Origin of the sequence: Leuconostoc kimchii IMSNU 11154 (assembly GCF_000092505.1) — a bacterium.
GTDB classification, from domain to species: Bacteria; Bacillota; Bacilli; order Lactobacillales; family Lactobacillaceae; genus Leuconostoc; species Leuconostoc kimchii.
Genome location: NC_014136.1, coordinates 115,344 through 173,014 on the forward strand (window position 1 = coordinate 115,344; position 57,671 = coordinate 173,014).

The following is a 57,671-nucleotide window of genomic DNA, read 5'->3' on the forward strand; positions in this document are numbered from 1 at the left end:
GATTTAAACTTAAATGCTGTTTATCACATTTCAAAAGCAGTAGCGTTATTAATGTCTGAAAATGGTGGTGGAAAAATCATCAATATTGGTTCCATGCAATCTTACCGCGCTGGAAAGTTTATTTTCCCATACACTGCCAGTAAGCATGGTGTTATTGGTTTAACTAAAGCATATGCAGACGCGTTAGCTGTTCACAATATTCAAGTTAATGCGATTGCACCAGGATACATTGATACGCCAATGACCAAATCACTCCAAGAAGATGAGATGCGGAACAAAGAAATTCTTCAACACATCCCAGCTGGACACTGGGCAGATCCTAAGGAACTCATGGGAACCGTAGTATTCTTGGCTAGCAATGCTTCGGATTATATCACAGGGGTAACACTTCCAGTTGATGGTGGTTACTTATTAAGATAATTGTTTCACAATTAAGACAAACAGACGCACATAAATGAGTTGCTCTTCTGTTCAAATGCTATAATAAAAAAGGCTCAGTGTCTCAGTAAATACCTAAAACACTGAGCCTTTAAATTTAAACAATAGGCCTAACACATGGATAAAAATAAAAAATTAACCATCGTCGACATTGCTACCAAAGCAGGCGTTTCAACCGCCACAGTTAGCCGATTTCTCAATGGTCAGCTGAACCAAATGTCTGAAAAAACAGCAGTAAAATTACAAAAAATAATCGAAGAGACTTCTTATACTAGAAATGTTGCTGCTGTGCAATTAGCAAAACAGAAATCAAATTTAGTGGCTGTTATCGCCTCCAATATTGATGAGTATTTTTCTTCAGAATATTTTAAAGGTATTGTATCTATTTTAAGTGCACAAGGTTTTATTGGTGTACTTTTTGATTCGAATTCAAATACAACCACTGAATCTGCGCTTATGGCGTCCGTTTACAATCAAAAATTTGCCGGGATGGTTTTACAACCAGTATCTACTGATCCCCACTTAATTGAAAAATTTACTAATGATGCGGTGCCCGTTGTTTTAATTGACCGCGATATTGGCAACGGTCAATCAATCACTGTTACCACAAATAATTTTCAAGTCACAAAATATGCAATGGAACATTTTTTAAATCAAGGCTTTAACAAGGTAACCATCATTACTGAACCCATTAATCGTATCTCAACGCGTGTCGAAAGAATTGCAGGTGTACGATCTGTTTTTGATCATTCACAACTTATCGAAGTGGATTCTGATCATCTTAATTTTTCAGAATTATCCGATGAATTAGATATAAACAATCCAAAAAATCTTTTATTTGTACTTAAAGAACGCCTTTTAATTCAATTATTGGCCAATACTAAACTTTTGAATGAGCCAAAGATACCACAAAGAATCACCGGTTTTATTGATACAAGTATGCCAAAATATTTAGCGCCAAACTATAAATTTATTCAACAATCACCATTTTTGATGGGCGCCACGGCGGCTGAGGTTTTACTGGCTCAGATTTCAGCAAAACAGCCTGAACACATAAAACAAATTGTTATTCCCTCTAAGTTTGAATGAGATACTTTATGTCATTATCCGATAATGACAGCAATGCTATAATGCTAAACCAGCCACTTTTCTTCTTGATAAGCCATTTCCCAAAAAAGTACTTCATATCGTAAGGAATTTTTAAAAATATTTATTAAACGAACACGTTGCGTCAACGTCTGTTGCGCTGTTATTCGGTCGAATTCTTGAATTAGCCATTCGGTCAATGCGCTAAAATCAGGTGAACTATACATCGCAATCCACTCACCATACAGTACATTTTTAGCACCTGGTGAATGGGCTAAGTTTTTACCAATCGTCTCATATCCCCACATACAAGGTAAGAGTACAGCCAAAAGTTCAGCTTGACCGCCAGTTTGAGCAACTGATAATAAATAGTTTTTGTATGCCAATGTTGTTGGTGCAGGCTCCGCAGATGCTAGTGTTTCTTCGCTAATGTTAAATTGCGCAGCATATTGTCGATGCAATGACATTTCTTCAGTTAAAATTGACTGTAGCGTATTTGAAAATTGTATCATTGTTTTCAAATCAGGACTTTTGAGAGCACCTAACGCAAACACTTTGGCATAATCCATCAAATATACATAGTCTTGTACCATATAATATTTGAACTTTTTAACTGGCAAAGTACCCGCGCCAATTTCTTGCACGAATGGATGTTTTAGATTAGCCTGCCAAATATTGTCGATTTCCGTTATAATTTCTTGACTAAATCCCATTTTCACTCCTTTTTAGTGTGTGCCCAATCTACAATAAACTGTGCTAAAGCTTGACTATATTTTACTAAACGTGCCACTGAAATACTTTCGTCAACTGCGTGTGCATGACGTAAGTCACCCGGTCCATAAATCACAGCTGGAATGTGTGCATCACCAAACCAACCACCATCTGTTACACTTGTTGAAACAGAAACTTGCGTTTTCTTTTCAAAAGTAGTTAGATGTGCGTTTAACAACGTTTGTACTGCAGGATGTTTTTCATCCACCTCTAATGCAGGGAAAATTTCACCGCGATCTTCAATCATTGAATGTCCACCCCATTCAAAGGTGGGTAGATGATCTCGCAACCATGGATCTGCTTGTGCTAATCGCGTAACAAATGATTCAACTTCTTGTGTGACAGATTGATAGGTTTCATTTGGATAAAAATGAACGGTTAGCCATAAGCGGGCTTCGTCAGCAATAAATGCTGCATTTCTGCCGCCCTCAATTACTGCTGGATTTATTGTATTCGTACCAGCAGGGAAGCCAGGATAACTTTTTGTCACTGCCCAATCACGTTCTAGCTCCTGTAAACCAATGATTAACTTGGCCATCTTTTCAATAGCACTCGCCGCCCTTAATCCACCACCAGCATGAATCATTTCACGGCGTAAACCATCATGGTAGGTTTTATCACTTTTAATTGTCACCCATCCTGTAATAACACCGCCTTGTCCTTGGATCTCTAAATCACTCGAATCGGTTACAAGTGCAAAATCTGCTATGTAGCCATGTTCAATTGTTGATTTCGTTCCCGCCTCACCAACTTCTTCCCCAATGACTGATTCAAAAAGCAGCTTTCCAGGCAACGAAATATTTTGATCGTGCAAAATTTTCAACGCAAATAATGCAGCAGCAAGCCCACCTTTCATGTCTGATACACCGCGGCCAATAATTCGATCATCACGAACGGTCGCTTTAAAAGGTGTAAAAGTCCAACTTTCATTCGGGTTTAACGCAGCAACATCCATATGCCCATTAATGATCAAACTTTGATATGCTGGATTGCCCCTTTTGGTTCCAACAACAATATCATCATTATCGTATAACGCCCATTGGTCAATACTAAAACCCAAAGAGCTTAAAAAGTCAGCGACAAAATTTTGTGCTTCCCGCGTATTTCGTGCGGGTGGTGCTGGTGTTTCGAAAGCAACCAGATTTTTTACTAAGTCCAATAGCTCGTCTTGTCGTGACTCAATTTGTTGATTAACTTTTGTTAAATCCATGCTTCACCTCCACAAAAAAGCACTCTTGCCAGCGGACAAAAGTGCTCCAAAAAATGGATTTAATATATGCGTTACAAATCAGTTAATGTTGCAACACAAAACACTTTCCTACGCTAGTCCAAACTAGTTCAGGTTCAAAGGGTACTTCTCAGCCATGTGGCGCCCCTAGTTCAATTGATTATAGTTTATTTTGATAAACTTGTCAAAAATTCTTCCTTTTTTCAATTTGTTTGATACCATATTTGATTAAACAGGCATAAAGTAATAAATTGCATCACTTAATAATACTCACCATAGTTCAAACGCAATAATTGTTCATAATGCTTATATAGAATAGCAAAGCGGTTAAGGTTTCTCTTTTCCCATGGTTTAGGATGACCACAGAAGTGCAAAATAACTGTATTTTCAATAACCCATGGTAAATCAATACTCCCTAAACTTTTAGTAAAATGCACGATATTATCTCGTGTATCGTAATTCCAAATCTCCTCAGGAATACTCAAAATATGATCACTATACAAATAATTCAATATATCTTGATCTGGTAATATTAGTCTTTTAGCATAGCGATCAATGGCCGAAGTAATATCGTCTAATTTTACCTTTTCTCTCATTTTATTTAAGTCCATTAACATCACGCCAGAATTAAAATACTTATTTTTATTTTGAAATCGTACGTTGTTTATAGTTTGACTAACGCCTGTTAAACCATTGTGACTAGCTGCTGCAATCATCTGATTCTTCATATCTAGCGTCCATAAAGATCTTATTGGGTTAATCACTAAAATATCAGGATCTAAATATAAAATACGTGTCAACGTCTTCGGTAAGTATTCTCCACACAAAAGCCTGAAATACATTTCAGCTGGATATTGTTTCAATACAGGTGCTGATGACCAAACATCGACATCTACATGAACCATATGTAATTGATAACCTAATTTGCTAACGAATGCTACTAATTGTTTGCTAGACGATTCTGAAATAGCATGATGTGCTAGCCAAATGTCGAACTGATCATCTGTATTGGTTTGCTTAATTGATAATAACATGACTTTAAATTGCGTGAGATAATTGTCATCTAGTGTTGTTAATATATTGATTGTTGCCATTTCTCATCTTTCCTATGAATATGTCATTGTTATCATAACAATACGCGATAATTCCTCCTTTGTAAAGCGTCAAATGATCAATAGAGAGATGGTATTTGTTAGCAAACAAAGTAACAGAGAAACATTGCAAAATGATCGCACAATGTTTCTCTGTTACATATCGGTTAATTTATTTTTCTGAATGCCTTCGTTATCAAAATTAGATTTGTTGAGCCACTTTTCCATCCTGTTTTTAATACTAGGCCATTCATAATCAGTAATCGAAAACCAGGCTGTATCTCTATTTCTATTTTTGTATACCCACATATTCCTAAAAATACCTTCGAAAGAAAATCCCAAACGTGTAGCAGCGTGCTTTGATGCTTCATTACAGTCATCACACATCCAAACATATCTACGATATCCTAGTTGATCAAATACATACGTCATTAAAAGGAACTGCGCCTCAGTGGCAATTTTTGTCTTTTTCATTGAATCAGAATAAATAACATAACCAATTTCAAGGCTACCGTTTTCTTGATCAATCGCAACTAATGCAAAACTTCCTAATACTTTCTGAGTTGATTTATCTACAATGGCATAATAAATTGACTGCTTTTCGTGCTCGATTTTAGTCAAATAGTTCCAAAATGTATCACGATTTTTAAAGTGATTTAGGGATAAATAAGTCCATGTTTCCGAGTTACTCTCCGGACCAAAAAAACGATACAAATCATCAAAATGAACTTTTTTATCAATTTTTTGTAAGATACAATATTGACCCGTATGCGTTTTCTTATCTGGAAACGGCCGAGTTGTCCAATTGGGAACCGAATAACCGACTATTTGTGCCCTATCATTTAACTTTTCTTTTTTTAACATATTAAATTCACGCATTGATTATCTGAAATTCGTAAAATACACAATCATCTATTCCTTGGTTATCAAAACTAGGTAAATCATATCGTCCAATATATGCAAAACCATTTTTTTCGTACAATCTACGAGCTGGGACATTATCAACTAGTGTATCTAATCGTATTGCGTACATGTTATTTTTTACAGCAAACATCTTAATAAAATCAATAATTTGACTGGCAATACCTTGGTTGAGTCTTTTTGGGTGCGCGATTAACGTATGAACAACTAAGCTCTTTTGATCAGATTCATCACTACTTTTCGACCAGTTTAAAGCCTTATACGCTTCTTGTGAATCTGTATTAAGTATAACAGAGCCAACCACAACGCCTTTTTCATCCAAACAAATAAAAAATTCATCTTTCAATACTGCCACTAAGGCATCTGAGATGTGGGGGTATACTCCTGGTATCCAGCTCGTCTGAATCGGATCGATATGTGGTAGGGCATCTTTGTAAAATGTTTCAATAGCCAGGTGATCATTTTGATCTGCGCGGCGCACCTTGTATAACATATAGTTCTCCTTTTTCTGTGTTATGTTTCTAAAAATGTTTATTGTCTTATTATACTGAATTTCTAATATTTTTAAAATAATGATGACAATTTGCACATAAAAAGAGCGAATTAACAAAAACTGTTAATCCGTTCTTTTTTAATTTTTTAGGCTATCGGCGTCGTGTTACTCAAAATCTGTTGAAACAGTTCGTGAATAATTCTCTTTAAATTGCTTTTGTAATTCTTCTACTTTTTCTGTTGCTCTAACATACGCATCTGATCCAAGTAATAGACGTAAAGGGTGCTTGCCAGATAGTTGTAGTTCGTAAATAACCTTCGCTGCCTTATTTGGGTCACCCGGTTGATTTCCAGACAGTAATTTTAAGTTTTTAATATTTCGACCAGCCGTGTTGATGTAACTTGACGCAATATTTTTATTTTCAATGGCCGATCTGCTGGCAAAATCAGTATTGAAATCTCCTGGCTCTATTAAAGTCACGTCTATCCCAAGTGGATTGACTTCTAATGCTAAACTTTCTGTCAATCCTTCTAAAGCAAATTTGGTAGCATGATAATACCCAAATCCTGCAAAAGCACGTAACCCGCCTAGAGAGGATACATTCATAATATAGCCATGGTGTTGTTTTCTCATGATTGGCAACACATTGTCTAACATGTTTTTAATTCCCCAGAAGTTCACATTAAACATATTTTGCACTAACCTATCATCTGCACACTCGACAGATGAGAAATAAGCATAACCAGCATTATTCACCAAAACATCTATCGTATGCCAAGTTTTTACAACCATATCTATACTTTCTTGTACTTGTACTTTATTTGTCACGTCTAAAGCTAATATCAGTAGATTATCTAAATGTTCCCAATTTGGGACATATTTTTTAATATCCTCAGGATTTCTTGCAGTGGCTGTTACCCTGCAATTCTGTGTCAACAGATACTCAACTAATGCTTTACCTAGGCCTGTGGAAGCACCTGTAATAAACCAAACATCTTTACTCATTGTAAATTCTCCTTTAATCAATTAGTATGATAACTATACTGCATGATAGTAACTATCAGTCAAGGAGTAATAACATGTATACAATAAATGATGTAGCAAAAATATTTGCTATCTCCCCACATACTTTACGATTTTATGCCAAGAAAGCCCTTTTTCCTAATATCACAAGAAATGAGCAAAATGTACGTTTATTTACTGATAAAGATTTAGAATATGTTGAAATGGTGTTGGCTCTTCGTCACACAGGTATGAGTTTAAACGCAATTAAAACATATATTGATCTTTGTGCGCTAGGTGACCAGAGCGTGTCAAAAAGGTTAACTATTATTGAAACTGAATTGGAAAATGCAGAGATTAAACTAACAGACAGCATGCATCAACGCGATGTCTTGGCACGTAAACTAGACTATTACCATGAAGCTTTGGCTAATGGTGAAAAAAATATTGTTTGGGGTACAAATAAATTACATTAGCACAGCCTAGTATTAACATCTTAACTTGTCCATGAATAAAAGTTCTTTTTTGCAACAATTTGATTTGCTTTATCAAGTGTCAGCCGTAAAATGTAGGGTGTCAATTTCTTAATTTTTTAAAATCTTTGTAATTAAATTTTAGATCGTAAAAATTAATTACAACACTTAGGGCTGCACAAATAAAATATTAGCACCTTTGTGATAACATATTAATTCTAATAGTACAACCCTGTTTCTGTGTTGTAAACTATTCATCGATTCACCATCCTGTTCGTAGCACCACACGACACCATACAATATTTCTCATAGTAGTTGTCAGTCTATTATTAATTTAATCAAAATAAAACGCCTGATGTGAGGATAATAATCTCAAATCAGGCGTTTTTATATCTAGCTATTTCAAATCAACAATATTACTTACCCTAATCATCTATCATTCTCATGATTAACCATATAATAGACAAATTTAGGTTTTAAATGAAAATTTATTTCATCGATGCTTCATACAAAGCAATAACGTCTGCTGTTGTAAGCGGTACATAAGCCTTGTCTAGTTGTCCCACAGTCACTGCGCTCTTAGCCATAGCTTCGAAATGCGTTGTCTGATTGATGTCAACACCAGGCAGTGTCGTTGGAACACCCAATGACGCTATCCAATCAGCTGTAGCACGAATAGCCTGAGTTGCCACAATTTGATCATCACCACTCAGTTGCCAAACATGGCGTCCAAAATCAGCAAATTGTGTTTGCGTATCAGCATGCAATGCAAAAGTCATCCAATGCGGTGTTAAGATACCCAATCCGATACCATGCGTAATGTCATAATATGCTGATAATTCATGCTCAATTGGGTGAACGGTCCAACCATTTACATTACCAGTGTGTGCTAAGCCATTTAATGCCATTGTAGACGCCCACATCAAATTAGCTCGGGCATCGTAATTATCTGGTGTTTCTAATGCCACAGGTGCCCATTTAATAACCGTCCGCATGAGACCTTCAATTAAGCCACTTTTGACGTCATTATTTTTGGATTGGTCAAAGTACTGTTCTGCTAAGTGACTGAAAATATCAATTGAACCAGCAGCCGTTTGCCACTTTGAAACTGAATAGGTTAGCGTAGGATCTAAAAATGAAATAGCTGGTGTATTGGGTCCATATGTGCCTAACTTTTGATTTGTTTCCGGGTTAGAAATAACAGATCCCTGGTTCATTTCTGTTCCTGTTGCTGATAAAGTTAGGATATCAACAACAGGTAATTGGTCTATCGTTAAGCGTTTACTTGAATCCACAACTAATTCCCACGGATCAGAATCGTAAAATTTTGACGAAGCAATGACCTTAGATGCGTCAATAACGGAACCCCCACCAACAGCTAAAATGACGTCAATGTTTTGTGATTTAACTAATTGCTGCCCTTCACGGACAGATTCAATTTTCGGATTAGGCGCAATGCCTGTTAATTCGACAACATGCAGGCCATCTAAAGCCTCAATAACACGCTCATATAAACCGGATTTTTTAATTGAGCCACCACCATATGTCAGCAAGACATTCTTGCCAAATTGTGAAACTGCATCACGCAGTTCGTTATCTATACGATCTGCGCCAAAACGAATATCTGTTGTATTTTTAAAACTGAAATTTTCCATGTTAAATATCTACCTTTTTTCTATTAGATATACTTATTTTACTACATGCCCCATACGCTTGGTCAAGCAATACGCTGTAACCAATTAGTGGCGCACCAATATGAACAAGTGCATGATGAAACACAATTGAAATATTAAAAAAGGTTGAAAACATAACCAAATAGGTTTATACTTACTTTTAGTAACTAGAAAGAGGATAAAGTACATGAGTAAGTATGGTATTGTTGTTGGTTCAATTCGAAAGAATTCGTATTCAAAGGGCGTTGCAGACGCTCTTGTAGCTGGTCTTCCAGAAGATTCGGAAGTAACCTATCTTAACATTAGTGATTTACCATTATATAATCAAGATTTGGATGAAAATTCACCTGAGGCATACACTAATTTTCGTGCACAGGTAGCTAATCAAGATGCATTTATTTTTGTCACACCAGAACATAATCGCAGTATTCCTGCTGCTTTGAAAAATGCACTAGACATTGCTTCACGTCCATGGGGACAAAATGTTTGGGCTGGCAAGCCTGCCTTGGTTGCTTCACAATCAATTGGTGGTACTGCTGGTGTTCTAGCACATCACGTATTGCGTCAATCTTTGGTGTTCTTAGATATGCCAACGCTACAACAACCTGAACTCTACATCGGTAATACTTCGACTTTGGCCGATGAAAACGGTCAAATTACAAACGATGATACAGAAGCATTTTTGGCTAGTGCAGCACAACAATTTGTTACATTTGCTCAGAAATTCTAAACGCTAGCGATAATAAATTTGAAAAGCCTGTATTTTAACAGGCTTTTTTTGTACCACCATCATACTATCTTTAGAAATGATTATTTAAGTGTATCATAAGCATAAATAATCGTCGCTTCTGCCGTGTCGTTAACCGCCAAGTCAACATGACCAAACGTTGGTATATTTTCACTATTTGGTAAGGTCTGTGCTTCAAGGGCAACCGCTATCCAAGGATGTCCCTCACCGCGATTAGTATCTTTGATGACATCATTATCCAGCTGGTTTGCGGTAAAAGCAACAACCGCGTTACGATCTGAATATACTGAGAGGCGTCTGCCAGAATTATTTTCCGTTAACACTACCACTGGCTTAACTAATGATGGTTCAACAAGGAATGCATCGTCTAAACCACCTTCTTTAATTTTAGAACGAAGTTTAGGCAAGATAACACCCAAATTTGTTTCATTTTTAAAATCAAACAGCGTATTAGCATTGTCAAGTAATGAACCGGTGGGTATTTTATCAGCATTTATAGCAGCATGTTTTTGACTATTAAGCCATAGCTCATGCGTCAATAGGTTATCGACCCCGGGATTAGCTAAATTAAAATAACTGTGAATCGTGGGGTTAAAAACACCATCCGCTTTCAATTGTTCACCAGTAAACTTCAAAATAACGCGATTATCATCGGTCAATTGATAGGTTACCTGAACATTAATATCTCCTGGAAAACCATCTAATTCAGATAATTGTTGCCTTTTCAGTGTTATTTCGTTAGCTTCTTGATTAATACTAACATCAAAAAATTGTTCGCTAAGGCCTTGTGGCCCACCATGCAGTGTGTGCCCATTTTCGTTAGTTGGGACAACAATATTACGTTCATTTTGAGTCCAACGTCCATCAGCAATACGGCCAGCCGTGCGGCCAATGATACGGTTGATATTATAATCTGCCGTTAACGATGCAAAATCATCGCTGGATAAAACTAAATTGACACGTGTCTCATTTTCATACACAGAAAATTCTTGAATGATACCCGCGAAATTTAATACGCTTAAACGCGTACCATGTACATTTTCCAATGTATAGCGTTGAACCATCTGACCTCTATGTTTGCCAAAATCTATAACTTTAATCATCTGCCAATTCCTTCCAAGTCAGTTCATAGTGATACTGACTGCTATTTAACAAATATGCTTCTGCAACACTTGGAGACCACGAATCATCCCCGCCGACTCCCATATGAAAACCATCTAAGTTAATCCAAATACCTTCGTCAGCCGTCAATTCTTGCCGATGTATTTTTTGCATCAATTCATTTTGACTAAAACGACTGACTTGAAACGATATGGGCGTTTGATGTGCCGTAATTTTTTGATGATTTAAAATAATGTCAGTAACATCTGTGCGAAGACCATTCTCACTAGGAAAAATGTAAGGGGTATAGAAATCTTGCACTGCCAAATGCCAAGAACCTAGCATAGCAGCACTTTTACGATCAGGATAATTTTCAAATGGACCGCGACCGTGATAAGTAACATTTTCAAATGTTGGGACCATAACTTGTAACCCTATGCGGGCCGGTGGCAAACCATTTGTATGACATGTGATATCAACACTAATGTACATCTCACCTGTCTGGCTAAATCGATAACGTTTGACAGATGATATGACATGTTCGTCATGAGCAAAATAATCGTGTTGCGTTGTGATTTCAATATGCGATTCTGATTTGGCAATATGAAAAGCCATTAATTTCTCCTGCAGGTCAAACCAGCCATTTGCTAACCAACGCGCTTGCCAAGCATTGGGGTCTGGTTTTTCAATTTCACTAACCCCAATATCATTGTCAATCGGTGCACGTGTAAAATTATCACGTAATGGTGATAAAATTTTGTCATTTCCAGCTACTACCCAATGAGTCAACAATCCTGTTTTTAAATTAAATTGCCATACAGTTACGCCGGCCGTAATTTTGATTGATTGATCTGTTTGTGACACTTTAGGTGCGTCTGTCGTGTGTTCTGGTTGTTGTAGCACATTGCTTCCTTGCTTTAAAACAAACTGATGATATGCCCGTAAATCACCAACTTTGAATACACCACTATCTTGAGATTGTATTGTTGTCACGTTAAGATATGTGCGGCCGGTTAGCAATTTCACATTTGGTAATGCCAACGATATGACTTGTGTATTTAACGGCGCAATAGTTAGATTAACGGTTTTTTCAACAAGAATCTTATCATTATTAACCAACGTATATCGCAACTCTTGATCGTTGACATGTTTGAAATTGTATTCACTTCTAACCTGTAATGTCAAATTTTGAAGTTTGAATTGCAAATATTGCTGTTGGTAGGCAACCTCGTACATAGCGGGTTTTGGTGTACGGTCTGGGAATAAGAGCCCATCTAGGCAAAATTGTCGGTCATTAGGACTGTCGTTAAAATCGCCACCATACGCGTAATCACCGTCTTTAGACAATCCTTGATCAACCCAATCCCAAATAAATCCTCCTTGTAACCGGTCAAATTGTCGAAAAGCGTGCCAATATTTATTAAAACCACCCAAACTATTACCCATATCATGAGCGTACTCACATAAAATCAGTGGTCGCGTTTCACCAGGATTGCCAATCCAATGTTTAATCGACCATTTAGAATTAACGTCGAAAATTTGATCATCATCAACACGCGCATACATTGGCGCAATGATATCAGTGACTGCTGTATCAGCGCCACCACCTTCATATTGAACTGGGCGACTAGGGTCGTTCTTTTTAAGCCATTGATATAACGCATCATGGTTACCCCCGTAGCCTGACTCATTGCCCAATGACCAAATAATAATAGCCGGAAAATTACGGTCACGTTTCACCATACGCGTTACGCGTTCTGTCATTTGGGGCAAATAACGCACATCATTGGTTAAATGATTCATGGGTGTCATGCCATGTGTTTCAATATTGGCCTCATCTACCAACAAAATGCCGTATTCATTTGCTAGTTCATACCAACGTTGATGGTTAGGATAATGGGATAAACGCACCGCATTAAAATTATTCTGTTTTAACAACATCAAATCTTGTCGCATGGTAGCTTCATCAATTGCGTAGCCTTTTTCAGGATGAAATTCATGTTTATTAACACCGCGAATCAGTAATGGCTGACCATTCAGTTTGAGTAAACCGTTTTCAATCGCGACGCGACGAATACCGACTTGTGTATGTTCAATATGCATCATATTTTGATGGTCATCATAAACTGTCAGCACTAATTCATATAAATTAGGTATTTCATCTGACCATAAATATGGTTGTTGCACTACTAAGTTGATCGTCAATGACTGTTCATCAGCACCACGTTCATCAACTATCACCTGTCCAGGTGTGCCAGTCTGGGAAGCAATAATATCATTGTCCCAAAACAAATCCGCTTTAACTCTAGATCCTACCGTACTTATTGTTTCAACTTTAACAATTGCTGTATCAAAATCATCGTCAATCGTTGGTGTTACGTGATAATCTAATAGACGGACACGAGGTACATGGGATAAAACGACATCCCTAAATATGCCAGATAAACGCCACATATCTTGATCTTCTAAATAACTACCCTTGCTCCAACGAAACACCAATACGTTTAATTTATTTTCACCGACAACCACAGCTTGACTGACATCAAACTCTGATGGTAAGCGGCTGTCCTCGGAATACCCTATAAAATTTCCATTTAACCAAACATAATAAGCTGATGACACCGCCTCAAACGTTAAATGAACTTCACCATCATCGTATAGCCATTCTGCTGATATATCAAATTCACGACTATACGCACCGGTCGGATTTTGTTCTGGAACAAAAGGTGGGTTAATTGGAAATGGATAGGACACATTTGTGTAAATTGGCATATCATACTGGCCTTGCAACTGCCAATTTCCCGGAACCGTGATAGTTTGACTACTTTGCATCGGCGCACGTAACCAACTTTCCGGCACATCTTCAGGTCTCTTAAATGCACTGAAGTGCCATTCACCATTCAAATTAGTTTGTGCATCGCTATAGTGACCATAGGTAGGTTTTTCTGTCGCAGACCAGTAATTTAAGGGCGAGTGCATCGCTAATCGATTTATACTTGTCACGCCCAACTGTTCCCAATCACGGCGTTTCAACGTTTCTGATAAGGTTTGTATCATCGTTTACCCTCAACTTATTTCTCTGACTCTAGTTTAATTTTAAGTTTTGTCACAATGTCTGCATGCATTTTTTCAGTCAGTTTCACTTTACTTGCGAATATTAAAGCGGCCAATAACATGAGAATACCTGGTACAACAAACGCAAAGAGATTGAATGTGGTGATTCCCTTTGTTGTAATATCTTTTGCTGTAGCGCTACCACTCATACCGGCAACAACAGCGATTAAACCGACCAAACCATTTGAGAGCGCACCGGCAATTTTATCTAGCAGTGGTCGAATAGATAAGGTGACTGCTTCATTACGAACGCCGTTCTTTAATTGTCCATACTCAACAGCATCAGTAATTGTCATTAATGCTGATAAGAAAACTAATTGATATGGCAAATAAAATAGAATTGTTGCCATGGTGACTATAATAGCACTGTGCCCACCAAACATGAACAAAACATATCCAACAATTTGAATACCTATACTACCAATATACACAAATCGACGTGTTATTTTCTTAACTAATGCTGGGAACAACGGTACTGCGGTCAAACCAGTTATCGTGGCAATTAATCCGACAAGCCAAAAATCTTGTGGTTGTCCCAAAATAAATTTGTAATACAGGTACAAAACAGCAGTTGTGACAACATAAGCAATGGCATAGGCAATATAAGAAAGTGCTAACCACATCAACTGATCGTTTTTTGTAATGGCTTTAAAAACATCAGAAGTTTTCACTTTTGGACTTTTCTGTCGAATAATAGATTCACTTTCTTTGGTTCCCCATGCAGTAATCAGTGCTGTGCCACCTGAAACAACACCAACAATCACAGCAAACCAAAACCAACCAGAAGCACCTTGCTTTTGATTACCAGTTACAAGATAAGTGAAGAAAGTTGTTAATGGCACGACGATCATTGTTGTACCATTGGCGCCCAAGGAAGAACCAATACGAGCAACAGTCCCTAATTTACCACGTTCTGCTGAATCGTTAGATAAGGCAGGAATCATTGACCAATAAGCAATGTCTTTAAAAGAATAAAACGAATCTAAAATAATAAATGCGACGGTAAAGACAATAATAAACAGCATTTCATTGTGTTCAGCTAGTCCACCGAAATTAGTAAACATGATCACAATCATGACCGCTGACACCAAACCACCAATAACCAACCAAGGTTTGAATTTGCCATACTTTGTACGGGTGTTATCGATAATACTACCAATAATCGGATCAAAAAAAATCTCAATTAATCTAATGCCCACAACTAACGATGTGACTAATCCAATTAGTCGGCTGGCATTTTTAACACCATCAAACATCGAACTCGTTACGAAAATAATAAAATAAGTACTCAATGCGACATAATACGTGTCATGTCCAAATGCACCTAATGCATAACTAATACGTTGCTTCCAGTTACTGTTTGCCATGCTATATCACCACTTTCTTTCTATTAAAATAGTAAGCGCTTACATTTTATGGTGTAAAAATTTAACCTACCCAGTGTGCGCCTTGTCCAATTTCAGCGACATAAAACGATGCCTCATAACCTATCTGTTCACTATATGCGCGACCAACTATCGTTTTTAAATCTTCAACATGATCACGATCTACTAGCGCAATCGCACATCCTCCAAATCCCGCACCTGTCATACGCGCACCGAGAACGCCCGGTACTTTTTGAGCAGTCTCAGCGAGTGTATCTAGTTCTATACCGGTCACCTCATAATCACATTTTAAAGACTCGTGAGATGCATTTAATAGTTGACCAAAATAATTCAAATCATTGGCTTTCAAAGCTTTAACAGCTAATTGTGTTCGTTCATTTTCTGTCACAGCATGACGCGCGCGTCGCCTAATTGTGTCACTACGAATTAATTGTTGATTTTCCTCAAAGGTGTGACTATCAAGTTCACCGAGATATTGAATTTTTAATTTTTTTTGCAAATCAAATACAGCCTCCTGTGTCTCTCTTACACGATCATTATATTTAGAATCTGCAAGCTCTCTACGTTTATTTGTGTTCATGATCACAATTACATGTTGTCCTAAATTAACTGGTACCATTTCGTAAATCATCGTATTAGTGTCAAGGTAAATTGCCTGATTTTTTTCACCAAAGCCTATAGCAAATTGATCCATGATGCCTGTATTGACACCGACAAAGTCGTTTTCTGAACGTTGCCCGCTTGCAACCAATTGTAGACGTGGAATTTTTAAATCATATAGTTTTTGCAGTGTCACACCGACTAATAATTCCAGTGACGAAGAAGAGGACAAACCGGAGGCATTGGGAATGTTTCCAGTAACGACCAGTTCAAAACCCTTTGTAAACTGGTTGCCATAGCCACGCATTGCTTGCAAAACGCCCTTAACGAAATTGCCCCACGAACCATGTGCTAGCTTATCCTCATTTTCAATACTAAATGAAATAATACCGGCATCAGAAAAATTGGTTGAATACAACTTAACAATTGCATCATCTCGTAAGCGAGCAACACCATAGGTGCCTAAGGTTATTGCTGCTGGAAAAACATGACCACCATTGTAATCTGTATGTTCTCCTATTAAATTGATACGACCCGGTGAGAAAAAGCGATCCGTGGGTTTATGCATAAACTTTGACTCGAAAATTTTTTCGAGTGCTTGATAATTATCGGTCATTATATTCCCTTTCTTATACTAAAAACTACTTACTAGAAGAAAAGCTTGTTAATATTATTATTTATTCGAGCTTTTGAATGAATCTCTGTAAACCAGCTCTTCCCTCAGTATCATTTTTAAAAACGCTAGCATCCTCAAGTACACGTTCGAAAATATGCCCAACACTTTGTTGAACAATGTTGGTAACATTGGCACTTGTAATCGTATGTCGATGACGTAATTGATCAGCCCATAATTTATGTTTTGGGTCAACAGTTTTAGTATGACCAAGTAGATAAGCCTCAACATCAGCAAGCTCTTTTTTTAAACGCGGTGGTAAAATAGCTAGCCCCATGACTTCAATTAAGCCAATGTTTTCTTTTTTAATATGTTGCACGTCTGGATGGGGATGAAAAATACCATCCGGAAATTCTTCTGAAACGTTGTTATCTCGGAGTACTAAATCTAATTCATACCTTTGCTGCCTAAAACGCACAATGGGTGTCACCGTATGATGGCGTTGCCCGGAGTTATCATAAGCTTTGATAGACAAATCGTTATCATCGTAATTTTGCCAAGTTGCCATGACCTTCGATGCCGCAGTCAAGAGTTTGTCACGGTCTGAATCAATTAAGCGTAATGCTGTCATTGGCCAATTCAAGAAACCCGCTTCTAGCAGCTGATTGTTGAATAAATGAATCGGTTGCTTGATTCCTGCTTTAGCCATTGGTAGGTCATAACGGCCAGCTTGAAAGTGGTCATGCGATAAAATAGAGCCACCAACGATGGGTAAATCAGCATTTGAGCCAATAAAGTAATCCGGAAACTTTGTGACGAATTCTAACAGTCTTGCTAAATTTTCAGTATCTACATGCATGGGGCGTATGTTCTCTGACAATACAATAGCGTGTTCGTTGAAATAAGCATAAGGAGAATATTGAAAGTACCATGTTTCATCACCTAATTTTATCGGAATAACGCGATGATTTATGCGTGATGCATAATCTAAACGGCCCCAATAACCTTCATTTTCTTTGGCTAATGGTGATGCGGGGTACTGGGCTGATTGATTGGTACGACGTGTCAAAAATTGAGCGATAAGTTTTGGATCTTTTTCTGGTTTAGATAAATTTATTGTGATTTGTAAGGTACCATAGTCTGTCACAACTGGGTAAGAAATATTTTGGCTAATCTCACGTGTTTTGATATAGTTACTTCGTTTCGATAAATCAAAAAAATAATCGGTCGCTTGACGTGGTGACTTTTGATAATAATGCCAAAAAGCTTGACGCACTTTAGAAGGGCGTGGTACAAAAAAATCCATTAATTGTGCTCCAACAATATCCTTATTCAATTGCCGACATGAGAGTGTCCCACGTCCTTCTGTAATTTGAATCAATTGGTCTAATATTTGAAGTGTTGACCATTCATTAACTAGTTGATCAATTATAAAACACGTAACAGTTGATTCTCCGAGTATTCCTATCACTTGATTAATTAAATAAACCGCATCATCGTCAGTATAATCGGTTGATTTAATAATTTGTTTAACAAATGCGACAACTAAGTTATTTTTATCCATATCAACTTGTCCCATACTATATATATTTGCTCACGAAACCCAAATATCCACAATAATATTTGGGTTGTTCACATTTTATTACAAAGCAATAATAACATATAATTTAGTAAATGTAAACGCTTTCATTGAGTAAACTTCATAAATGTTTCTCGATATTCTAAAGCACTAGGAATCGTAGACCAGACCGTCCAACTATCAATTTCTGTGACAAGTTCTACTGCACGGTTCAAAGCCGTTTTACCCATTTCAGTGGCTTTTAAATCAACGCTGGTTAGTGCTGGTACTAAATATTTTACTAAATCTAAATCATCAAAACTCACAACATCTATATCTTTTCCTGGCTCCAACCCGCTTGTTTTAATCGTATTTAAAGCCCCGATAGCAATCGGATCTGATGCGATCAAAAGCGCATCAATTTGTGGTTGTTCCGTAAGTAAATGTTTTGCTCCCAAATTACCTGTTTCTGCTTGCCAACTACCTTCATAAACATATTCGTTTAATTGATGTTGCGATGTCCACTGTTTATAGGCGACATAACGTAAATCTCTTTCGCTTGTTGAGGTACTCCCATCCATCTCGATTAAATCATTGATACCACCAATAAATCCAATATGGTGTCGTCCAGATTGATATAATTCATCTAATATTCTGATCGTCATGTTGGTCAGTTCTGGATCCACGGCATCAACATTTTGATAATGTTTTTTGGCGTCAACCAATACTAATCGCTGATTAGCAGCCTTTATTTCTTGGACAGCATTCGATGACAACTCACCCAATGCAATTAGTGCATCAAATTGTCTAAACTGTGAGAGTCGTGTTTTTTTGTCTAGTCGCATAATTTCATCAATGGTGATATTATGTTGACGCGCTTCACTTTGAATACCTAAATAAATTTGACGCCAGTATGCATCATGATTTTCTCTCATTTCTGAAAAAGTTGTGATGACACCAATTTTAATATTTTTTTTAATTTTCTTTGTGTAATGATGCTTAGTTGCAACTTCAAAAACTAATTGACGTGTTGTGTCTCGAACAGATAGTGTTTGGTCATTATTCAATATTCGTGAAACAGTGCTGGAAGACAATCCCGTTTCTTCTGCAATTTGTTGAATCGTAACCATATTAATTCTCCTTGTCCCGTATGAGTTTCCTGTTTGTTAGCATTCATTTATTTTACTACAAAATGATGACTTTCTGAGTAATACGCGAGTATTTATTAACTATTTAATAAACCTAATAAAATAAATGAAATTGACTTGTTTTCATTTTTGGTAACGCAACCGTTACCATAGTGCTATTTAGTATTTTTATAAACAGACTAAAACGTGGTAATAAGGCAATTTTGATGTCATTATTTTCCATTGTCCTGACATATCACCAATTTTTTATGAGTTCCTAGAAGTTCAATAGCCAAATTTTCATGACTACTCAGTTGTACGAAGTCATATTAATAGCTTATAGTGTTCACTCTATAAACTATTAATATACAAAAAAACATCTCTAGCCAACAATATCTAGTGTTAGTTAAAGATGTTTGTTAATTGGCAATAATTCTGCCAACCATAACTTAAATATTTGCTGATATCATGGCGCCCACACTGATGATTTTTTCTGCTTTAACACCATAGATTCATCATGTAATCCCTCAAATACAAGCGTCACCTTTCCATTAGGATAGCCATCTAGGTTTTTCCAAACTGCTGTTGTTTCAGCAATGTCACCTTTTCTTACCATCGTTCTGGTCTCCGGTTTCCCATGATCATGAACAATGTGAAGATACATGCTCACCTGATTACTAGTATAAGGTTTATTTGCGTTGACACTCTCGCCAGTAATTAATTTTTTATAATCATTTTCTGTCCATTTTTGAGACATAATCTGTTGTTCTGGTTTACTAGGTTTCGTAATGCTATCAAGATCAACAAAATAAATAAAGCCGACACAAAAGATTAGCGTTGGAATCAGTAACCATACTATTTTCTTCATTATCAATGTTTCCCCTAATACTATAACACGACTTTAGTGGTATACTACATTATTGAACCACCACTATAATGTAATTGATAAACCAATACTTCTGATTTATAAATGGCTTCAACACCATAAAAATCATCCAAATTACCCGTAACATTATTTTTATAACTATATTCTGCTTGGCAAAAAGTCTCTGGTCCCCTAAAGGGTTTTGTCTCATCAACTCTTCTCAAACAGGATCTCAAAAAATCATATATATTGTAGATGTCATTTTCTTCAGTTACCGATCTCATGATGCCGCCCGAGTAAGCCATTGACCAAACAGCTTGACTCCTTACATATACTATTTCTTGCCCAACAAAGTAAGATAATCCAGTATAAATATCACGATAGGTATAATCTCCTTGTTCGTATTCAAGTTGTTTTGTATCGGGTAATAAAGGTTGTAATGTTGCTGCATCCCCTTTGGATGCATAAGTTTCTTTTTTAGCAGTCACTAAAAATTGGCTAAAATCGTTTTCTATTGTCATTTTTGTACCGGTTTTGATTTGTGCATTTTATAAGTTGAGACGTTAATATAAAAAATAATTGTTTAAAACCACCTAGTCAACCTACTTAGCGATAGTCATAGTAACAAGGCGTATGTTCAAAAGCAAGAACTAACGAACGTAACCTTTTATTGTAAGTAATTTTGAATAATTTCCTCATAAATATTAATAAAAGAATGATACATATCGGTATATACAAATTCATCAACTTGATGAGCTGTTGTGTTACCAGGTCCAAATATTAAAAACCCTAAATTAGGATTCGTTTTCAGAAATTGAGAAGCATCCGTGCCCCCAGAAACACCGATATAAGGTAATGATTGGTCTAAAATACGTTCACCAATACGTTTCGCTAGTTGGCTTAACTTAGATGTTGTTGATGAATAAACAGCATCCAATTCAAGTCCTACCTCTAATGACAGTTTCGCATGACCTGTTTGATTAATGTGCTTGATAATGTTTGATATTTGATTGATGATTTCTTCGTGGGTCACTTCTGGTATTGTTCTAATGAACACATTCACTTCAGCGTTACCTGGCACCGTATTAGGTTGTTCACCACCACTTATTTCTGTTACTACAGGTGTTGTGACACCTAATATATCATTTTTAACCTGTGAAATTGTTTGAAATACCTGACTTTGTTGATTAATAAAATCAACTAATGCATCAATAGCATTGACGCCTAAATCGGGCATTGAACTATGTGCTGTCACGCCTAAACTTTTGACTTTATAAGTTAACGCGCCTTTATGGGCAACAGTAAGAAAATGTTGTTCATTAGTATGATTTGTTTTCACGACTTCATGAATATCCTCTGACAACATGATGCCCGGTAATGCTGTTCCCTTAGGTATATTTTCTACAGAATCTAACGGTATGCCACTTGGTTCACCAACTAGTAAAGCATCAATATTATTTGCTAAACCTAATTCGACCATTTGCTTTGCGCCTATTTCACCCGACTCTTCACCAACAGTAGCAAATAATTTGAAAGTACCATGTAACAAGTCTTCCTTCTTTTTTAACCGTATCATAGCTGCTACACCTGCAGCGAGACCTGCTTTCATATCAGTGATACCGCGACCATAAAATTTATCATCGACAATCGTACCGGCAAGTGGCTCTACATGCCATCTGGTTACATCGCCAATAGCTACCGTGTCCTCGTGCCCGTCAAAGGCAATTGTCGGACCCTTTCCGTTGCCAATAGTTGCGATAATACCCGAACGGCCAGCAGAAAGTGGCACGATTTCGTTTTGAATATTGTGTGCTTTAAATAGTTGCTGTAAATAATTTGCGACTTCTAATTCATTTCTCCCAGCCGTGTTTATATTAACAAGTTGACGTAGCAACATGTCATCTTCATTCATGATTATTCTCCAATACTATATTATGTCTTTTATTTATTATCAGGTTTTTGACCATTGTGGGCTGGCCATTGGCAAGGCAGCAACTCTAGATTTGTGAATACCGATTTAAAAGAAGAATTTTCTGGTGAACAGGCATACACACCAAATTTAATCAGATCACTTGCCTTTGTCATATGAAAAATTCTCATTTGCGTAAAATGAATACCATCAAACGAGCTTTCCACACGATAATCATCTACTCGCCGACTTAATCGATACCAAACTGACTTGATATCTGCTGATATTGTAGTCGTAGCCCAATCAGAATAGCCTTCATTGGTGACGACACTACCCAGATGTTGATCATTTTCATTATCATATTCCGTTGAGGCCTTAATCCAATGCTCACTATCTAAATACATAACAATGCCACATTGATCGAAACGATGGTGGCTTTCAGAAAAGTCCGTTTTAACAACAAAAGAAAAGAACTTTTGAGTTGTACTCGTCTGAAGAACCGGCGCATTATCATTTTGAAAATGATAATATGTTTTCTGCCATAAGTCCGTGTATGGTTTAGATACAATTTCAATACGATTGTCACCAATTGCATAACTACTGGGCTTTTTTTGCCATTCAAATTTTTGTAAATCCACTATAACACACTCCTTAATGTGAGTATTTGGTTAACTTTTAAAATAATTATTGTCTAATTTTAATAGTCTAACATGCGCTTATTGAATATTTTTAGGATCAAAATTTTTACCGTTCTTTTCAACATAGTCAGCAACAGTATTAAAATAAAACCAGCGCTCCTGTACAAAGAAATTAAATGTTAAACCCAAACCATTTTGATCATTATCAATTTTTAAATTAGTAAATGTATATGGTGTGCCAAATGAACTCGTAGCATGTAACTTGTCATCTTCATTCAAGCCATTATAATACGCTATCCATGCATTGAAATCATCCAAAGTCCATGTTGTGAAGAATAGATGAGATGGACTGCTGCTATTCACCATCTCGTTGCCATATGGTACCGAAAAGACGTGGCGTTTATCATGAGTGTAATTATCATTTTTATCTTGTGCTACTACCTTACTTTGTGATGAACTGGCATGATTTGATGAAATACGAATGCTAGTTTCTGAATTGATTGTCTTGATCCGATTACTTTTAAAATATTCTGCTACGATGACAATAACTAATATTAACAATGTAACTAATACGATAAAAAGTATATAATTCGATTTCTTTTTCATTTTTTGCTGTCTGCCCTATGCGTGCTTAATATTCATTTAAAAACAATTTAACAGTTAGCATCACGCCAAAATATCATCATTTTTGTTAAAATGATGATACCATGCAGACTTAATCTTTACCAATGAAAACAATAGATTGATAGGGACTCAATTGCAAGTCATCGTGATATTGATCGACTTGCTCATAAGAATCGATAAGCACGCGCCATGATTTCTTTTCTCTTAAAGGAGCAGGCACGGCATACCAAAGTGTTTGATCTGTAAATGATGCAACAATCAATAACATTGTGCCATCTTGTGCTTCTCTAGTGAAAGTATATATTTTGTCATTGTCAGGCTCATATAATTGATATTTACCGTTCACAATCACAGGCAGTTCGTGCCGTAATTTAATTAATTTTTGATAATGGTAAAAAACAGAATGGTTATCACGTAGTGCGCTTTCTACGTTGATTGTTTGATAATTCGGGTTCATTTTAAGCCAAGGCGTCACATCACTAAATCCAGCAAATTTAGGCGTACCGTTCCAAGGCATAGGCGTTCTAGCATTATCACGTGATCTCAGATAAGCAACCTCTTTAATATATTTTTCACTCAAACCTTCTTTAGCGTAAATATCAATAATGTTCTTAGTTTCTATATCCTTATAATCTGATAATGCGCTAAATTTTGCATTGGTCATGCCAATTTCTTCACCTTGAAAAATATAAGGTGTGCCTTTGAGCATGTGTAATACAGTGCCTAGTGTTTTAGCACTTTCTACACGGTAAACCTCTGAGCCAAAGCGACTAACAGCTCTTGGTTGATCATGATTAGACCAATATAATGAATTCCAACCATGATCATTGAGTTTATTCTGCCATTCGGTCAGAACACGTTTCAAATCGGTTAATTGAAAACGTTTATTGTCAAATTTTCCACGTTCACCATAATCAATATGCATATGATCAAAATTAAATACCATGTTTAATTCATGCCGACTTTCGTCAGTATAGAGAATGGCTTGATCTGAACTCGTATTGGGTGTTTCACCAACAGTTAACGTATTAAAATTGCTTAACACTTCGCGATTCATTTCTTGCAGAAATTCATGCACCCTCGGACCATTGGACGCACCGGCATAATAACTTTTACTATAAGGTAAAGTGTCATCGGCGTCTGGAAAGTCCTGACGTTTCGAAATTAAGGAAATAACATCCATTCTAAAGCCATCGACACCAAATGAAAGCCAGTAGCGCATCATTTCATATATTGATTGTCGTAACTTTGGCTCTTCCCAGTTTAATTCTGGTTGTTGCGGCGCAAATGAATGGAGATAGTATTGTTGGCGTTCTGGCACATAGGTCCAAGCAGGACCACCAAATGTCGCACCCCAATTATTTGGCAAATCACCGTTTTTCGCTGGATCTTTCCAAATATAATAATTGGAAAAATAATTATCACGACTCTTACGTGATGCTTGAAACCATTCATGTTGATCACTTGTGTGGTTAACAACTAAATCCAGAATAATCTTAATCTCATTATCATGGGCAATTTGTAGTAGATGCTTAAAATCATTAATTGTCCCATATTCAGGATTTAACTGGTAGTAGTCTGAGATATCATAGCCATTGTCAACTTGGGGGCTAGCGTATATTGGATTTAACCATAATACATCAACACCTAATGTCTTTAGATACGGTATTTTATCGATAATACCGTTCAAATCACCAATACCGTCTCGATTAGTATCTTTAAAACTTTGAGGGTAAACTTGATAGACCACAGCACTTTGCCACCAATTTTGATTAAACTTATTCGTCGTCGTCATCAGTGATCACCTTCATCAATTCTGTATTCATATATACAATTTCTTGTCTCGCATCATCGATATATCCCTGAATTGTTTCATCATCCAGATAAGCATCTGAGGGTGACAATACAATAGGTAGAATCAAAGGTAAACTCATACCAGTCAACAAATGTACATGGGGTTGCGATACATACTTAATAAAGCCTTGGTTAACACTACCAGCTTTTAAATCCGTAAAAATAATGACCTCAGCTTCATCCTTTTTTTCAGAAAATAGTGGTTCTAATAGATTATCAAGTGGCTTATTATCCATATAGGCATCAATTGCAGTAAGCGTGGGTTGTTCACCAGCAATGAATTCAATCGTATTTTTTAACCCAGAAGCCATTTTGTGATGTGAAGCGATTATAATTTTTCTCATGTTATTGTACGTTATCCTTTTATTACGGTTTCAGAATACCAAAGTATGAAAGTACTAATGAAAATCCGATAAGCAACCAAATTATTTTTGAAATAGATAGCTTATTCGTCCTCACAATGCGATAGACAATGTATGTTAACACTGCCGGTAACAATGAAGGCATAATAGCATCTAATATATCTTTTTGAACAGACATCGTGACCTTACCAGTCGCAAATGTCGTTGCCAAATTCATTTTAATGACACTGGGGATGAGCGCACCTATAACAGTCAATCCCATAATTGATGCAGCCTCAGTAAAAGCATTCAATTTACTACCAAGATCAGTAACTAATCTTGTACCTGTGGCATATCCCCATTCAAATATCTTAATTCTGAATAAGAAAACAGCAATGTTAACAAGTAACCAAATAATGGCACCAGTAGGATTACCTTGTAGACCCATATAGGCTGCAATCGAACCAAACACTGTTGGAATTAAAACCCAAAATATCGTGTCCCCAACGCCTGCCAAAGGTCCCATCAAACCTGTTTTTAAACTTTGTACAGCTGGCTGTGCCTTTTTACCTTCTCTATCCTCCATAGCAAGCGTGGCGCCCAGAATCAAAGATGCAGCTGGACCAGTCGTATTAAAGAACTTGAAATGGTTATCTAACGATGATTTATAGCCTGCTTCATCATCTTTATAAATCTTACGTAATGCCTTACTTAAAGAAAATACAACTCCCGCGGCTTGCTGAGATTCGTAGTTATACGCATTTGATGTCATAAACTGCCAGCGTAATGCTGTTCGACGAATATCTTTTTTCGTCAAATGCTTTTCTTGTTGTTCATTACTCATCAAAATCACCATCCTCTATATTTGCTTCAGTTGCACCTACCGTACTGACATTTTTATCCGCCGCAACTTTTTGAACAAAAAAGTTGTAAGCGACTGCTGCGCCAATCAAGGCCACACCCATCATTGGCATCTTTAAATAAGCTGCCGCAACGAATCCGATAATTAAATACATCAAGTGCTTTTGAATTGGCATCATAGAAATTAATATACCAATACCTACTACTGGTAAGATACCACCAGCTATGGATAGCCCATTTGTAAACCATTTAGGCAGTACTTCAAGAATAAAAGTCACAATTGGCTTTCCAAAAATAACAAAGAGTGCTGTTGGAATTGCAGTTGTTAAACCAAACAAAACAGGTGCTAAAAGTATTGTACGGTTCATTCTTTTATACTGTCCATCACGTGCGTACTGTTGCGCCTTATGTGCCAGAGGGTTGGTTAAAATTTTACCCAACACATCTAATTGGATGCCTAACATACCAACGGGTACACCGACAGCCAAAGCTGCCGCTTTAGCATCAACAATGTTGCCAGTTGTACGAACCGCCACGTAAACACCTACTAAAGCAGCTAAACCATAGTTTGGAACCGAAGAACCACCAATATTAGCCACGCCAAGCGCCATTAATTGGAATGTCCCACCAATGACCATGGCTGTTTGAATATCTCCTAGTATAAAACCGGCAATCATCGCTACAATTACTGGAAACCAGGTTGTGATGACTGGACCTTGTTGATCAATAACCATCCAGAAAGCCAACACAATAATTAAAACATCTTGAATAATTGACATATCAATCTCCCTATAGGTTGTCCACTGTTTTCTCATCATCATTAGGCACATAATGGTACGTTACTGGAACCCCTAATGATTGAATCTTTTTCACGTCGTCCTGTTCTTTCTGATCCATAGCAACCATTTTAGTAAATTGTTTTTTACCACTTTGATTAAAAATAATCCCTAAATTAACTTTTGGTATTACCACACCATTTTCAATTAACTTAACTAAAGTTGCCGGTTCTTTGACTAATATAAATACTGTGTGATTATCATATTTACCAGCTTTAAAATTTTCAATCGCCGTATCACTGCTAATAATCGACATACTTGTTCCGGCTGGTTTGCTTATTTTCATACCAGCCTTCATTGTTTCATCTTGACTAACCTCATCATCAACAACCATTAAACGTTTTGCCTTGGTGTACGCTGCCCACTGTGTGACAACAATCCCATGGATTAACCGTTGGTCTACTCTTGCTAAAACAACTGACATTTTTATTACCTCTTTCTTTTTGATACTTGTATTGTAACGTTGTTTTGTAAACGCTTTCAACCATTCCGAGATAATCTGTTAGTATGTACAAAAAGAGAACGTATTTACCATAAATGTAAATACGTTCTCTTGAATAATCATATTTAATAAAAATAACTAATAAAGAAAAACTCCATTAACCACATATCAGAAAACGGCCTAACTGCCCTTGGCACATCTTTGAAGAATATTTTTCCTGAAAGATTATAACCTACAAGATTAATTTCCTTATTTGAAAAAACTAGGACCTCATTTTCATCATCGTTAACTTGACTAACTGCTCGAAAAAAATCTGATTCATCCTTCTCATTTTTGATCAGGAAAATAAATAATGTCTCTTTGCTGTTACTAATATAGTCACTACTCGTTTGACAATTAATCTTTTGAATCAATTTATCCGTATGAAAAAACATCCTTATTAATTCATCACCTAATATTTCAGTATACTTGTCATGGTACACAACGCAGATTTGACGATAGCGGCCTAGTAATTGATGAGCCACTGAGAAATCTGTTGCCATAATATCCGTTACCGAGTGCTTAAAATATTGAATTAACGTCTGATAGCTTTCATATTGTTTTTTTTGTGGCACAAAGTCCTTTATTTCCAACCTCACTGACGACCGGAATTGTTTAAACCCATTAAAACCTAATGCCTTTGATAAGCGAAACAAGCTGGTTGTTGAAATACTTAATTGTCGACTCATAGTTGAAATACTAGTAAATATCAAATCAGGATTTTGAATCAAATTCATGAGTAACTCTTTGTTACCTGAAGTCAGGTTACTATTCATTTTAATCATATAATTTGATAATATGTTTTTGACCAATTGATGTTCATCAGCTAATTGTTTAGTTGTTGATTCTTCATTTAAATAAAAATCAATTAAACCAAATAAACCAAAAAACAAAGCGTTTAATTCATAAAAATTACCATCGATTTTTTGAGTATTAACAAAAACCGTAAAATTAGACAAATTACTTACTGGATTGGAACGCAAACTTGTAATTGTAACTATGCTAGCGCGTGTCTGATTAATAGATTGTACCGCGTTCAACAATTCCGTCGAGGTCCCGGTTCGCGTTAATACTAGGACAATATCACCATCCCCCAAGTTAGATTTGATTTCTGAAATTTCAAACAAATCATATACTTGCACAACAAAGTAACCATGTTTTGCTAATATTTCAGATAATATTTCAGATTGATTTTTTTGCGCTTTACCGGTTGATATCAAAAAAATACGCTGGCTTTTTTCAACATAGGCAATAAACGTTTTTATTTGTGCAACATCAAAATGATTGATAATATGATGAATATTTTTTTCCAAAATACTGGGTAAAACTTTAGCAGTACTGGTGATGTCAGAAAAAACAATTTGTCGATTTAAATCTAATAAAAATTCATTTGAATCTTTATATCCCATTTTTTTAGCAATACGCAAAAACGATTGCCGTGAAATGTGCAATATCTCTGTCATGTCATTCAGTGTTTTATTTTGAATCGTTGGTAGCATTTCCCAAATTTGCTGGAAAATATCTAATTCTTGATTTGACATTAATGCTTTCTTTTTTTCAAAACGATTGAGTATATCCACGATTTTTAATCCTTTGCTTTGATTATACCTTTATTTTATAAAAAAACTAGAATGGTCTAAACTGACCAATCCTAGCATGTCAAAAGATTTTTGATAAATATTCAGTGAAAACTGATATGATAATGATCATATTTGATAAAGATTGCGTCTACTATAGACTAAAGTAGATATAATCACTAACAAACTTGATGAAATTATGAATACTGCGCGCACCCCAAACTGCTGTGCAAGCATACCGAAAACAACAGAAGATAATGAGAAAGTACCTGTATATAGAACAGTTAGACTGCTGTATACACTTGGTAAAATATACTTATTAGTGTGTGACTGTATCATTGAAGTCTGTGGCACATCCTTCAATTCACCAAAAGCACCCACTAAGATAGATAACCCTAATAACCAAAATGGGTTTGAATTGATGGCCACCAAAAAGGTTACAATTCCCGTCAATAACGCACCGAAAAAGATACTCCGCGCCATATTTTTTTGTATTTGTTGACTCAGTTGATAACAAACAAAGCCACCTATGACACCACCTAACATGTAAGTGGCATTAATATACCCCCACCAATATTTTGGAATTTTCAGTGTTTTTTCAACAAAAGCTAAAATAATTGATGAAATCCATACACTATTGGCAACAGTGTCTAGAATAGAGATTATCGCAGTGAATTTCAAAATAGGTACATGATAAATAGCTTTCCAACCGCTAAGTAAGTCATACCATACATTACTTTTGTTACTTTGATGACGCATAGATGTTGCATCTAGTTGACACAATAATAAAATCGAACCAATAGCCAGAACGGTACTAATTAACAGAATTGTTTTCGTTGAGAACCATACTAGCAGAATACTGCCACCAGCCCAACCACCAATGCCAAGTAATTGAAACGAGATATTCAAAATGCTATTAGCTTTAATCAACTCGCTCCCCGCAGCGTAACGAGGCAAAATTGCTTGACTTACCGGTTGTGCAAAACCATCCATAAAAGCAATAATACTGATAATCAAGTACAAACCAAAAATATTTTTGACGATCCACCCACTTTGAATATAAAAAATTAATGCAACTAAAACAACAGCTTTAATGGCTTGTGTGATTAATAAAATACGATTCAGTCTCACCTTACTAGTGACAAGCGGGGAAACAAAACTGGCGCCAACCATTGCACCCGTGATGATTGTTGGCACCAAAGACGATGCAACAATCGAGTGCGTCAAAGTATATACTGAGCTAATAACTGCAATAATATACATTGTATCACCAATATTGGCTATTGATTGACCATATAATAAGAAAAAGAAGTTTTTATTTTTGAGCATAAACACGATACCTTCTAAAATGATTTGTAATTTAATTTTAGTTAGCTATTATGATTACACGCCAGGTTCCTGTCCTTTAAAAAATTATAGTTTAAATGTGTAAATGCTCAAAAACACTTTTTAAATTTTAACATAGCATTAATAAAAAAGCAATTTCACAATATTTTTTCTCTATCAATGCTTCAAACTCAAACAATTCTCCTTTGAATACAACATCTTTCTTTGACACTAATAGTTGTTCTAACTATGATCTGTGTTTTTTAGCAAATTATCAATAAATACACCAACACCTGCATTGTCATTAGTATCAGTAATTGTCTCAGCATATTCTTTGACATCATCCATCGCATTAGACATAGCAACAGCATGACCAACTAACTTAAACATAGGTATATCATTATGTCCATCACCAAAAGCATACGTGTTTTCAACAGCCACATTTTCTTGCGCTAAAATATACTTAACGCCATTCGCTTTTACAGCATCGACATGCGTCACTTCTAGATAGTTTTTACCCGAGCGTTGCACAGCTACTGTACGATCTGGATTATCATCGAAATATCGCATCAATTGTTGCATTATTTCTTCATCAAAAACAATCATCATGATTTTAAAAACTTCTACCGGACTTTCTAATAGGGTTTTAAAATCAACTATTTTAGGTTGTTGACCAGTAATTTTTGTTTCCAAATCAATCCCCTGATCAATTTGACGCGCATACCAATTATCAGCATCATAAAAACTCGTTGATACGTTTGGAAATTTAGAACAAATGGCTTCTATCATTGATCGAGCTACGTCAGTTTGAATCGGTCTTTTTGCAATAATCTGACGATTTTTACCAGTGCCAGTATAAATAATGCCACCATTAAAGCCAACTTGTGGCCCCTTTAATGCAAGCGCATCAATTGCAAAATCCATTTCCAATGGTGCTCTTGCAGAAACCAAAGAAAATGGTATCTCTATGCCTTTAATCGCATTTATATTGCCCTCTGGAACAGAACCATCAGATCCTAGCAAAGTGCTATCCATATCTGAAAAAAAGTGTTCAACTCTCATATTGTATACCCTCCTGATCATTTTAAAGCAATTATACTACATTATTCTTAATAATAAAGCTGATATTATTTGACAATGACATCTAATTTTAGTTATCAGGTAGATTAAGATTGCCATCCTATCATTTGTAACGTTAGTGTATTGTGCATCAAAAAAGCTAAACATCAAATCACAATATCCGATTAATTGTTTAGCTTCTAATTAATATACGCACGTCGTTACACCGTGCTGATTTTCCCATCAATTATTTCATAGACTTGATCTGCGTATGATCGCATTCTCAAATCATGCGTCACAATAACAACAGCTTTGTCATCACGAGTCGCTATACTTTTAAATAGCTTTGCTACTTCGTCTACACGTTGGCTATCTAAGGCTGATGTCGGTTCATCGGCTAAGATATAATCAGGATTAGTATATAATGCTCGTGCGATAGCCACTCTTTGCGTTTGACCGCCTGAAAGTTGGTCAGGGTACTTTGCTTGTAAATTTGAAATACCTAGCCGTTCTAAATACTGTGAAAATATTTCTGGTGGTAAATTGTTTTCTGGCTTAATGCGTTTGACTAAGTCGAATTGCTTTTTTACAGTGAGATATGGAACCAAGCTGTAAGCTTGTAATATAAATCCAATATGTTCTAACCTAAAATCATCCGCTTGCTTTTTGGAAAATGTGTTCAAATTACGATTATTTAAAAGTACTTGACCACTGGTCGCCGCTTGTAACCCACCTAAAATGGTAAGTAGTGTACTTTTACCAGATCCAGAAGGACCAACAATCAGAGTCAATTCTTTTGAATTTGCAGTGAAATTAATATGATCCAAAGCAATCACTTGACTGTCCCCTGTACCAAATGACTTTGTTACGTCAACTAGTTTAAGATTACCCATTAAAGTTACCCTCCCATCACTGATATTGGATCAATTTTTGTAATCATTCTGACAGGAACAATGGCACCAATCACACCTGTCAAAACCAACCCTATTGATGATAATATAATCAGTTTGACATCAAAGAACATTGGAACTGCTTCTGGTATAAACCACGCAGTTATCGCACATAATATACCACTAATTAGTACAGAAACACACATAATAATCAAGGTTTCACTGACCGTGTTTATCACAAGATAACGTCCTGGAACCCCCTGAGCTCGTAAAACAGCAAAGTTAGGTATTTTTTGAATTGTTAGAATATACAGGAATATCGTCACAATAACGGCTGAAATGACTAACAAAAACCCTATCATAAATATAAATGTGCTATTTTGAGCTGTATATCCAGGCATTTTATTGAACAATTGTGCTCTATTGTAACGCTTAAGATCGTTTGAAACTATCTTCTTTGAATCGCTAGTTATAATACCGCTAGCATAGAATTGATTGCTCACACCTTTAATATCTCGCCAGTTATTTAAATTACCATATATCACAGGTGACATATTATACATGGCATTCTTAACATAGCCGACAATTTTAACATCATGTGTGAGCATGCCAAGTTTCATGTGATCCCCAATTTTCAAACCTTTCTGAGTCAGTTTTGACGATATGAGCACATCATGCCTATCTTTTGGTAAATGCCCTTGTGTTAATTGAACACGGTGATATATCAGATCATTTTTTTGGATACCAACAAACATAGATGAAACGCGTACCCGATGTGCTTTTACGATCATTGGTACGATTCCAATTGCTGTCTGATCGCCAGTTAGCTGAATTTTATTCATATCATCATTTGTCAACAAAGATTGACTTAAATTACCATTAGCATCTTTACTCATCGCAACTTGAGTCAGCTGCCAATTATTCACAGCAGCCGTATTTTCATGAGCAAGTCCCATAGCTAACGCACTTAAAATAAAAATTAGATAACTGATTAGAGTCATGACAGCAATGATTAAACCATATCTAATCTTTTCTTTACGCATTTCATTTAATGCTAAATACATTGCCTATACTTCCCTTCGCCAAGTGTCCAAAGTATGAAGTGTTGAAATGATACATGTTTGCTTATCAGGATCCAAAAAGAATTCTCTAATGAGTTGATGTACGGATTGTACTAAAAGCCATTGTGATATATCTTGATTCGTCGAATGGCTATCAGGTAAACTAAAATCGCGTGATGTTAATTTGCCTCTCTTTTTTTGTAACAAAGACTCATTAACAACATAATAATGCTTCAAAAAATCAAAATGTTGACTTGTTTTAGCGTTTAAAATAAAGTCTTCTGTTGTTGACAAAATATCTTGTCTGTCAATATTTTTATGAATGTCTAAGATGACATCATTTAAGACCCATCGATAGGCATCCTCAAGGTCATCAAAGTAAGTATAAAAAGACCCTCTTGAAATTTGAGCTGCAGTGACAATATTTGAGACTTTACTTTCTGCTAACACATGATCTGAAAACTCACGATACATCGCATCATATAGCTTGTGTTGTTTTTCTGAACTTAAATTTAGAAATGTTTTTGTCGGCATGATATCAAGTCACTCTCCTATAAGTGACATTGTGTCACATTTATGACATCGTGTCAACTATTTGTAATTATAAAAACCTGTCACGCCTTTAGTCTATAAATACTAAAGAAATGACAGGTTTTATGCACTTGAAGCTACTGCCTTATCATTAAACAGTTCAAATTACTGTATATCTGTTATTTACTCATCAATAATTATGTCCTTTGAGTTTACAACTCAACACTTTATATCATGACACCCCATTTATTCATAAGAAAGTCATCCCCTTCATGCCCTAATAATGATTATTCGGATAAGTAAGTTATTGGTTTTTTAACATCAATTTTTGTCCCAGAAAATTGCTGGCTAATGTATTTTTGGGCAGATTTCGTATGATACAAGGTAACCAATTTTTTGAAATTTTTATTATTTTTGTTTTTCTGTGCTGTCGCTAAAATATTGATATTGTCTTTTGTTGATTGATCAATTTTTTCATATAACAAGGCATCTCTTAGAACGTTAAGTTTACCCTCTAATGCGATCGTGTTACCAATTAATGCTGCCGCAACCGTATTGTCCTTAATGACACGTGGTCCTGTAGTGTCATCAATTTCTTTGAACTTTAGATGGTGTGGATTATCCTGAATATCGTTAACCCCCGATAAATTTCCAAAACCTGGCTTGAGCGTAACCAACTGAGCTTTAGCTAATAATTTTAACCCACGTGCTGTATTTGCCGCATTATTAGCAATGGCAATAGTCGCACCATCAGGTATATCGCTAATTTTTTTGTATTTATCAGAGTAAATACCCATTGGTTCTAGATACGTTGTACCAAGCATTGCGAGCTTTGTTTTGGCGTTACTTTTATTGTAGGCCACATAGTAAGCGTACGATTGAAAGGCATTCACATCTATCTTTCCTTCGGCAGTCGCAGTATTTAGAGCAACACCATCCGTAAAGTTTTTAACCTTAATTATAATGTTTGCTTTTTTAGTTTCTGGTAGTTTAGCAATATGCTGCCAAATTTGCGCATCCGAACCAATAGCACCGATCGTTATCTGCTTTTCATTCTCTGCTTGGACAGAGTGATTACGTTGAATAACGATCGCGCTACCAGCAACGGCAACTACGACAACCGCCGCAATAATAATATTTCTTTTGACCATGTTAATCCTCTTTTATCTTTCAACTACCTATCACATTACCATATACTTATTAATGAAAACGCATCCCACCATCAATCAAAATTGATTGGCCTGTAATGTATTTGGCGCTTTCGGATACCAAAAATGTAACAACATCGGCGACATCTTCTGGTGATGCCGGGCGCCCTAAAGCAATTTCGTTCACGACATTTTGTCGTTGAACTGCGGGTGTTATACCCTTAATTTGGGCTGTCCGTTCATCAATATAATCACGCAACGGTGTTAGTACAATTCCTGGATCATAGGCATTAACCGTGATGCCATCACTAGCTAATTCTTTTGCTGCAGATTGACCTAACCCACGAATCGCAAATTTTGAGGCTGAATATGCACTTTGCAACGCGGAACCCTCAACACCGGCTAAAGAAGCGGCATTAATTATCCGACCGCCATCGCCTTGCTTTTTAAATTGTGTGGCAGCAGCCTGTATGCCCCAAAACGTACCTTTAATATTGACATCAAATAGTCGCTCAATTTTATCCGGATCACTAGCCACTATTGTATCAATAAATGCAATACCAGCATTATTTATAAAGACATCTAAGCGGCCAAAATCGTTTACAACACGATCAACCAAATCAAACACAGATTGACGAGAGGCAACATCTAAAACATAGTATTTTGCAAAACCGTTTCTGACTTTATTGATGCCATCTGATACTGCCTTAGCAGTGACTTCATCAATATCAGCAATAGCCACATGGTAATTTTCCTTCACTAATCGTTCCGCAATTGCGCGCCCAATTCCTCTGCCACTGCCAGTTATGATAGCCACTTTATTTGACATTTTTCCACCTCATTTTTTAAATACAATAAAAAACCGCAACTCTGAAAAAATCAAAGTTGCGGGACGACTTATATCGTGTTACCACCCGTTTTTCGCATCATATTACTAAAAGATACGCTCACTAAGTACCAAAAAACACGATGATACTCTGACACGATAACGGGTGTCGCCGAAAGATATTTACATACCAAGCTACTCATATCAATTTAAACTCCAAGACCATATTCCAAATTAGCATCATACTGACTTTCACCATACACCAGTTCTCTATAAAATCAACATAATATGTACTCATCTTATCAACGTTTTATAATAATTAGATTATATAATAGTGAGATTTAAATGTCAACACTATTCATTGTTTTGCTCTTTTCATATGCAGCTATAGCGTTAATTCGTGCTGTTTTATGATTCACAATTGGCTTGGGATAGTCATGACCGATACTAATATGATAACGCTTTTGATCTATTGATGATAGTTTATTTGGTTCATGGATTTTTGCACCTGGTATACGTTTTAATTCAGGTATATATTTTTTTATGAATAAACCTTGTGGATCAAATTTCTTTGATTGCAGTGTAGGATTGAATATTCTAAAGTAAGGCACACTATCCGTACCAGTTGATGCTGCCCATTGCCACCCACCAATGTTGCTAGCGGGATCATAATCTACTAGTTTCTGTTTAAAATAATTTTCTCCCCATTGCCAATTAATAAGTAAATCTTTTGTTAGAAACGATGCAACAATCATACGTAAACGGTTATGCATCCAACCGGTCTCGTTAAGCTGTCTCATCGCTGCATCAACGATAGGAAACCCAGTATGCCCTGTTTGCCAATCATCAAATCCAATCTTATCATCACGCCATCTAATTTGTCGAAATTCTGGTCGGATAGCAGATTCATTTTGCTGCGGGTGCGTGGCGTAAATCATATTATAATAGTCACGCCAACATAATTCTTTAATGAATGTTGAACGACCATCACTATCAGGCGCTTGTTTAATACCCTCATAAACTACTCTAATTGAAATCTCGCCCGTTCGCAGGTAACGTGACAGATGACTAGTTGCATCTAACGAGGGCACATCACGATTCTGGTCATACTGTGTTAACTTATTTTCAATGAAGTCAGACAATATCTTTCTGGCCTTATCTTCACCAATCTGATCAACATAAGCATAGCTATGTTTCTCATCAATTAAAGCGTCTAACATACTATCTTGTTCCAATGTAGATACTGTCAAGTGTTCCTGACTAATATTTGTTAGGTCAATTGTTATAGGATTTGATTTAACTAATGTCATCCATCGCTTAAAATAGGGTGTGAACACCTGATAATAATGACCATCAGCCTTTTTGATATCGTGGGCAGCGTGTAGATTATAATCCATAGTGGCGTGTACACTAATGTTCAATTTTTCTTGACAATATTTTGTAATAACCTGATCACGTTCGCCACCATAACCATGTTCATCACGATTAAAGTATAAATCACGCCAATGAGGTAGTTGCTTTTTGATATGATTAAACATATCTTTTAACTCACCATAAAACACATAAAGATTAATGTTTTGTTTCTTCAAGCTTTTTTTTAATTGTTGTACACTAGCAAAGAAACTACTTTGATTAACAGTTGGTTGTTTTTCAAGTTGTTGGGTATCAATATGAAAAACAAATAATATTTTATCGCTATTTTCAACCGCATGCGCTAAAGCAATATTATCAGACACACGTAAATCTCTACGAAACCACATCACACTTGTTTTACTCAATTTATTTCCCCCAAAAAAACATGTCATCAGCAAAAATTATCTACCAATTGTAACATTGATTATTTTACCAGAGTATCACCCAACATTAGTACGATGCCGTTATTTATTTTTACCATTGTGGTGTAACTGATTTTTAATAATGAACAACATATTACAAACCGCCAGTTACTTTAATTGACTCACCTGTAACGTAACTTGCTTCATCAGAGGCCAGAAAAACATAAGCCCCAGCTAATTCTGCTGGCTGTCCAGCACGTTTCAGTGGCGTCGACTGACCAAACGTAGGAATATTTTCGGGTAGTTGTCCACCCACAATTTGTAGCGGTGTCCAAATTGGTCCTGGTGCCACACTATTTACACGAATACCACGATTAGCAAACTGCTTCGCCAAACTTATTGTCATATTTTTGAGTGCTGCTTTCGTACCAGCATAGTCAATTAAAAAAGCAGCGGGTTGATCAGCTTGAATCGAATTAGTCGTTATAATACTACTACCAGGTTGTAAATGTGGAAGCACGGCTTTTATTAGCCAAATTGCACTAAACACATTTGTTGTATACGTATCAATCAGTTGCGTTGTCGATAGTTCAGCAATATCTACCACAGCTTGTTGCTTACCAGCGACCAAAACTAAAATATTAATATCACCTAAAAAGGCCACTGCCTCATTAACCAATGCTTGGTTAAATTTTTCAGATTTTAAATCGCCAGGCACAAGTTTAATGCGTTGTCCCAGTGATTCAACAATGCCTTTCACTTCTTGCGCATCTGATTCTTCTTCAGGAAGATAATTCAATACAATATCCGCCCCCTCATGGGCATAGGCAATTGCAACAGCACGACCGATTCCTGAATCACCACCCGTAATAAGGGCTTTTTTATATTTCAGACGCTCATGTCCAACGTAACCTGCTGCCCCATCATCCGGTGTTGGCGACATACGACTTTGGAGGCCTGGCTCCGGCTGTGACTGTTTTGGAAAATACTCAATTTGATGTTGTTCATTTATATTTGTCATAATTATCTCCTATTGATTAAGTTATTTCGATTAACTGAATAATCTTGCTAAATAGCCACCTAAAGTCATTCGAAAACATTTTCATAATCAATTTCACATAAAGCTCATTTTATTATGATTTTTATAATATTAATTTTTAAAGAAAATCATATATAAACAATGATACGCGCGCCGTTTGCTTACTTGGTAATTGCCTAAAGAATAACAAATTACTGACTTATTTGCAACTGTAATGATTGTTTTAATATTAAAACTTTGTTGCTATATTGTAATCAATACAACACGTTATTCACGTATTTATTCATAAAAAGTGTTATACTTACACTAATACTAAGTTCTTTATAGTGTTTAGTGCTAATAAAGTTAGGAGAAGGAATGCTATGTCTAAAATAAGTGATGTATTTCAAGCGTACGATTTTAAAGATGATCGTCTCACGATTTTAGCCGGTCCCTGTGCGATCGAATCATATGAAATTTGTGCCGAGGTCGTTGAAACATTAAAAGCGATCACTGATGAGCTAGGCATAAATTATGTTTTTAAAGCCTCTTTTGACAAAGCCAATCGTAGCTCACTTGAATCAGAACGTGGCGCTGGTATGACAGCTGGTTTAGAGGTGTTACAAAGAATCAAAGACACCTATCACGTACCTATTGTCACTGATGTACATGAATCTTATCAATGTGCATCAGTTGCCAAAGTGGCAGACGTCTTACAGATTCCAGCATACCTTAGTCGACAAACTGATCTTCTACTCGCTGCTGCCAAAACTGGTCGTGTTGTTAATATCAAAAAGGCTCAATTCATGGCACCAGAAGATATTCAGAGCGCTGTTAACAAAGTAGCCCAAAACAATGAACACATATTGGTGACAGAGCGTGGCACGATGTTTGGTTATCATCAATTGGTCGTCGATATGACTAGCTTAATTCAAATGCGAAAAACTGGTTATCCTATTATCTTCGATGCAACACACTCTGTACAAATACCAAGTGGTTACGGTAATCATTCTGGTGGTACTCGTGATTACGCGTTCCCTCTAATGCGTGCAGCGTTAGCAATTGGTATTGATGGCATATTTGCTGAAGTTCATCCCAATCCACCAGAAGCAATATCAGATCAAGACAGCCAATTATATCTATCTAAAATTCGTCCTATTTTGGAAAATGCTAATCAACTTTTTCATGAACACCTTGAAATGAAGGCGGTATACGATCATGACGACTTACTATGATGATGCAAAAAAAACTTTTGAATTAGAAATTGATGCTTTAAAATCAGTGCGTGAAACACTTGACGAACATTTTGATGCTGTAGTTGAGACAATTTTAGCCAACAAGGGACGAACAATTTTTATTGGTATTGGAAAATCTGGTATTATTGCCGAAAAAATAGCAGCCTCGCTTTCATCTGTTGGCGTTTCTAGTTTTTTCATTGATGCCGGTACCCGCCTATCATGGTGATCTAGGGCGTGTTTCAGTAGACGATGTCGCAATTTTCATCTCCAATAGCGGTGAAACACAAGAAGTCATACAAACACTTTTCGCATTAAAAAACATTCATCAAGACAGCCTCAAAACGATTGCTTTAACAGGATCTGATGAGTCAACGCTAGCTAAAAGCACAGACCTCGTATTGAAAATAGACGTTGCTGAGGAAGCAGATCCTACCAAACTAGCGCCAACAAGTTCAACAACTGCTACTTTAGTGATGGGAGATGCACTATTAATCGCTATTGAAAAAGCTAATGAATTCAAACGAGAAGACTTTGCATTGTATCATCCAGGTGGCTCAATCGGTAAAATGCTTTTGCGTAATGTGGAGCACTCCATGCACACTAAAATTCCTTATGTTAAAACCACCACACCAATCAATGATGTTATTTATCGTATTAGTGACTTTGGTGTAGGCATGACACTCGTTAAAACACCCGAGGATACAGTTATTGGTATTATAACGGATGGTGACATTCGTAAGAAATTCCTATATATCAATCAAGTCAAAGGATCAACTGCATCTGATTACATGACTGAAGGATTTATAACGATTAATAAAAAAGCACGTAACAATGCAGCTTGGAAAAAAATGGCAGCTAATAATATTTCTAACCTTGTCGTCGAAGATGACAATGACAAAGTTGTTGGTATTATTACAATTCACGATGTCCTAGAATGATAACTATTAATCATGTTTAAAATAAAATACCACCTACAGCATTCTTTAATACTGTAGGTGGTATTTTTCTCGATCTTGAAAATATACTGATACGTTTTGTACACTAAAAAAATCCATTGGTGTGATTGCTTTTTTGTAAAAAGCTAATTAAATTCTTCATACGTATTAGGATCTTGATTATCTACACGGCCATCTGGTTGCGTTAATCGGTTAATCGCAGTAACTTCATCTTGTGTTAACTCAAAGTCCCAAAGCTTTATGTTTTCATGCAAATGATTAAGCGTTCCAGCCTTAGGAATTGGTAAAATTCCGCGCTGTATATGCCAGCGAAGAATAATCTGACCAACATTTTTATGATATTTATCGGCTAGTGTGGCAACAACATCTTCTTTTAAAGACTGACTTCCCCGCCCCAAGGGACTCCAAGCCTCAGTTAATATGCCACGTTTTTGATTATCTTTTAGTAAATTCTCTTGTATCCAATAGGGGTGAATTTCATTTTGATTAACTGCTGGAACAACGCCAGTGGCATCAATAATACGATCAAGATGTTCCGCTTCAAAGTTAGAGACACCAATTGAACGAATTAGGCCACGTTTTTGTGCCTCAACTAGAGCAGTCCATGCCTCAACATAATTATCACGTTTTGGTAGTGGCCAATGGATCAAATATAAATCTAAGTAATCCAATCCCATTCTCAAAAGTGACTCCTCAATCATCTTTAGGGCATCCTCTCGGTGATGATATTGCCCTGGCAATTTAGATGTGACATAAAATTCAGACCTTGGTATACCAGAACGCCTAATTGCCTCACCGACTGCACCTTCGCTATCATAATTGGTAGAAGTATCAATTAATCGGTAACCCATTTGAATTGCAGACAATATTACATCGACACCCTGCATGCCACGTACTTGGTAAGTTCCTAAGCCTATTTGTGGTAGAACATGACCATCATTTAATTTATAAACCGGTATATCACTACTAGTCATCAAAAACCTCCTAACCTAGACATTTAGAACCAGCGACGTCAATCCGCTTTTTTATAGTCAGCATTGTCCGGATGATGCTTATAGACGTCTTCTTTATCTGTTGACTTTGGATCATCCTTTTTATTTTTTTGAACCACTGCTTCTTTAGCTTCGGCTTCTTTTTGCTTATCTTGTTCTGTCATTATTTACTATCTCCTTTTAAGGTGGTTTCCGGTGTTATATACTACTAATACGGCTATGATGGGTTAGTTGCGAGTTCTGCCTACCAACCAAGAAATAATCAGAACTAAAATCACTGCACCAATAATTGATGGAATAATTGCCATATCAGCGACAGTAGGGCCCCAAGATCCAAGTAAATTCTCGCCTAGCCAAGAACCAACTAAACCAGCAATAATGTTACTAATCCACCCCATTGCTTTTCCTTTGCTAGTAATTGCACCCGCTATCGCACCGATAACGGCTCCCACAATAAGTGTCCAAATTAATCCCATTCGTAACATCCTCCTGTAACTTTTTTATTGATGGCAAAACACGTCTGACCCAATAAATGAACTGTGCTTCATGTCCAGAAAATGGGGTTGACGAACACCAATTGACTAAAGTGTAACAAAGATACATTAATTTTTCAAATAATTAGCCTATAAGCGACTCATATTTTACGTATCAATATCGCTATTTTGACCCTAAATTGAATCGGCTCATACACCTATTTTAACAATGATATGACTAATCTTACATTAATAACAAAGCACTCTGGGAATTGTAGTGCTTCCCATATCTGAACTAATGCATATATCCTTTAACCAAAACATTCAAGACCATTTTAACGTAATCAATCTATTCTTCCAATTTTTAATATGATATCGTTTCCCCTTGGTTGGTAAATAAACATTCAAATCAACTTCACGTAGCGCACTCGCTTCTGGTTTTGCATGACCACTTGCACCCAAAAGTTGAAGTAACACGCTATTAGTAGCCAAATAACCCTGTAATTGTGTAAATCGTGGGTCATAGTTACGTGATTAAATTTAACTTCCACTGTGCTTCTCTCTTTTTTTGTGATCAATTTATGAAATAATTTTGTCCATTTTGTGTTAGTGACGAATTCATAAGGACAATAATTGACTGTGATTCAAATATAACAAAATTTCAGTATGTTTCTGTAAATATTCGATAAAGATCATATCCATATCACAATATTACTCTCGAAACGTATTTTGCATTTAGGTATAACATGTTAAGCATAATAAAAATCGAGTTATTGACGTAAATAATCTACCTGACCAGTGAAAACTGTCCAAATAGTTATCAATCTTTAACTTTTTCAAATATATAAATCGACTGAAAACAATGATTTGCAAATCAGGTAAATCATCAATACCTTTTTGTTGTAACTGAAAACACCTATAAAATTTTTGAACGTTTGGATATCAAATAAAAAAACTCAGTGGTGAATTACCACTGAGTTTTTTTATTTTGTCTACTATTGTGAGATTACAACAAACGTAAAGCACAATTACAATTTCTCAATTATGAGTCAAACTAACTAATTGTAAATTTTATCTTGTAGATCATCACCAAGCTTATCAACACTTTTAGCAGCAAAGACAGTAGTTCCTATAGCAACGCCACTAACAACCAAAAAAATAGCTAGCACAAACTTAAATATTGATTTTAACATCATTGTTCCTCCTTCACAATTCATACTTACCTAAAACAATTCAGATCATATCTTATTCTTTTCGACGTAATCGAGAATCCTTAACTTCACGATAAAGGCTAAACAGTAACTGTCCAACCGCTAACAAAAGTGACAACTTACCCCAAAAGCCAGTACCACGTTTCCTTTTTACCATAACTTATTCTCCTTTACAAAACAGATCATGTTGTTATTCTGATTGTAGCTTTTACACTAGCATCATGCAAGTAATATGCTGGAAATATCATTGAATGCTCATGCTATTTTATTAAAAATAAGCCAGTTATCAGTCACTAGTTGATTTAAAGCTTCCGCTTGAGCTTGACTTGCGCAAACGCCAATACTTGTGAATTTCAGTTACAATTAAGACAATGGCACCTGTCATAACGACAGTAACCCAGTTTGATGCACTTAATCCAGCCGTTGAAAACACCCCTTGCATGAATGGTACATAGGTAAAAATAATTTGTAAAAGAATCATCAATCCAACAGCAACAAAAGCCATTGGATTAGACCACAATGAACGACTAAGCGCTGGTGCCTCGGTCCTTATATTGAATAAATAAAATATTTTTCCGAAAATAATAATGTTCACAACCATCGTGCTTGCAACACCAAAACTAACACTAGAACCTAACACTTCAAACACAGCTAAACCAACGGCAGCAATTAATATGCTGACATAAGTCATTTGAAAAACATCATGACGGTTCATCAATTTTGCACTCGTTTTACGTGGTGGCCTATTCATTAATCCTGGTTCAGCAGGTTCAAAAATAAATGCTAATTGGATTGTTATGGCAGATACCATATTAATCCACAATAATTGTGTTGGTGTTAATGGCATCGGTTGTCGTAAGAAAATACTCATGACAACAATTAAACCTTCAGCAAAACTTGTTGGCAAGAGGAAAAGTATAGTTTTTCGGATATTATCGTAAAGTCGTCTACCTTGCGCAATCGCTACCTTGATTGTTGAAAAATCGTCATTCGCCAAGACCATATCAGCAGAATCCTTAGCAACATCTGTGCCTTTAATTCCCATAGCCACACCTATATCTGCTTTTTTCAACGCTGGTGCATCGTTAACGCCATCTCCTGTCATCGCAGTAACCAATCCACTGGCTTGATAGGCTTCTACAATACGCAGCTTATTTTGGGGTGTTGTCCGGGCGAATACATCGTATCGTGTCACGGCAAGCGCCAACTCTTTATCACTCAAGGCATCCACTTCAACACCAGTCATAGCATCAATGCCATCAGCCAAACCAAGTTGCCTACCAATGGCAACGGCTGTATCCACACTATCACCAGTAATCATTTTGACATGAATACCTGCTTGACGCATATCCTTAATTGCCGCAACAACTTCTGGGCGTGGCGGATCAATAATTGCCGCAATACCAATCAATTCAATGCCCGTTGCCTGTAATTGTTCATGTGTCACTTCACGAGTATCTGCTGAAACGGGTTGATACCCAACCGCAATAACACGCTTCCCAGTCTTTGCAAAGTGTCCTGATAATTCTGACCAGTATTGACTGTTAAAGGACTGAGACATAGCTGCCAGCTTGAACAGTTTGTCCGGCGCACCTTTAATTGCAATAAATCGCTGACCTTTTTGATTCTCCACCAAGCGTGCCATAAATCGATAATCCGAATCAAATGGTAGCCGATCAATTTCTTTTAATTTGGGCTTCTTTTGTCCAAAAGCCTTATAATATGCTGACAAAAATGCCGCATCAGTGGGTTCGCCATTAATCTGCCATTCCCCATTTTCAGATGTTAAAAATGTGTCGTTAGCTTGGTGCCCCATTGTCAAAAACATTTCAAGCGCTTCATCTTTTGAAGCATCTACAGCAACATGATTTAACTGTATTTCACCTTCTGGCGCATAACCAGTACCTGTTACCTGGTAATGATTTTGACCAACAACAATATCTTGCAGGGTCATCTCATTTTTAGTCAGTGTCCCTGTTTTATCAGATGCAATAATATCGACTGCACCTAGTGTTTCAGCCGCAGGTAACGTTTTAACTATTGCATGCTTTTTAGTCAATGTTTGTACACCAGTAGCTAAAATAACTGATGTCGCCGCAGGCAAACCTTCTGGCATAGAACCAACAATCATAGTAATGATTGCCATTGCCAAAACTGGTAAAGCATAAACATTCATAACCCAACCAAGAATAAATGTAGCAACTGCTACTATAATGATAAACCACGAGATACCCCGACCTAAAGTATCTAATTCTTTGGTGAGTGGTGACTTATTATTTTTGACATCAGACACACTTTGTGAAATTAATCCAATTTCCGTTTTAAGTCCCGTAGAAACTACAACACCAGTAGCACTACCATTAGTTACCGCTGTTGTCGCGTAAGCCATATTAACGCGGTCTGCCAATGGCGTCTTAAGCTCGACCACTGAGTCAAACTTTAAAACAGAATCTGCCTCGCCAGTCAGTGACGATTCTTGAATTCTTAAATTATCGGCGTCAACAATTCGCAAGTCAGCCGGTACATTATCACCTGCTTCAAGATAAACTAGATCCCCAGGAACCAGCTCCCGAGAAGGTATATCCGACCTCACACCATTTCTAATGACTGTTGCCTCCACTGACAACATATTTTTAATTTTTTCTAATGCATTACTAGCATTTACTTCTTGAAAGTAACCAATCAATGCATTAATAATCACAACCAATCCAATAACAACCGCATCTGAATAATGTCGCATCAAGAGCGTCATCAATGCTGCCGCGATTAATATATAAATAATCACATTATTAAACTGCTTTAGAAATATTAACCATTTTGGTGTTGATTTTAATTTCATCTCATTAAAACCATGTATCTCTAATTTATTGTTGACTTCCTGATCAGTTAGACCATCTGGATAATGGCCATCAAAATCACTGATTATTTTATGCCAGTCCTCTGCATGGTACTCGTCTTGCATCGGTTTAGGTACGTCATCCTTTGTCATCATGTTCTTGTTACACTCCTTTTAAGCAAAGTTTTTTTGCGTCTCGCTGATTAAGGTTGGCCGTCATACTCATTAAATTCGTATGATGTATAGTCGGTTTCCCACGATTGTTCGTCGCTACTCCCGCAAGAGGTACAAGTTCATAAAAAAGTTAAATTGTATCATAAGGATACCAGAAAATAACATTAAAAGCAAATAAGGTATTGGTTAAATCATGGGTCTGAACACTTATAGAAGAAATGATATAAAAAGTAACATTAAATGATTAATATCTGTTGTTCACACAGCTAAAAATAAAGTGAACGTACCATATTTATTGACATATTTTGATCGTAATTCATAAAATAATTTAACTGCCATAATTGTGTCCGCTGTGCAGTAGGATTCAAATTGCTAACCCAATTAGGATAAATACGCATCGCCATTTTGCCTAATTGTCTTTCATAACTTAAGATACCTTTCTCTACGAGAATTGCTTTTGGAAAAATGAATTGACCGCTGTGTAGCCCATCTTTAATCGAAATAATGAGTTTATCCGGACTATCGTCAAATTTAAACGGCGTATTATTATGATGTTGATCTTTTTCCCAAAAAACAACAAAATAGCCCTTCTTGTTAGGTGTTTTTTTAGCCAATCGGCTACGATAACTAAACTGCCCAATTTTAAAGGTCATTCCCTCATATTCAGAATTTTGTTTCTCTAAGTGCAAAGACTCAATTTTTTCGGTTGTTGTTTGATGTATCATGTTGGTCACTAGTTCAAGTGATATAAGTGATTTGTGTGCCATGGTCTTTCCTTCTTGTTAACATCTACTTGAAAATACGATACTTTAAATTATACGAACATTTGTTCTTTTTAGCAAGCATTTTTTCAATAAAAAACAGCAAATCATTTCTAAACGATTTGCTGTTTCAATGAAAGTTAGGCCTCATCATACCAAGAAAAATGATACATATCTCCTGCTGGTTTATCAGTACGTTCGTAGGTATGCGCGCCAAAATAATCACGTTGTGCTTGGATTAAGTTTGCTGGCAAAACAGCTGATCGATAAGAATCATAATAAGCAATCGCTGCTGAAAGCGACGGTGTTGGCACACCTGCGGTGACAGCAAGTGCGACAACTCTTCTTGCAGCATCCTGGTATGACTCAGCAATACCTTTAAAGTAATGGTCTAAAAGTAGATTATGTAACTGATCGTCAGCCTCATAAGCGTCCGTAATTCTCTGTAAAAATTGCGCACGGATTATAGCTCCCGCACGCCACAATTGTGCGAGCTCACCAAAGGGCAAATGCCAGTCATAATGATCCGAAGCCAAACGTAGTTGATCAAAGCCTTGGGCGTAGGACATAATTTTACCAAAATACAACGCTTTACGAATATCTTCTTGTGCGGCATCAATGTCACCAGTAAACGTAAAATCTGGACCCGATAAAGTCTTTGACGCCTTAATACGATCATTTTTCATGGCTGAAATATAACGTGCATAAACAGACTCTGTAATCAGTGACTGTGGTGCGCCAACAGCTAATGCCGATTGTGACGACCACTTACCTGTGCCTTTATTACCGGCGCGATCTAAAATCACGTCAACAATAGGTTTCCCTGATCCCAAATCATCCTTCCGCGTTAAAATATCAGCTGTTATTTCAATCAAATAAGAATTAAGTTCACTGTCATTCCAATGCGAAAAAGCAGCAGCGATGCCATCATGATCCAACTTTAAAACACGTTTCAAAATATCATACGATTCAGAAATGAGCTGCATATCACCATATTCAATACCGTTATGAACCATTTTAACATAGTGTCCTGCACCATTTGGCCCAACATAAGTTACTGTCGGTTTATCATCTTCAGGCGCTCGAGCAGCAATTTGTTTTAGTATTGGTGACACCAAATCATATGCCTCTCGTTGACCGCCTGGCATAAGAGATGGCCCTGTCAATGCACCTAATTCACCACCAGATACGCCCATTCCTATAAAATTAATCCCTGACTTTGCCAATTTTTCTGAACGACGAATCGTATCTTCAAAATACGTATTCCCACCATCGATTAGCATGTCACCCTTCGATAAGTGAGGCAGCAACTCATCAATGACAGCGTCAGTACCTTGACCTGCTTTAACCATTAATAAGATACGTCTAGGTGTTTTAATTGTTTTGACAAATGAATCGATTGTATAACTTGGCACAAAACGTTTATCAGCATGCTTCTTTACCAAATCTTCTGTACGTACACGCGAACGATTATACACAGCAACATCATATCCCCTTGACTCAATATTAAGTGCTAAATTACGACCCATTACCGCTAGTCCTACAACACCAAAATCTGCTTGCGCCATGTTTACCTACTTTCTTTTATAGTTATGAATTACTTTTAGTCACGTTATTGTAACCGCTTACAATATAATCCTATATCGCCCCTTTGTCAATTATTTTACATAATAAAAAAGCCCAGCAATGGTTGATAGCTGAGCCTTTGAAATTAATCTATTTAAATCAAACATCCATTATGTGATTTATTGTACACCATGCGCAACATCTGCATGATAAATATAAGAACGCGTCATTGGTAACTTCGTACCAGAAGGACCCTTTGTCAACAAATACTGAACAACATCAATGTTACCTGACTCAAATGATGCTGCACACGCTTGTAAGTATAAATCCCACATACGATAGAAACGTTCACCGTAAGCTGAAATCACTTCTTCATCAACTTTGTGGAAATTTTGAGTCCACATTTCTAATGTTCTTTGGTAATGGCGACGCAATGGTTCAATATCATCAACTTGTAATGATCCTGTATGCATAATATGATTAATATTTTCTGCAATGTTAGGAATGTAGCCACCTGGGAAAATATATTTATTAATCCAAGCATCAACACCTGCGCCGTCATGTTGACCAGTAATGCCATGTATCAAAGCTGTTCCATTGTCGACTAATCGGTTACTAACCTGCATAAAGTATTCTTGTAAATTCTCTTTACCGACATGTTCAAACATACCAACTGATGTTACATGATCATAAGTTTGTTCCAATTCACGGTAATCTTTTAAGTAAACGTGAACACGATCCTCAAGACCTTCTGCCTTGATCTTTTCTGAAACAAAATCATACTGTTGTTGACTTAGCGTGACGCCAGTTGCTTCCAAATTATATTCTTTTGCAGCTGTAAAAATCAAAGTACCCCAACCACAACCAATATCTAGCAAGGTCTCACCTGATTGTGGATGTAACTTATTTAAAATATGCCTTACTTTATTCCATTGTGCATCTTCTAGTGAATCCTTTTCATCAGCGAAATACGCACAAGAATATGTCATTGTTGGGTCCAGCCACATTTCATAAAAATCATTACCAATATCATAATGACTTTGTACGTCTGCTTTACTTGTTTTTTCACTATGTGACTGCTTGGGTATTAATTTGGCAAATTTTGAACCATTCAAGAAGCTTTCTTGTGAACTATATATCGTACTGACTAACTTCTGCAAGTCACCTTGTATCTCGATCTTGCCATCCATGTAGGCTTCCCCAAATGTCAGAGAAGCATGAGCCATAATATCTTTTATGGGTATGATTTCATGTAAAATAATGGTTGCAATAGCGTCGCCATCACCGTAACTTACTTTTTCACCATCCCAGAATTCAACGTCGATTGGGGCGTTAAAACTAGATTTGAAAATCTGCTTGTAAATTGTTTTGTCTAACATCTTTTTCCCCTTTATACTATATAAAGCATTGTAGAAAAACAAACTATAAAAGTCAAATCGAATTACCATTCAATCTAGGTTATTCTTATACACTCATGTTTATAATCATTTTCACAATTTAACATACTGTTACATCTTGTCTTTTCATTTAATTTCCATATTAAGTTGACATTAAAAGTAAATTTGATTTATTATATGTTTTTTAAACTGTTTTTACTGGTATTTCAAAACAAATTGACGCGTATCATTATAACAACTTTTGGCTTGAACAGTTTGATAGTTGAATTGATATTCATGCGTAATTTCTTGAGAATCATTATTAAAAAATAAACTTGTTACGGGAATATCCAACTGCTTTAAACGCCTTTCAAATGCCATCCCTTGTTCTTGAAAGGCGTAAGCGTTACCATCAGTAATATAAGTTGGTGGAAACTTATCTGTCACTTGACCAACAAGTGATGCTTGTTTTAACTCTGCAGAATGCCGCCAATTTCTGTGTCCTAATTCACTCCACGCAACAGTGTTAACAAACCATTTCATGGTCAGCGATTTTTTATCAAAATTCGTCCTAATTTAATTAGAATAGTATCTTATACTATATTAAGAATACCAATTATTTGTATGCCTGTCACTTATTCCTTTGACGTACGCTAAACAACAACTGACAGTGACCCTTATTTTATGTTAAGAAACCTGCTTGACCAAAAAAATAACAGATAAATGAATAATATATCAAGCATTCAAGTTTGCATGCCAATTGGTATTGTGCTAAACTGAACCCGTGATAAGTTGGCGCCAACTGATGTTTTTTTGTGGTATGTGCCATTCAACATTGCGTTACGAACTTAATATTCTTAATCAAATGAAAGCGAAGGTTGCTTAATGACCAAAATTAATGCAAGTATTGCTGTCCAAGTGTTACCAATGACAGCAGATAAAGAAGACATCATTCGTATTGTCGATCATGTCATTGCTTATATCGAAGCATCAGGTGTGACATACCAAGTTGGTGCTTTTGAATCAACACTTGAAGGTGATTACGATAAATTAATGACAGTCTTAAAAGCACTGCCTTTAGTAGCAGCAGAAATAACTGATATACCAGTTATGCTCTACACCAAAATTAATATGGTACCAAATGGCGAAGTATTAACTATTGCTCAAAAAACAGATAAGTACCTTTAATCAAACAACGTGTCTAAATGAAAAGTCCTCTTCTAATCGGAAGAGGACTTTTCATTTAGACACGTTGTTTATAATTTATGCCTCTTTATCTAAGGCAGCTTGTGCTAACAAATTGAGGTAATTAAACGGCCGATCAAACCAAGGTTGAAATAGCATATCGACAAACGCTAAGTCTGTCAAGGTCATTCTATTTTGAATCGCCACAGACGCTGTATTTGCTGATTGCGAGATATCATATTTACTCTGAAGCTGAACCCCCAAAATACGTTGTGAACCGCGTTCCCATGTAATCGTCATTAATACCGGTTCAGTGGATGACATAAATTCAGGACGAAAATTGTCTGTCATCGTCAAACTGTCATAGTCTAATCCGAGCTCTGCAGCATGCGCACCAGTTAGACCAGAAGAAGCCATATTTAAATCATATAATTTCAAACCAGATGTTGATTGTGTTCCCATATATTTAACCGTCGGTACCGTTAAATTATAACCAATCAGCGTGCCTTGACGTACAGCATTTGTCGCCAAAGGAATGTAAGCATTTTCACCTGTTGGATTGTAATGAACGGCAACTGAATCCCCAGCAGCAAAAACATCGGGATCACTCGTTTGCATGTAATCATTAATAATGAGCGCGCCATTTTCAGTCATTTCGAGTTGCCCTTTAAATAGCTGTGTTGCTGGACGGAACCCAACAGACATGATGACCAAATCAGCTGAGAAATGACCTGCATCTGTTTTGATCACAATGCCATCATCTTTGCTTTCAAAAGCTTGTACCGTCTTACCTGTTTCAACGGAAACACCATGGTTTACAAACATGTTAGCAACATTTTTAGTGAATTCAGGATCAAAATAGCGATTCAAAACCGTTGGTTGGTTATCAATTAATGTCACATCACGCCCCTTAACATTAAAAGCCTCAACTAATTCTGTACCTATATAGCCACCACCAATAATAACGACACGTTTTATTTTATCGTCGTTTGCATAACGTATCAATTCTTTGGCGTGCGAATAGTTTTTGGATAGTACAACACGCTCATCCTCAATACCTGGTATTGGTGGTACAACTGGCCATGACCCGGTTGTAGCAACCAATTTATCGTACGCCTCAATCGTTGTTTCATGCGTTGTCAAATTTAAAATAGTCACAGTTTTATTAATTGTATCGACCTTTGTGACCTCATGTTTCATGTGAATATTAGCACCTGCTGCTTCTAAAATTTCAGGTGATGAATAAAACAAATCCTCGATATTTTTTACTTCTCCCTGAACTGTCAGAGCAATACCACATGACAAAAATGATACGTTATCATTTTTCTCATAAACGTCTACCACAGCGTCCGGATGACGCTTTGTTATTGATTTGATTGTTGCAGTACCAGCATGAGTTGCACCAATAATTATAACTTTCATATTTTTCCTCCAAAATACTTAACTTTTTTTGTTACTTTTATTGTATAATTAATTCACAAATAAAAAATTGACTTATATCAAGAAAGAGTGAAAAATGTCACATTCTGCCTTTGCCTGTCTGAAAGCCGCCCCTATATTTGCACAACTATCTAACGATCTCATTGACCAGCTAGTCGCTATTTCAACGCATCAAAAAAATTACGCTGCTGGTAGTTATATTTATAAACCAGATGATGACCTTTCCGCATTAATTATTGTGGATACTGGTCAAATTGATGTGTTAAATATCAATGATAGCGGTCAAGAGCTACTCTTGTATTCTCTACATAGTCACCAAGTTGACGCAGAAGCTTCTCTATTTACTGATGCAATGCATCATCATTTTGCACGCGCCAAAACGGATGCTAAAGTGTGTACGATTCGCCGAACAGACTTTCAAAATTTGTTACATGGCAATCCTACTTTAGCTTTGAAAATGCTAAATACTTACGGTAAACGTTTAACTGACCTCGAACAACGCCAAATTAGTCTATCCTTACAAAGCGCAGATGAACGCTTAATTAAATACCTTCATGAAATAGCCGCCATACAAATGAATAACACATTTAAATTAGCGCTAACTAAAAAAGAATTAGCTGCATCACTGCATATTGCGCCGGAAACTTTAAGTCGTTTATTTAATAAACTAACACGTAATGGCACGATTACCATTCATAAACGGGAAATAACGCTTCTTTAATTGTGATTTCACCATCAAAAAAGCGTTTAACATGCAAAATAACATGCTAAACGCTCATAATAGATCACGCACTGGTCCAAAAGATCGGCGGTGAATTGGTGTAATACCTAATTGTCTCATTTGATCTAAATGCAACTTTGTCCCATAACCGGCGTTTTTAGCAAAACCATATCCAGGATAGATATCATCATAATCTGCCATCAGGCGGTCACGCGTGACTTTGGCTACGATGCTAGCTGCACCAATTGAGTTACTAAGTGCGTCGCCTTTTATCAATGGTTCTTGTGGCAAAGGCAAATTTAATGTCATGGCATCAATTAATAAGACATCTGGTTCAGGTGCTAGATTTTGAACTGCCTTTGTCATCGCCAAACGTGCAGCTTGATAGATATTAATGTCATCGATTGTTGGTGCATCAACAACACCCACCCCAATTGACACAGCTTGTGCCAGGATCAAGTCGTATAGTTTGTCGCGTTTGTCAGCTGACAACTGCTTTGAATCAATCACTTCAACAACATTAAAATCATGCGGCAATATAACTGCGGCAGCTATGACAGGGCCCGCAAGCGGTCCACGGCCTACCTCATCGACACCAGCAATATCTGACATACCTTGATTCCAAAAATGGCGCTCAAAAGCAAATCGCCCTTGAAAAGCCTGTTCTTGTGCAATCTTTTTTTCATATTGTTTATCCCAAGATTTTATTGCAGCTTTCACACCCGCTCGTTCATCAGCGCGCCATTGCACTAAACGTTCATCCGATGGTACCATCACTTTTTTTAATTCAGTTTTAATCTTTGAAATTGTTTCAGTCATTTGTTTGGGTAATTAAATCTAATGTGAACGTTCCTAACTTACCTTTACGTAAATCATTGAGTAATCGCTCACTCGCCTTTTCATAGTCATCTTTGAGCCCAAGTTTACTTGTAATTTCAAGTAATACCTGAACATTTTCGTGATCAAATATGTCACTCGCCAAATGATAACGTTCAATAATGGCCTCAGGTCGATATTTTTGAAAAAAATCAATTAAAAACAATGCTGCATCGTCTTTATCAAAAATGGTATCTTTGACAGCCCCAGTAAGTGCTAACTTCATACCAATCACTTGGTCTTCAAATTTTGGCCAAAGTACCCCTGGTGAGTCTAATAATTCCAACTTCGTAGGTGTCTTGAGCCAAGCTACTTTTTTCGTAACACCTGGTCGATCAGCTGTCGGTGCCACATTTTTCATCACTAAATGATTTAATAAAGTAGATTTTCCAACGTTGGGAATACCAGTAATCATTGCCCGAATAGGTTGATCCTGAATTCCTCGAGCCAATTGTGCTGCTTTTTTAGATGCAACAGCTCGCCGTGCTGCTTTCGTCACCAATTGCGGTGTTTTAGGGTCGCGTGTGTCCAATACCAAAACGGTATGTCCCTCTGCCTCAAAGTGTGCTTTCCACGCCCGAATTTGTTCTGGATCAGCCAAATCAGCTTTAGTCATGATTAATAAACATGGTTTTGAGGCGATCAACTTATTAACTTCCGGATTGCGTGAGCTTTCTGGAATGCGTGCATCAACTAACTCAAAAACAACATCAACTAATTTTAAATTTTCTCGCATTAAGCGAAAGGCTTTGGCCATGTGACCAGGGAACCATTGAATAATTTGTGCCATCGTGTCATGTGTACGTATGCGCCTAATCAAATTAGTTTCACACGTTTCCTATCTTTTCTTTTAATTATTTGTTGCTGCTTGATACATGTCCCACGCCTTATCAAAAGTCGTCATGCTCATTAAATACGACGTGTTCTCTTCTAAATAATTTGAAATTTCATCAAAATCCATACTTTGTTTTGGAAAAGTTAAATCCAAAAACGCATTGTTTGCAAAGTGCTGTATCTCATTTGCAGAAACATTGTTGCGATGCGTCATCAACCAATGATAAAAAGAGCGATTACTTGCTGCCATTTGCTAGTCCACCTTCAAAAATAAAGTTGTCCGCCTTCATATCAATAACCTTGGCACGAAAAGACATACCTTGTGTCACTGGTAGTTCCGTCATATCAACATATATTTGTTTCTTCTTTGGATTTATTTTAACAAACTTCGGTGCATTATAACTTGATTTTACATATTGCATAACTGTCGGAATAGGCAATGGCAAATTCCCAATTGCTAGTTTCTGCGCGGTCAAAATAATGTTCCCATTTTTTGTAATTTCAGGTTTTAAAGACATCCCAAATTTAAAGTTTTCTCCCAGAAATTTTGCGCTACCGTACATCATGATGCTGTCCTCGACGCGAAACGTGTAGCCACTTGCATTTGTATCACTCAGATAGTAAGCCACTAAAGCATTGACTTGTTTTTTATTCAAAGAGACATCGAAAGTCGCATCCGTGTTGGCAATCTTAGATTTGTTATCTGTCATATCAACAGGTTGAGCAGCAACATGAAATAGAAAAAATATACCGATTAAAATAGCACCAATTAACGCCCAAAAAGCCCAAAACCAAGAGGATTTTTGTTTTTTTATGGTTGTCTTTCTTTTTAGCGTGTCTTCAACCATGTACTTTGCTCCTTTCTCATCACATGAAATAATTGACTTGTCATATAATTATAGCCAACGTTATTAGGATGATAATTATCTGTTTCACTAATCCAATTATTTTTGACTGTTGATTCTCCTAATAATGTCGCTGTCATTTCTGCATTAACATCTGCTTTTTTGGTGACCGGTTTTACTGGATTACTTAATGTTTGTTGTAACTCTTTATTGTTATATTGACCAAAAGTTATTTGATATGAACTAACGTAGTAGCTATTTTTGTCATTTGAAGCCACACGTCGGTTAATATTATTAAATAACTGAACATCTTTATTCAAATCATCTCGTTTGGGAAAATGAACAAATAATGGATTATAGTTACCAAAAATGAATATAGGTGCATCTGAATTTTGATTCCTAACAGCTTTAAATAAATCGGCTAGTTTATTCTCATATTGTTTTTGCCCTGCCACAATGGCAGCTGATAAATCTGTGGGTGTTTTAGCTGAAATGTTTTTTAATAAGGACTGCTGTAAATCGTTCCCACCAACAGTCATTAAAATGACATTAGCTCGGCCGACTTCGCGTTGAAAATCGGGTTGCGTTTGCAATCGCTTTTGTATTTGATCTGATCGATCACCAGATTTTCCAAAATTTGACATAGAAACTGTAATATCATACTTTTTGGCAATTTTTTTGGCAATACGCCCTGAATAGCCTTGTTCATGCTTTTCATCACCGACACCCTCTGTTAGTGAATCACCAAGCGCAACCAAATTAATATGCTTAATCCTTGCTAACTTAGCCGCTTTTGCAGGTTCCGCGACTTGTAAATCTTTTTGTTTTATTTTTTGCCAGCCAAACACAGCTACACAAGACAGTATCGTTAATACCGCTAAAAATATGATTTTCTTTCGCATCACGCCCCCCAAAAAAGGTTATCCATATTATTATACCAAAATTTCAGCACTCACGCTAAATACTCGCTTGTCCCATCATTATTTTCCTAGCAGTTTCATTCAAATCAAAGAAAAAACACAGTCACTATTGCCTATTTATTCGGGCAATTCACAACTATGTTTTAACACTCATGTTTTCAGATAACAATATGTCTGGTTCAATTTATAAAATTTTTACCTTTTCTGATTATTTTTCTTGTGCTA

58 protein-coding genes, 1 pseudogene, 1 riboswitch and 1 other annotated feature (2 of these 61 cut by a window edge) are annotated in these 57,671 nt (G+C 36.5%); of the genes and pseudogenes, 8 read left to right on the forward strand and 51 right to left on the reverse strand.

The window, feature by feature from the left end; translation table 11 throughout:
- Positions 1-420 carry the 3' portion of an SDR family oxidoreductase gene (locus LKI_RS01090; protein WP_013102276.1) on the forward strand. 360 nt of this gene lie to the left of the window's left edge, so only the last 420 of its 780 coding nucleotides appear in the window; its start codon lies beyond the left edge, outside the window; its stop codon occupies positions 418-420.
- Positions 421-555: 135 nt separating this feature from the next.
- On the forward strand, positions 556-1,527 hold the full coding sequence (locus LKI_RS01095) for a LacI family DNA-binding transcriptional regulator (protein WP_013102277.1): 972 nt from the start codon (positions 556-558) through the stop codon (positions 1,525-1,527).
- A gap of 44 nt (positions 1,528-1,571) precedes the next feature.
- Here the strand turns inward: LKI_RS01095 and tenA are convergent, their stop codons facing one another.
- The 6 genes from tenA to LKI_RS01125 form a co-directional block, all read right to left on the reverse strand.
- Positions 1,572-2,237: a thiaminase II gene (gene tenA, locus LKI_RS01100; RefSeq protein ID WP_013102278.1), complete on the reverse strand. Its 666-nt coding sequence runs from the start codon at positions 2,235-2,237 to the stop codon at positions 1,572-1,574.
- A 2-nt stretch (positions 2,238-2,239) separates the two neighbouring features.
- Positions 2,240-3,505 (reverse strand): acetylornithine deacetylase, encoded by a 1,266-nt coding sequence (locus tag LKI_RS01105; RefSeq protein ID WP_013102279.1) that lies wholly within the window; start codon positions 3,503-3,505, stop codon positions 2,240-2,242.
- 88 nt (positions 3,506-3,593) lie between these two features.
- Positions 3,594-3,682, reverse strand: a riboswitch (TPP riboswitch).
- Between the two features lie 101 nt (positions 3,683-3,783).
- The gene (locus LKI_RS01110; protein ID WP_013102280.1) at positions 3,784-4,617 is read right to left on the reverse strand and encodes a glycosyltransferase family 8 protein; all 834 of its coding nucleotides are present in this window, start codon (positions 4,615-4,617) and stop codon (positions 3,784-3,786) included.
- Between the two features lie 153 nt (positions 4,618-4,770).
- Positions 4,771-5,478 (reverse strand): GNAT family N-acetyltransferase, encoded by a 708-nt coding sequence (locus tag LKI_RS01115; protein ID WP_013974991.1) that lies wholly within the window; start codon positions 5,476-5,478, stop codon positions 4,771-4,773.
- A 7-nt stretch (positions 5,479-5,485) separates the two neighbouring features.
- Positions 5,486-6,028 (reverse strand): GNAT family N-acetyltransferase, encoded by a 543-nt coding sequence (locus LKI_RS01120; RefSeq protein WP_013102282.1) that lies wholly within the window; start codon positions 6,026-6,028, stop codon positions 5,486-5,488.
- Between the two features lie 165 nt (positions 6,029-6,193).
- Entirely contained in the window at positions 6,194-7,033 is an 840-nt protein-coding gene (locus LKI_RS01125) for an SDR family NAD(P)-dependent oxidoreductase (RefSeq protein WP_013102283.1), read from the reverse strand.
- A 74-nt stretch (positions 7,034-7,107) separates the two neighbouring features.
- Here LKI_RS01125 and LKI_RS01130 point away from each other — a divergent pair, with 74 nt between their 5' ends.
- Positions 7,108-7,506 (forward strand): MerR family transcriptional regulator, encoded by a 399-nt coding sequence (locus LKI_RS01130; RefSeq protein WP_013102284.1) that lies wholly within the window; start codon positions 7,108-7,110, stop codon positions 7,504-7,506.
- 485 nt (positions 7,507-7,991) lie between these two features.
- On the opposite strand, the gene LKI_RS01135 is transcribed toward LKI_RS01130, so the two are convergent.
- On the reverse strand, positions 7,992-9,158 hold the full coding sequence (locus LKI_RS01135) for an iron-containing alcohol dehydrogenase (RefSeq protein WP_013102285.1): 1,167 nt from the start codon (positions 9,156-9,158) through the stop codon (positions 7,992-7,994).
- A 205-nt stretch (positions 9,159-9,363) separates the two neighbouring features.
- Between LKI_RS01135 and LKI_RS01140 the strand changes: the two genes are divergently transcribed.
- Positions 9,364-9,906 carry an NADPH-dependent FMN reductase gene (locus LKI_RS01140; protein WP_013102286.1) on the forward strand — a complete coding sequence of 181 codons (543 nt, stop codon included), beginning with the start codon at positions 9,364-9,366 and terminating at the stop codon, positions 9,904-9,906.
- A gap of 80 nt (positions 9,907-9,986) precedes the next feature.
- Here the strand turns inward: LKI_RS01140 and LKI_RS01145 are convergent, their stop codons facing one another.
- The 26 genes from LKI_RS01145 to LKI_RS01270 form a co-directional block, all read right to left on the reverse strand.
- Positions 9,987-11,027, reverse strand: coding sequence for an aldose epimerase family protein (locus LKI_RS01145; protein WP_013102287.1), 1,041 nt, complete (start codon positions 11,025-11,027; stop codon positions 9,987-9,989).
- Positions 11,020-14,082 carry a beta-galactosidase gene (locus LKI_RS01150; protein ID WP_013102288.1) on the reverse strand — a complete coding sequence of 1,021 codons (3,063 nt, stop codon included), beginning with the start codon at positions 14,080-14,082 and terminating at the stop codon, positions 11,020-11,022. Before LKI_RS01150 ends, LKI_RS01145 begins: the two co-directional genes overlap by 8 nt.
- A 14-nt stretch (positions 14,083-14,096) precedes the next feature.
- Positions 14,097-15,506 carry a glycoside-pentoside-hexuronide (GPH):cation symporter gene (locus LKI_RS01155; RefSeq protein ID WP_013102289.1) on the reverse strand — a complete coding sequence of 470 codons (1,410 nt, stop codon included), beginning with the start codon at positions 15,504-15,506 and terminating at the stop codon, positions 14,097-14,099.
- Between the two features lie 61 nt (positions 15,507-15,567).
- Positions 15,568-16,740, reverse strand: coding sequence for a galactokinase (locus tag LKI_RS01160; RefSeq protein ID WP_013102290.1), 1,173 nt, complete (start codon positions 16,738-16,740; stop codon positions 15,568-15,570).
- Positions 16,741-16,801: 61 nt separating this feature from the next.
- Positions 16,802-18,301, reverse strand: coding sequence for a UDP-glucose--hexose-1-phosphate uridylyltransferase (gene galT, locus LKI_RS01165; RefSeq protein WP_041762547.1), 1,500 nt, complete (start codon positions 18,299-18,301; stop codon positions 16,802-16,804).
- Positions 18,302-18,423: 122 nt separating this feature from the next.
- Positions 18,424-19,425, reverse strand: coding sequence for a LacI family DNA-binding transcriptional regulator (locus LKI_RS01170; RefSeq protein WP_013102292.1), 1,002 nt, complete (start codon positions 19,423-19,425; stop codon positions 18,424-18,426).
- Between the two features lie 463 nt (positions 19,426-19,888).
- Entirely contained in the window at positions 19,889-20,290 is a 402-nt protein-coding gene (locus LKI_RS01175) for a hypothetical protein (RefSeq protein ID WP_013102294.1), read from the reverse strand.
- A 44-nt stretch (positions 20,291-20,334) separates the two neighbouring features.
- Positions 20,335-20,808: a DUF5680 domain-containing protein gene (locus LKI_RS01180; protein WP_013102295.1), complete on the reverse strand. Its 474-nt coding sequence runs from the start codon at positions 20,806-20,808 to the stop codon at positions 20,335-20,337.
- A 146-nt stretch (positions 20,809-20,954) separates the two neighbouring features.
- Positions 20,955-22,199, reverse strand: a complete 1,245-nt coding sequence (locus tag LKI_RS01185; RefSeq protein WP_013102296.1) for an ArgE/DapE family deacylase — start codon at positions 22,197-22,199, stop codon at positions 20,955-20,957.
- Positions 22,200-22,228: 29 nt separating this feature from the next.
- Positions 22,229-22,834, reverse strand: a complete 606-nt coding sequence (locus tag LKI_RS01190; protein ID WP_013102297.1) for a DUF1349 domain-containing protein — start codon at positions 22,832-22,834, stop codon at positions 22,229-22,231.
- A 78-nt stretch (positions 22,835-22,912) separates the two neighbouring features.
- Entirely contained in the window at positions 22,913-23,440 is a 528-nt protein-coding gene (locus LKI_RS01195) for a hypothetical protein (RefSeq protein ID WP_013102298.1), read from the reverse strand.
- Between the two features lie 109 nt (positions 23,441-23,549).
- A complete protein-coding gene (locus tag LKI_RS01200) occupies positions 23,550-25,253 on the reverse strand; it encodes a glycoside hydrolase family 13 protein (RefSeq protein ID WP_013102299.1) in 1,704 nt (567 codons plus the stop codon).
- Positions 25,237-25,656 (reverse strand): PTS sugar transporter subunit IIA, encoded by a 420-nt coding sequence (locus LKI_RS01205; RefSeq protein WP_013102300.1) that lies wholly within the window; start codon positions 25,654-25,656, stop codon positions 25,237-25,239. Before LKI_RS01205 ends, LKI_RS01200 begins: the two co-directional genes overlap by 17 nt.
- A 22-nt stretch (positions 25,657-25,678) precedes the next feature.
- A complete protein-coding gene (locus LKI_RS01210; protein WP_013102301.1) occupies positions 25,679-26,497 on the reverse strand; it encodes a PTS system mannose/fructose/sorbose family transporter subunit IID in 819 nt (272 codons plus the stop codon).
- Positions 26,490-27,293 carry a PTS mannose/fructose/sorbose/N-acetylgalactosamine transporter subunit IIC gene (locus LKI_RS01215; RefSeq protein ID WP_013102302.1) on the reverse strand — a complete coding sequence of 268 codons (804 nt, stop codon included), beginning with the start codon at positions 27,291-27,293 and terminating at the stop codon, positions 26,490-26,492. The genes LKI_RS01210 and LKI_RS01215 overlap by 8 nt, the downstream gene beginning before the upstream one ends.
- Positions 27,294-27,303: 10 nt before the next feature.
- Positions 27,304-27,774, reverse strand: a complete 471-nt coding sequence (locus LKI_RS01220) for a PTS sugar transporter subunit IIB (protein ID WP_013102303.1) — start codon at positions 27,772-27,774, stop codon at positions 27,304-27,306.
- Positions 27,775-27,917: 143 nt separating this feature from the next.
- The gene (locus LKI_RS01225; RefSeq protein WP_242651977.1) at positions 27,918-29,372 is read right to left on the reverse strand and encodes an SIS domain-containing protein; all 1,455 of its coding nucleotides are present in this window, start codon (positions 29,370-29,372) and stop codon (positions 27,918-27,920) included.
- Between the two features lie 165 nt (positions 29,373-29,537).
- Positions 29,538-30,737, reverse strand: coding sequence for an MFS transporter (locus tag LKI_RS01230; RefSeq protein WP_013102305.1), 1,200 nt, complete (start codon positions 30,735-30,737; stop codon positions 29,538-29,540).
- A 240-nt stretch (positions 30,738-30,977) separates the two neighbouring features.
- The gene (locus LKI_RS01235; protein WP_013102306.1) at positions 30,978-31,796 is read right to left on the reverse strand and encodes a Cof-type HAD-IIB family hydrolase; all 819 of its coding nucleotides are present in this window, start codon (positions 31,794-31,796) and stop codon (positions 30,978-30,980) included.
- 218 nt (positions 31,797-32,014) lie between these two features.
- Positions 32,015-32,686 carry an ABC transporter ATP-binding protein gene (locus tag LKI_RS01240; protein WP_013102307.1) on the reverse strand — a complete coding sequence of 224 codons (672 nt, stop codon included), beginning with the start codon at positions 32,684-32,686 and terminating at the stop codon, positions 32,015-32,017.
- 5 nt (positions 32,687-32,691) lie between these two features.
- Positions 32,692-33,747, reverse strand: coding sequence for an ABC transporter permease (locus tag LKI_RS01245; RefSeq protein ID WP_013102308.1), 1,056 nt, complete (start codon positions 33,745-33,747; stop codon positions 32,692-32,694).
- A 3-nt stretch (positions 33,748-33,750) separates the two neighbouring features.
- Positions 33,751-34,278 (reverse strand): TetR/AcrR family transcriptional regulator, encoded by a 528-nt coding sequence (locus tag LKI_RS01250; protein WP_013102309.1) that lies wholly within the window; start codon positions 34,276-34,278, stop codon positions 33,751-33,753.
- 284 nt (positions 34,279-34,562) lie between these two features.
- Complete coding sequence (locus LKI_RS01255) at positions 34,563-35,426, reverse strand: MetQ/NlpA family ABC transporter substrate-binding protein (protein ID WP_013102310.1); 864 nt, start codon at positions 35,424-35,426, stop codon at positions 34,563-34,565.
- A 49-nt stretch (positions 35,427-35,475) separates the two neighbouring features.
- Positions 35,476-36,252, reverse strand: a complete 777-nt coding sequence (locus LKI_RS01260; RefSeq protein WP_013102311.1) for an acetoin reductase — start codon at positions 36,250-36,252, stop codon at positions 35,476-35,478.
- Positions 36,253-36,308: 56 nt separating this feature from the next.
- Positions 36,309-36,564: a binding site (T-box leader), on the reverse strand.
- Between the two features lie 26 nt (positions 36,565-36,590).
- Positions 36,591-38,027 (reverse strand): cryptochrome/photolyase family protein, encoded by a 1,437-nt coding sequence (locus LKI_RS01265; protein ID WP_013102312.1) that lies wholly within the window; start codon positions 38,025-38,027, stop codon positions 36,591-36,593.
- A 151-nt stretch (positions 38,028-38,178) separates the two neighbouring features.
- The gene (locus tag LKI_RS01270; protein WP_013102313.1) at positions 38,179-39,045 is read right to left on the reverse strand and encodes an SDR family oxidoreductase; all 867 of its coding nucleotides are present in this window, start codon (positions 39,043-39,045) and stop codon (positions 38,179-38,181) included.
- 380 nt (positions 39,046-39,425) lie between these two features.
- On the opposite strand from LKI_RS01270, the gene kdsA reads away from it, so the two are divergent.
- The gene (gene kdsA / locus LKI_RS01275) at positions 39,426-40,277 is read left to right on the forward strand and encodes a 3-deoxy-8-phosphooctulonate synthase (protein WP_013102314.1); all 852 of its coding nucleotides are present in this window, start codon (positions 39,426-39,428) and stop codon (positions 40,275-40,277) included.
- Positions 40,261-41,218: pseudogene (locus LKI_RS01280) on the forward strand (KpsF/GutQ family sugar-phosphate isomerase). Before kdsA ends, LKI_RS01280 begins: the two are co-directional and overlap by 17 nt.
- Before the next feature lie 143 nt (positions 41,219-41,361).
- On the opposite strand, the gene LKI_RS01285 reads toward LKI_RS01280, so the two are convergent.
- The 11 genes from LKI_RS01285 to LKI_RS01315 all read right to left on the reverse strand — a co-directional run bounded on the left by LKI_RS01285 (position 41,362) and on the right by LKI_RS01315 (position 51,168).
- Positions 41,362-42,210 carry an aldo/keto reductase gene (locus LKI_RS01285; RefSeq protein WP_013102317.1) on the reverse strand — a complete coding sequence of 283 codons (849 nt, stop codon included), beginning with the start codon at positions 42,208-42,210 and terminating at the stop codon, positions 41,362-41,364.
- Positions 42,211-42,248: 38 nt separating this feature from the next.
- Positions 42,249-42,392, reverse strand: coding sequence for a hypothetical protein (locus tag LKI_RS10940; protein ID WP_013102318.1), 144 nt, complete (start codon positions 42,390-42,392; stop codon positions 42,249-42,251).
- 63 nt (positions 42,393-42,455) lie between these two features.
- Entirely contained in the window at positions 42,456-42,704 is a 249-nt protein-coding gene (locus tag LKI_RS01290) for a GlsB/YeaQ/YmgE family stress response membrane protein (RefSeq protein WP_013102319.1), read from the reverse strand.
- Positions 42,705-43,025: 321 nt separating this feature from the next.
- Positions 43,026-43,193 (reverse strand): hypothetical protein, encoded by a 168-nt coding sequence (locus tag LKI_RS10945; RefSeq protein ID WP_158306291.1) that lies wholly within the window; start codon positions 43,191-43,193, stop codon positions 43,026-43,028.
- Between the two features lie 566 nt (positions 43,194-43,759).
- Positions 43,760-43,897 carry a hypothetical protein gene (locus LKI_RS10950; RefSeq protein ID WP_158306290.1) on the reverse strand — a complete coding sequence of 46 codons (138 nt, stop codon included), beginning with the start codon at positions 43,895-43,897 and terminating at the stop codon, positions 43,760-43,762.
- 49 nt (positions 43,898-43,946) lie between these two features.
- Positions 43,947-44,069: a hypothetical protein gene (locus LKI_RS11160; protein WP_013102322.1), complete on the reverse strand. Its 123-nt coding sequence runs from the start codon at positions 44,067-44,069 to the stop codon at positions 43,947-43,949.
- 129 nt (positions 44,070-44,198) lie between these two features.
- Positions 44,199-46,904: an HAD-IC family P-type ATPase gene (locus LKI_RS01295; protein WP_013102323.1), complete on the reverse strand. Its 2,706-nt coding sequence runs from the start codon at positions 46,902-46,904 to the stop codon at positions 44,199-44,201.
- Positions 46,905-47,188: 284 nt separating this feature from the next.
- Positions 47,189-47,689, reverse strand: a complete 501-nt coding sequence (locus LKI_RS01300; RefSeq protein WP_013102324.1) for a MepB family protein — start codon at positions 47,687-47,689, stop codon at positions 47,189-47,191.
- A 134-nt stretch (positions 47,690-47,823) separates the two neighbouring features.
- A complete protein-coding gene (gene gndA / locus LKI_RS01305; protein WP_013102325.1) occupies positions 47,824-49,251 on the reverse strand; it encodes an NADP-dependent phosphogluconate dehydrogenase in 1,428 nt (475 codons plus the stop codon).
- A gap of 177 nt (positions 49,252-49,428) precedes the next feature.
- Positions 49,429-50,628, reverse strand: coding sequence for an SAM-dependent methyltransferase (locus LKI_RS01310; RefSeq protein ID WP_013102326.1), 1,200 nt, complete (start codon positions 50,626-50,628; stop codon positions 49,429-49,431).
- A 213-nt stretch (positions 50,629-50,841) separates the two neighbouring features.
- Positions 50,842-51,168: a hypothetical protein gene (locus LKI_RS01315; RefSeq protein WP_013102327.1), complete on the reverse strand. Its 327-nt coding sequence runs from the start codon at positions 51,166-51,168 to the stop codon at positions 50,842-50,844.
- Between the two features lie 342 nt (positions 51,169-51,510).
- On the opposite strand from LKI_RS01315, the gene LKI_RS01320 reads away from it, so the two are divergent.
- The gene (locus tag LKI_RS01320; RefSeq protein WP_013102328.1) at positions 51,511-51,813 is read left to right on the forward strand and encodes a thiamine-binding protein; all 303 of its coding nucleotides are present in this window, start codon (positions 51,511-51,513) and stop codon (positions 51,811-51,813) included.
- A gap of 75 nt (positions 51,814-51,888) precedes the next feature.
- On the opposite strand, the gene LKI_RS01325 is transcribed toward LKI_RS01320, so the two are convergent.
- Positions 51,889-53,232, reverse strand: coding sequence for an FAD-dependent oxidoreductase (locus tag LKI_RS01325; RefSeq protein WP_013102329.1), 1,344 nt, complete (start codon positions 53,230-53,232; stop codon positions 51,889-51,891).
- 94 nt (positions 53,233-53,326) lie between these two features.
- Between LKI_RS01325 and LKI_RS01330 the strand changes: the two genes are divergently transcribed.
- Complete coding sequence (locus LKI_RS01330; protein ID WP_013102330.1) at positions 53,327-53,971, forward strand: Crp/Fnr family transcriptional regulator; 645 nt, start codon at positions 53,327-53,329, stop codon at positions 53,969-53,971.
- Positions 53,972-54,025: 54 nt separating this feature from the next.
- On the opposite strand, the gene LKI_RS01335 is transcribed toward LKI_RS01330, so the two are convergent.
- The 6 genes from LKI_RS01335 to pepT all read right to left on the reverse strand — a co-directional run.
- Positions 54,026-54,790, reverse strand: coding sequence for a ribonuclease HII (locus LKI_RS01335; protein ID WP_013102331.1), 765 nt, complete (start codon positions 54,788-54,790; stop codon positions 54,026-54,028).
- Complete coding sequence (gene ylqF / locus LKI_RS01340; protein WP_013102332.1) at positions 54,783-55,637, reverse strand: ribosome biogenesis GTPase YlqF; 855 nt, start codon at positions 55,635-55,637, stop codon at positions 54,783-54,785. Before ylqF ends, LKI_RS01335 begins: the two co-directional genes overlap by 8 nt.
- 60 nt (positions 55,638-55,697) lie before the next feature.
- Positions 55,698-55,931 (reverse strand): YozE family protein, encoded by a 234-nt coding sequence (locus LKI_RS01345; protein WP_013102333.1) that lies wholly within the window; start codon positions 55,929-55,931, stop codon positions 55,698-55,700.
- Positions 55,918-56,529, reverse strand: coding sequence for a YpmS family protein (locus LKI_RS01350; protein WP_013102334.1), 612 nt, complete (start codon positions 56,527-56,529; stop codon positions 55,918-55,920). Before LKI_RS01350 ends, LKI_RS01345 begins: the two co-directional genes overlap by 14 nt.
- On the reverse strand, positions 56,511-57,428 hold the full coding sequence (locus LKI_RS01355) for an SGNH/GDSL hydrolase family protein (RefSeq protein ID WP_013102335.1): 918 nt from the start codon (positions 57,426-57,428) through the stop codon (positions 56,511-56,513). Before LKI_RS01355 ends, LKI_RS01350 begins: the two co-directional genes overlap by 19 nt.
- Before the next feature lie 226 nt (positions 57,429-57,654).
- Positions 57,655-57,671: the 3' portion of a peptidase T gene (pepT, locus tag LKI_RS01360; protein WP_013102336.1), read on the reverse strand. The gene runs 1,222 nt beyond the window's last position; the window shows 17 of its 1,239 coding nt (coding positions 1,223-1,239); the start codon falls outside the window, past its right edge; the stop codon is at positions 57,655-57,657.

What these genes read in the sequence shown, in the direction of transcription:
- LKI_RS01355 (WP_013102335.1), bottom strand. Translation starts at nt 57,428, where the DNA reads ATGCGAAAGAAAATCATATTTTTAGCGGTATTAACGATACTGTCTTGT.
- LKI_RS01095 (WP_013102277.1), top strand. Translation starts at nt 556, where the DNA reads ATGGATAAAAATAAAAAATTAACCATCGTCGACATTGCTACCAAAGCA.
- LKI_RS01295 (WP_013102323.1), bottom strand. Translation starts at nt 46,904, where the DNA reads ATGATGACAAAGGATGACGTACCTAAACCGATGCAAGACGAGTACCAT.
- LKI_RS01105 (WP_013102279.1), bottom strand. Translation starts at nt 3,505, where the DNA reads ATGGATTTAACAAAAGTTAATCAACAAATTGAGTCACGACAAGACGAG.
- LKI_RS10950 (WP_158306290.1), bottom strand. Translation starts at nt 43,897, where the DNA reads ATGATGTTAAAATCAATATTTAAGTTTGTGCTAGCTATTTTTTTGGTT.
- LKI_RS01285 (WP_013102317.1), bottom strand. Translation starts at nt 42,210, where the DNA reads ATGACTAGTAGTGATATACCGGTTTATAAATTAAATGATGGTCATGTT.
- LKI_RS01250 (WP_013102309.1), bottom strand. Translation starts at nt 34,278, where the DNA reads ATGCCGACAAAAACATTTCTAAATTTAAGTTCAGAAAAACAACACAAG.
- LKI_RS01140 (WP_013102286.1), top strand. Translation starts at nt 9,364, where the DNA reads ATGAGTAAGTATGGTATTGTTGTTGGTTCAATTCGAAAGAATTCGTAT.
- LKI_RS01225 (WP_242651977.1), bottom strand. Translation starts at nt 29,372, where the DNA reads ATGTCAAATCAAGAATTAGATATTTTCCAGCAAATTTGGGAAATGCTA.
- LKI_RS01335 (WP_013102331.1), bottom strand. Translation starts at nt 54,790, where the DNA reads ATGACTGAAACAATTTCAAAGATTAAAACTGAATTAAAAAAAGTGATG.
- LKI_RS11160 (WP_013102322.1), bottom strand. Translation starts at nt 44,069, where the DNA reads ATGGTAAAAAGGAAACGTGGTACTGGCTTTTGGGGTAAGTTGTCACTT.
- LKI_RS01210 (WP_013102301.1), bottom strand. Translation starts at nt 26,497, where the DNA reads ATGAGTAATGAACAACAAGAAAAGCATTTGACGAAAAAAGATATTCGT.
- LKI_RS01130 (WP_013102284.1), top strand. Translation starts at nt 7,108, where the DNA reads ATGTATACAATAAATGATGTAGCAAAAATATTTGCTATCTCCCCACAT.
- LKI_RS01315 (WP_013102327.1), bottom strand. Translation starts at nt 51,168, where the DNA reads ATGAAATGGTTTGTTAACACTGTTGCGTGGAGTGAATTAGGACACAGA.
- LKI_RS01115 (WP_013974991.1), bottom strand. Translation starts at nt 5,478, where the DNA reads ATGTTAAAAAAAGAAAAGTTAAATGATAGGGCACAAATAGTCGGTTAT.
- LKI_RS01160 (WP_013102290.1), bottom strand. Translation starts at nt 16,740, where the DNA reads ATGACCGATAATTATCAAGCACTCGAAAAAATTTTCGAGTCAAAGTTT.
- LKI_RS01145 (WP_013102287.1), bottom strand. Translation starts at nt 11,027, where the DNA reads ATGATTAAAGTTATAGATTTTGGCAAACATAGAGGTCAGATGGTTCAA.
- LKI_RS01300 (WP_013102324.1), bottom strand. Translation starts at nt 47,689, where the DNA reads ATGGCACACAAATCACTTATATCACTTGAACTAGTGACCAACATGATA.
- LKI_RS01155 (WP_013102289.1), bottom strand. Translation starts at nt 15,506, where the DNA reads ATGGCAAACAGTAACTGGAAGCAACGTATTAGTTATGCATTAGGTGCA.
- LKI_RS01110 (WP_013102280.1), bottom strand. Translation starts at nt 4,617, where the DNA reads ATGGCAACAATCAATATATTAACAACACTAGATGACAATTATCTCACG.
- galT (WP_041762547.1), bottom strand. Translation starts at nt 18,301, where the DNA reads ATGGATAAAAATAACTTAGTTGTCGCATTTGTTAAACAAATTATTAAA.
- LKI_RS01255 (WP_013102310.1), bottom strand. Translation starts at nt 35,426, where the DNA reads ATGGTCAAAAGAAATATTATTATTGCGGCGGTTGTCGTAGTTGCCGTT.
- LKI_RS01220 (WP_013102303.1), bottom strand. Translation starts at nt 27,774, where the DNA reads ATGTCAGTTGTTTTAGCAAGAGTAGACCAACGGTTAATCCATGGGATT.
- LKI_RS01215 (WP_013102302.1), bottom strand. Translation starts at nt 27,293, where the DNA reads ATGTCAATTATTCAAGATGTTTTAATTATTGTGTTGGCTTTCTGGATG.
- LKI_RS01135 (WP_013102285.1), bottom strand. Translation starts at nt 9,158, where the DNA reads ATGGAAAATTTCAGTTTTAAAAATACAACAGATATTCGTTTTGGCGCA.
- LKI_RS01150 (WP_013102288.1), bottom strand. Translation starts at nt 14,082, where the DNA reads ATGATACAAACCTTATCAGAAACGTTGAAACGCCGTGATTGGGAACAG.
- LKI_RS01330 (WP_013102330.1), top strand. Translation starts at nt 53,327, where the DNA reads ATGTCACATTCTGCCTTTGCCTGTCTGAAAGCCGCCCCTATATTTGCA.
- LKI_RS01270 (WP_013102313.1), bottom strand. Translation starts at nt 39,045, where the DNA reads ATGACAAATATAAATGAACAACATCAAATTGAGTATTTTCCAAAACAG.
- ylqF (WP_013102332.1), bottom strand. Translation starts at nt 55,637, where the DNA reads ATGGCACAAATTATTCAATGGTTCCCTGGTCACATGGCCAAAGCCTTT.
- LKI_RS01180 (WP_013102295.1), bottom strand. Translation starts at nt 20,808, where the DNA reads ATGACAATAGAAAACGATTTTAGCCAATTTTTAGTGACTGCTAAAAAA.
- LKI_RS01350 (WP_013102334.1), bottom strand. Translation starts at nt 56,529, where the DNA reads ATGGTTGAAGACACGCTAAAAAGAAAGACAACCATAAAAAAACAAAAA.
- LKI_RS01125 (WP_013102283.1), bottom strand. Translation starts at nt 7,033, where the DNA reads ATGAGTAAAGATGTTTGGTTTATTACAGGTGCTTCCACAGGCCTAGGT.
- LKI_RS01235 (WP_013102306.1), bottom strand. Translation starts at nt 31,796, where the DNA reads ATGAGAGTTGAACACTTTTTTTCAGATATGGATAGCACTTTGCTAGGA.
- kdsA (WP_013102314.1), top strand. Translation starts at nt 39,426, where the DNA reads ATGTCTAAAATAAGTGATGTATTTCAAGCGTACGATTTTAAAGATGAT.
- LKI_RS01345 (WP_013102333.1), bottom strand. Translation starts at nt 55,931, where the DNA reads ATGGCAGCAAGTAATCGCTCTTTTTATCATTGGTTGATGACGCATCGC.
- LKI_RS01290 (WP_013102319.1), bottom strand. Translation starts at nt 42,704, where the DNA reads ATGGGATTAATTTGGACACTTATTGTGGGAGCCGTTATCGGTGCGATA.
- LKI_RS01310 (WP_013102326.1), bottom strand. Translation starts at nt 50,628, where the DNA reads ATGTTAGACAAAACAATTTACAAGCAGATTTTCAAATCTAGTTTTAAC.
- LKI_RS01260 (WP_013102311.1), bottom strand. Translation starts at nt 36,252, where the DNA reads ATGTCAAATAAAGTGGCTATCATAACTGGCAGTGGCAGAGGAATTGGG.
- LKI_RS01170 (WP_013102292.1), bottom strand. Translation starts at nt 19,425, where the DNA reads ATGGTTACGATTCAACAAATTGCAGAAGAAACGGGATTGTCTTCCAGC.
- LKI_RS01185 (WP_013102296.1), bottom strand. Translation starts at nt 22,199, where the DNA reads ATGAATGAAGATGACATGTTGCTACGTCAACTTGTTAATATAAACACG.
- LKI_RS01325 (WP_013102329.1), bottom strand. Translation starts at nt 53,232, where the DNA reads ATGAAAGTTATAATTATTGGTGCAACTCATGCTGGTACTGCAACAATC.
- LKI_RS01205 (WP_013102300.1), bottom strand. Translation starts at nt 25,656, where the DNA reads ATGAGAAAAATTATAATCGCTTCACATCACAAAATGGCTTCTGGGTTA.
- LKI_RS01200 (WP_013102299.1), bottom strand. Translation starts at nt 25,253, where the DNA reads ATGACGACGACGAATAAGTTTAATCAAAATTGGTGGCAAAGTGCTGTG.
- LKI_RS01320 (WP_013102328.1), top strand. Translation starts at nt 51,511, where the DNA reads ATGACCAAAATTAATGCAAGTATTGCTGTCCAAGTGTTACCAATGACA.
- LKI_RS01195 (WP_013102298.1), bottom strand. Translation starts at nt 23,440, where the DNA reads ATGAAAAAGAAATCGAATTATATACTTTTTATCGTATTAGTTACATTG.
- LKI_RS10940 (WP_013102318.1), bottom strand. Translation starts at nt 42,392, where the DNA reads ATGACAGAACAAGATAAGCAAAAAGAAGCCGAAGCTAAAGAAGCAGTG.
- LKI_RS01245 (WP_013102308.1), bottom strand. Translation starts at nt 33,747, where the DNA reads ATGTATTTAGCATTAAATGAAATGCGTAAAGAAAAGATTAGATATGGT.
- LKI_RS01230 (WP_013102305.1), bottom strand. Translation starts at nt 30,737, where the DNA reads ATGCTCAAAAATAAAAACTTCTTTTTCTTATTATATGGTCAATCAATA.
- gndA (WP_013102325.1), bottom strand. Translation starts at nt 49,251, where the DNA reads ATGGCGCAAGCAGATTTTGGTGTTGTAGGACTAGCGGTAATGGGTCGT.
- tenA (WP_013102278.1), bottom strand. Translation starts at nt 2,237, where the DNA reads ATGGGATTTAGTCAAGAAATTATAACGGAAATCGACAATATTTGGCAG.
- LKI_RS01120 (WP_013102282.1), bottom strand. Translation starts at nt 6,028, where the DNA reads ATGTTATACAAGGTGCGCCGCGCAGATCAAAATGATCACCTGGCTATT.
- LKI_RS01240 (WP_013102307.1), bottom strand. Translation starts at nt 32,686, where the DNA reads ATGGGTAATCTTAAACTAGTTGACGTAACAAAGTCATTTGGTACAGGG.
- LKI_RS01175 (WP_013102294.1), bottom strand. Translation starts at nt 20,290, where the DNA reads ATGAAGAAAATAGTATGGTTACTGATTCCAACGCTAATCTTTTGTGTC.